45 protein-coding genes, 2 tRNA genes and 1 riboswitch are annotated in these 57,671 nt (G+C 50.5%); of the genes, 21 read left to right on the top strand and 26 right to left on the bottom strand.

Annotated features, from left to right (window positions below; genetic code table 11):
- Positions 1 to 340: 340 nt before the first annotated feature.
- Genes B5F83_RS01760 through rsfS form a run of 4 tightly spaced genes read right to left on the bottom strand, consistent with a single transcriptional unit; the run spans position 341 to position 4,297 of the window.
- Positions 341 to 1,048 carry a phosphatidylserine decarboxylase family protein gene (locus B5F83_RS01760; RefSeq protein ID WP_087275324.1) on the bottom strand — a complete coding sequence of 236 codons (708 nt, stop codon included), beginning with the start codon at positions 1,046 to 1,048 and terminating at the stop codon, positions 341 to 343.
- Positions 1,048 to 1,887, bottom strand: a complete 840-nt coding sequence (locus tag B5F83_RS01755; protein WP_087275326.1) for a phosphatidate cytidylyltransferase — start codon at positions 1,885 to 1,887, stop codon at positions 1,048 to 1,050. The genes B5F83_RS01760 and B5F83_RS01755 overlap by 1 nt, the downstream gene beginning before the upstream one ends.
- A gap of 21 nt (positions 1,888 to 1,908) precedes the next feature.
- A complete protein-coding gene (gene ftsH, locus B5F83_RS01750; RefSeq protein WP_239383796.1) occupies positions 1,909 to 3,945 on the bottom strand; it encodes an ATP-dependent zinc metalloprotease FtsH in 2,037 nt (678 codons plus the stop codon).
- Complete coding sequence (rsfS, locus tag B5F83_RS01745; RefSeq protein WP_087275330.1) at positions 3,926 to 4,297, bottom strand: ribosome silencing factor; 372 nt, start codon at positions 4,295 to 4,297, stop codon at positions 3,926 to 3,928. The genes ftsH and rsfS overlap by 20 nt, the downstream gene beginning before the upstream one ends.
- Positions 4,298 to 4,345: 48 nt before the next feature.
- Here rsfS and B5F83_RS01740 point away from each other — a divergent pair, with 48 nt between their 5' ends.
- Entirely contained in the window at positions 4,346 to 5,083 is a 738-nt protein-coding gene (locus B5F83_RS01740) for a biotin--[acetyl-CoA-carboxylase] ligase (protein WP_087275332.1), read from the top strand.
- 6 nt (positions 5,084 to 5,089) lie between these two features.
- On the opposite strand, the gene rpe is transcribed toward B5F83_RS01740, so the two are convergent.
- On the bottom strand, positions 5,090 to 5,743 hold the full coding sequence (rpe, locus tag B5F83_RS01735) for a ribulose-phosphate 3-epimerase (protein WP_204207300.1): 654 nt from the start codon (positions 5,741 to 5,743) through the stop codon (positions 5,090 to 5,092).
- A 20-nt stretch (positions 5,744 to 5,763) separates the two neighbouring features.
- Positions 5,764 to 7,194 (bottom strand): aminoacyl-histidine dipeptidase, encoded by a 1,431-nt coding sequence (locus B5F83_RS01730; protein WP_087275337.1) that lies wholly within the window; start codon positions 7,192 to 7,194, stop codon positions 5,764 to 5,766.
- 186 nt (positions 7,195 to 7,380) lie between these two features.
- On the opposite strand from B5F83_RS01730, the gene B5F83_RS01725 reads away from it, so the two are divergent.
- Together B5F83_RS01725 and B5F83_RS01720 are read left to right on the top strand one after the other, a co-directional pair.
- Positions 7,381 to 9,099: a hypothetical protein gene (locus tag B5F83_RS01725; protein WP_087275339.1), complete on the top strand. Its 1,719-nt coding sequence runs from the start codon at positions 7,381 to 7,383 to the stop codon at positions 9,097 to 9,099.
- Positions 9,100 to 9,122: 23 nt separating this feature from the next.
- Positions 9,123 to 10,553, top strand: coding sequence for a DUF5723 family protein (locus B5F83_RS01720; RefSeq protein ID WP_143822435.1), 1,431 nt, complete (start codon positions 9,123 to 9,125; stop codon positions 10,551 to 10,553).
- 69 nt (positions 10,554 to 10,622) lie between these two features.
- Here B5F83_RS01720 and dnaA read toward each other — a convergent pair whose 3' ends face one another.
- From dnaA to B5F83_RS01705, 3 genes are all read right to left on the bottom strand, one after another.
- Positions 10,623 to 12,047 (bottom strand): chromosomal replication initiator protein DnaA, encoded by a 1,425-nt coding sequence (dnaA, locus tag B5F83_RS01715; protein ID WP_087275343.1) that lies wholly within the window; start codon positions 12,045 to 12,047, stop codon positions 10,623 to 10,625.
- A gap of 218 nt (positions 12,048 to 12,265) precedes the next feature.
- Positions 12,266 to 13,177, bottom strand: coding sequence for an MlaD family protein (locus B5F83_RS01710; protein WP_087275345.1), 912 nt, complete (start codon positions 13,175 to 13,177; stop codon positions 12,266 to 12,268).
- A gap of 8 nt (positions 13,178 to 13,185) precedes the next feature.
- Positions 13,186 to 14,319, bottom strand: coding sequence for an N-acetylmuramoyl-L-alanine amidase (locus tag B5F83_RS01705; RefSeq protein WP_087275348.1), 1,134 nt, complete (start codon positions 14,317 to 14,319; stop codon positions 13,186 to 13,188).
- A 73-nt stretch (positions 14,320 to 14,392) separates the two neighbouring features.
- Here B5F83_RS01705 and B5F83_RS01700 point away from each other — a divergent pair, with 73 nt between their 5' ends.
- Together B5F83_RS01700 and rho are read left to right on the top strand one after the other, a co-directional pair.
- The gene (locus B5F83_RS01700) at positions 14,393 to 17,254 is read left to right on the top strand and encodes a putative LPS assembly protein LptD (protein WP_087275350.1); all 2,862 of its coding nucleotides are present in this window, start codon (positions 14,393 to 14,395) and stop codon (positions 17,252 to 17,254) included.
- Between the two features lie 165 nt (positions 17,255 to 17,419).
- Positions 17,420 to 19,408 (top strand): transcription termination factor Rho, encoded by a 1,989-nt coding sequence (gene rho / locus B5F83_RS01695; protein WP_087275351.1) that lies wholly within the window; start codon positions 17,420 to 17,422, stop codon positions 19,406 to 19,408.
- Here rho and coaE read toward each other — a convergent pair.
- The 4 genes from coaE to B5F83_RS01675 are packed head-to-tail and all read right to left on the bottom strand — an operon-like array spanning position 19,400 to position 22,370.
- Positions 19,400 to 20,062, bottom strand: coding sequence for a dephospho-CoA kinase (coaE, locus tag B5F83_RS01690; RefSeq protein WP_087275353.1), 663 nt, complete (start codon positions 20,060 to 20,062; stop codon positions 19,400 to 19,402). The genes rho and coaE overlap by 9 nt on opposite strands.
- Entirely contained in the window at positions 20,055 to 21,023 is a 969-nt protein-coding gene (locus tag B5F83_RS01685; protein ID WP_087275355.1) for a YbbR-like domain-containing protein, read from the bottom strand. Before B5F83_RS01685 ends, coaE begins: the two co-directional genes overlap by 8 nt.
- Before the next feature lie 9 nt (positions 21,024 to 21,032).
- Positions 21,033 to 21,362 carry a preprotein translocase subunit YajC gene (yajC, locus tag B5F83_RS01680; RefSeq protein ID WP_087275357.1) on the bottom strand — a complete coding sequence of 110 codons (330 nt, stop codon included), beginning with the start codon at positions 21,360 to 21,362 and terminating at the stop codon, positions 21,033 to 21,035.
- A 45-nt stretch (positions 21,363 to 21,407) separates the two neighbouring features.
- Entirely contained in the window at positions 21,408 to 22,370 is a 963-nt protein-coding gene (locus tag B5F83_RS01675; protein ID WP_087275359.1) for a transcription antitermination protein NusB, read from the bottom strand.
- A gap of 86 nt (positions 22,371 to 22,456) precedes the next feature.
- On the opposite strand from B5F83_RS01675, the gene B5F83_RS01670 reads away from it, so the two are divergent.
- Together B5F83_RS01670 and B5F83_RS01665 are read left to right on the top strand one after the other, a co-directional pair.
- Complete coding sequence (locus tag B5F83_RS01670) at positions 22,457 to 22,795, top strand: DUF3276 family protein (protein ID WP_087275360.1); 339 nt, start codon at positions 22,457 to 22,459, stop codon at positions 22,793 to 22,795.
- Positions 22,785 to 24,731, top strand: a complete 1,947-nt coding sequence (locus tag B5F83_RS01665; RefSeq protein ID WP_087275362.1) for an NAD(+) synthase — start codon at positions 22,785 to 22,787, stop codon at positions 24,729 to 24,731. The genes B5F83_RS01670 and B5F83_RS01665 overlap by 11 nt, the downstream gene beginning before the upstream one ends.
- On the opposite strand, the gene B5F83_RS01660 is transcribed toward B5F83_RS01665, so the two are convergent.
- Positions 24,726 to 26,756, bottom strand: coding sequence for a tetratricopeptide repeat protein (locus B5F83_RS01660; protein ID WP_087275363.1), 2,031 nt, complete (start codon positions 26,754 to 26,756; stop codon positions 24,726 to 24,728). The genes B5F83_RS01665 and B5F83_RS01660 overlap by 6 nt on opposite strands.
- Before the next feature lie 398 nt (positions 26,757 to 27,154).
- On the opposite strand from B5F83_RS01660, the gene B5F83_RS01655 reads away from it, so the two are divergent.
- Positions 27,155 to 28,201: a M28 family peptidase gene (locus B5F83_RS01655; protein ID WP_087275365.1), complete on the top strand. Its 1,047-nt coding sequence runs from the start codon at positions 27,155 to 27,157 to the stop codon at positions 28,199 to 28,201.
- Positions 28,202 to 28,315: 114 nt separating this feature from the next.
- On the opposite strand, the gene uvrA is transcribed toward B5F83_RS01655, so the two are convergent.
- The 4 genes from uvrA to argF all read right to left on the bottom strand — a co-directional run bounded on the left by uvrA (position 28,316) and on the right by argF (position 36,421).
- Positions 28,316 to 31,171 (bottom strand): excinuclease ABC subunit UvrA, encoded by a 2,856-nt coding sequence (gene uvrA / locus B5F83_RS01650; RefSeq protein WP_087275367.1) that lies wholly within the window; start codon positions 31,169 to 31,171, stop codon positions 28,316 to 28,318.
- Between the two features lies 1 nt (position 31,172).
- Positions 31,173 to 33,323: an HD domain-containing protein gene (locus tag B5F83_RS01645; RefSeq protein ID WP_087275369.1), complete on the bottom strand. Its 2,151-nt coding sequence runs from the start codon at positions 33,321 to 33,323 to the stop codon at positions 31,173 to 31,175.
- 10 nt (positions 33,324 to 33,333) lie between these two features.
- On the bottom strand, positions 33,334 to 35,337 hold the full coding sequence (uvrB, locus tag B5F83_RS01640) for an excinuclease ABC subunit UvrB (protein ID WP_087275372.1): 2,004 nt from the start codon (positions 35,335 to 35,337) through the stop codon (positions 33,334 to 33,336).
- A gap of 79 nt (positions 35,338 to 35,416) precedes the next feature.
- Positions 35,417 to 36,421 carry an ornithine carbamoyltransferase gene (gene argF / locus B5F83_RS01635; protein WP_087275540.1) on the bottom strand — a complete coding sequence of 335 codons (1,005 nt, stop codon included), beginning with the start codon at positions 36,419 to 36,421 and terminating at the stop codon, positions 35,417 to 35,419.
- 104 nt (positions 36,422 to 36,525) lie between these two features.
- A riboswitch (cobalamin riboswitch) is annotated at positions 36,526 to 36,732 on the top strand.
- Between the two features lie 53 nt (positions 36,733 to 36,785).
- Between argF and B5F83_RS01630 the strand changes: the two genes are divergently transcribed.
- The 7 genes from B5F83_RS01630 (at position 36,786) to B5F83_RS01595 (ending at position 44,931) form a co-directional block, all read left to right on the top strand.
- The gene (locus B5F83_RS01630; protein ID WP_239383795.1) at positions 36,786 to 38,894 is read left to right on the top strand and encodes a TonB-dependent receptor; all 2,109 of its coding nucleotides are present in this window, start codon (positions 36,786 to 36,788) and stop codon (positions 38,892 to 38,894) included.
- An 83-nt stretch (positions 38,895 to 38,977) separates the two neighbouring features.
- Entirely contained in the window at positions 38,978 to 40,141 is a 1,164-nt protein-coding gene (locus tag B5F83_RS01625) for a DUF5074 domain-containing protein (protein WP_239383794.1), read from the top strand.
- Positions 40,142 to 40,225: 84 nt separating this feature from the next.
- On the top strand, positions 40,226 to 41,950 hold the full coding sequence (locus B5F83_RS01620) for a PKD-like domain-containing protein (protein ID WP_087275373.1): 1,725 nt from the start codon (positions 40,226 to 40,228) through the stop codon (positions 41,948 to 41,950).
- Positions 41,951 to 42,663: 713 nt separating this feature from the next.
- Entirely contained in the window at positions 42,664 to 43,557 is an 894-nt protein-coding gene (locus tag B5F83_RS01610) for a cation diffusion facilitator family transporter (protein ID WP_087275375.1), read from the top strand.
- Between the two features lie 87 nt (positions 43,558 to 43,644).
- Positions 43,645 to 43,956: a CD225/dispanin family protein gene (locus tag B5F83_RS01605; protein WP_087275377.1), complete on the top strand. Its 312-nt coding sequence runs from the start codon at positions 43,645 to 43,647 to the stop codon at positions 43,954 to 43,956.
- Complete coding sequence (locus B5F83_RS01600) at positions 43,957 to 44,340, top strand: DUF2752 domain-containing protein (protein ID WP_087275380.1); 384 nt, start codon at positions 43,957 to 43,959, stop codon at positions 44,338 to 44,340.
- 30 nt (positions 44,341 to 44,370) lie between these two features.
- On the top strand, positions 44,371 to 44,931 hold the full coding sequence (locus B5F83_RS01595) for a 5-formyltetrahydrofolate cyclo-ligase (RefSeq protein WP_087275382.1): 561 nt from the start codon (positions 44,371 to 44,373) through the stop codon (positions 44,929 to 44,931).
- Positions 44,932 to 44,960: 29 nt separating this feature from the next.
- Here B5F83_RS01595 and B5F83_RS01590 read toward each other — a convergent pair whose 3' ends face one another.
- Positions 44,961 to 46,106 (bottom strand): radical SAM protein, encoded by a 1,146-nt coding sequence (locus B5F83_RS01590; RefSeq protein ID WP_087275384.1) that lies wholly within the window; start codon positions 46,104 to 46,106, stop codon positions 44,961 to 44,963.
- A gap of 312 nt (positions 46,107 to 46,418) precedes the next feature.
- On the opposite strand from B5F83_RS01590, the gene B5F83_RS01585 reads away from it, so the two are divergent.
- The gene (locus B5F83_RS01585; protein WP_087275386.1) at positions 46,419 to 47,921 is read left to right on the top strand and encodes an arylsulfatase; all 1,503 of its coding nucleotides are present in this window, start codon (positions 46,419 to 46,421) and stop codon (positions 47,919 to 47,921) included.
- Between the two features lie 31 nt (positions 47,922 to 47,952).
- Complete coding sequence (locus tag B5F83_RS01580) at positions 47,953 to 48,735, top strand: class I SAM-dependent methyltransferase (protein ID WP_087275388.1); 783 nt, start codon at positions 47,953 to 47,955, stop codon at positions 48,733 to 48,735.
- Here B5F83_RS01580 and B5F83_RS01575 read toward each other — a convergent pair.
- Genes B5F83_RS01575 through B5F83_RS01550 form a run of 6 tightly spaced genes read right to left on the bottom strand, consistent with a single transcriptional unit; the run spans position 48,711 to position 54,729 of the window.
- Entirely contained in the window at positions 48,711 to 50,036 is a 1,326-nt protein-coding gene (locus tag B5F83_RS01575; RefSeq protein WP_087275390.1) for a serine hydrolase domain-containing protein, read from the bottom strand. The genes B5F83_RS01580 and B5F83_RS01575 overlap by 25 nt on opposite strands.
- A 6-nt stretch (positions 50,037 to 50,042) precedes the next feature.
- Positions 50,043 to 50,672 (bottom strand): cytidylate kinase-like family protein, encoded by a 630-nt coding sequence (locus tag B5F83_RS01570; protein ID WP_087275392.1) that lies wholly within the window; start codon positions 50,670 to 50,672, stop codon positions 50,043 to 50,045.
- A gap of 1 nt (position 50,673) precedes the next feature.
- Positions 50,674 to 52,068: an MATE family efflux transporter gene (locus B5F83_RS01565; protein WP_087275394.1), complete on the bottom strand. Its 1,395-nt coding sequence runs from the start codon at positions 52,066 to 52,068 to the stop codon at positions 50,674 to 50,676.
- Positions 52,061 to 53,077, bottom strand: a complete 1,017-nt coding sequence (locus tag B5F83_RS01560; protein WP_087275396.1) for an FKBP-type peptidyl-prolyl cis-trans isomerase — start codon at positions 53,075 to 53,077, stop codon at positions 52,061 to 52,063. Before B5F83_RS01560 ends, B5F83_RS01565 begins: the two co-directional genes overlap by 8 nt.
- 16 nt (positions 53,078 to 53,093) lie before the next feature.
- Positions 53,094 to 53,669 carry an FKBP-type peptidyl-prolyl cis-trans isomerase gene (locus tag B5F83_RS01555; RefSeq protein ID WP_158094124.1) on the bottom strand — a complete coding sequence of 192 codons (576 nt, stop codon included), beginning with the start codon at positions 53,667 to 53,669 and terminating at the stop codon, positions 53,094 to 53,096.
- A gap of 25 nt (positions 53,670 to 53,694) precedes the next feature.
- Entirely contained in the window at positions 53,695 to 54,729 is a 1,035-nt protein-coding gene (locus B5F83_RS01550) for a DHH family phosphoesterase (protein ID WP_087275400.1), read from the bottom strand.
- 106 nt (positions 54,730 to 54,835) lie between these two features.
- Between B5F83_RS01550 and B5F83_RS01545 the strand changes: the two genes are divergently transcribed.
- The 4 genes from B5F83_RS01545 to B5F83_RS01530 all read left to right on the top strand — a co-directional run bounded on the left by B5F83_RS01545 (position 54,836) and on the right by B5F83_RS01530 (position 56,988).
- Positions 54,836 to 55,516 carry a hypothetical protein gene (locus B5F83_RS01545; protein ID WP_087275402.1) on the top strand — a complete coding sequence of 227 codons (681 nt, stop codon included), beginning with the start codon at positions 54,836 to 54,838 and terminating at the stop codon, positions 55,514 to 55,516.
- A gap of 1 nt (position 55,517) precedes the next feature.
- Positions 55,518 to 56,225 (top strand): DUF3822 family protein, encoded by a 708-nt coding sequence (locus B5F83_RS01540; protein WP_158094123.1) that lies wholly within the window; start codon positions 55,518 to 55,520, stop codon positions 56,223 to 56,225.
- Complete coding sequence (locus tag B5F83_RS01535) at positions 56,222 to 56,755, top strand: RsmD family RNA methyltransferase (RefSeq protein ID WP_087275404.1); 534 nt, start codon at positions 56,222 to 56,224, stop codon at positions 56,753 to 56,755. The genes B5F83_RS01540 and B5F83_RS01535 overlap by 4 nt, the downstream gene beginning before the upstream one ends.
- A gap of 155 nt (positions 56,756 to 56,910) precedes the next feature.
- A tRNA-Asp gene (locus tag B5F83_RS01530) sits at positions 56,911 to 56,988 on the top strand.
- A 347-nt stretch (positions 56,989 to 57,335) separates the two neighbouring features.
- Here B5F83_RS01530 and B5F83_RS01525 read toward each other — a convergent pair.
- A tRNA-Cys gene (locus tag B5F83_RS01525) sits at positions 57,336 to 57,406 on the bottom strand.
- Between the last annotated feature and the right edge of the window lie 265 nt (positions 57,407 to 57,671).

The raw sequence follows: 57,671 nt of genomic DNA, 5'->3' as shown, positions 1-57,671 counted from the left end.
TAATCAGTATTTTATCAAAACCACTCCTGCTTTTGGGTACCTCAGAAAGCACCCAAAAGCAGCCCTATTTTTCGTAAGTTATTGATTATTAGTTACTTCTAAAAAAAGCAAAGTGGCTATGGGGTGAAATTTTTCACAAAATTGTAAGATACTGGCCTGCACAATCAGCGACACAATCAAAAACAGGCCTTCAAGCAGCCTGTAACACAGTTGCAAGCCAGCACGGTAACACCATAATGCGAAATAACCCCGCGATGGCAGGAAACTTGACCCAGTAATGGCATGAAAGTCAGCGCTCGGAATCGCATGAGGGTAACAGCCCCCGCGATGGCAGGGAACGTCAGTTCTCGGGACAGCTGGAGAGTTTGGCTATGACTGTCTCGCAGGCCCTTACCTCCTCGCCGAGCTGGACACAGATTTCCGCATCGACAGGAAGGAAAATATCCACACGCGAGCCGAACTTAATCAGTCCGCACTGGGTTGCGCCTTCGACCTCGTCACCGACTTCCGCATAAGACACTATGCGCCGCGCAAATGTGCCTGCAATCTGGCGGAAGAGTATCTCCTGCCCGTTGAAGCACTTCATTCCTATGGAAGTACGCTCGTTTTCCTCGGAAGCCTTGGGCTTGAAAGCCAACAGATATTTTCCCGGATGGTATTTGAAATAAGTTATAATCCCGGAAAGGGGATAAAAATTGACATGTACATTGAAGAAATCCATGAAAACAGAAACCTGAATGGCCTCGCGCCTCAAATGTTCTCCCTCGTATACTTTCTTGATTATCACCACTTTTCCATCGGCAGCAGAAGTAACGAGCCCGTTCTCGCAAATACATTCCCTCTTGGGCACACGGAAGAAATACGGAAGGAATGCCACGGGAACAACACCTACGATACCGGCGAATATCCTGATTACAAGGCAATCTACGAAATAAATCACGCTTCCGCAGATAGCCAAGACACCGAGATAAGCCACCAAAATCGTTCCTAAACCATCCCTGTGTACCTTCATAATAGACCTCCGCTTACCATTAGATGAACTTACCATTAGATGAAATTAAAAATTATCAGAAAAATGGCGCCGACAGGAAAGGCAATCAAGGCCCCGTCGAAACGGTCGAGCATTCCCCCGTGTCCGGGCAGGATATTTCCCGAATCCTTGACCCCGAAATGCCTTTTGAGCTTCGATTCAACCAAATCTCCGAAAACACTGAATACAAAGATAATCAATGTCAGGCAAATTACCGCCCACCAAGGAAGAAAACCGAACATCCAGTATTTTTTCAGCAGCACTCCGGAAATGAGAGCCACGAAGAGGCCGCCCCAGACACCTTCCCACGATTTTTTCGGGGAAATCGAGGGGAAGAGCTTGTGCCCGTGCTTCTGGCCGAAAGACATCCCGAAAAGATAGGCACCCACGTCCGAAGCCCAAAGAATTATGAAAAAGCCAATCAGTATGAGTCCGTCGAAGTTTCCGAAATCATCGAAAACCAGCAAGTTCATCGACACGAAAGGAAGGGCTATGTACACCTGGGAGGTAAACAGATAGGCCACACTGTCGAAATCATCGGCATCGTGTATGAACAGGCCGGCCACAAGAATCACTACCAAAGGTATTACCGCAAGCAGAATCAGCTTCATGCTGACATAGTACGGGAAAGACATGTGGAAGTATGTGAACAGGAACAACAGGACGGCAGCCATGTAGGCCAGCCATTTGGCCATCCGGAACTTTCCCGGGACCGTCATCCTGTAAAATTCCGAAAGGCAGGCAAGCATGGCGAACAACATCACGGGGACGAAAACGTATTCGCTGAAAAGCAGCGAAGCCAAAGTGACCCCTACAATCCCTACACCCGTTATCGTCCTTTTCAATGTAGCATTCATCTCTGTAAAATTTTTCTTCGGTTACCCGTTGTTCTCCTCCGTTGCCGCATCTTCATCAGGCGAATTCTCATCAGGCGAATTTTCAGCAGGCGAATCCTTAGCCACATCCGCCGCTTCTGATGCCGGCGGTTTTACCTTAGGGCCGAGGATAGCCTCTATATCTTCTGCGAAAATCACCTCTTTTTCATAAAGTAGTTCGGCCAGGCGCACGAAATTGTCTTTCCCGCTATCAATGATGCAGGAAGCCCTGCTTATGGCAGTATCTACCATGGAACGCACCTCCTTGTCTATTTCATCGGCCGTCTTGTCGCTGAACGGCTTGGTCCCGATGTTGCCGTTCGATATCAGCCCATAGTATGATAGATTCGGAACGGATTCTCCCATGCCGTAAACCATTATCATATTGTAAGCCATGCTCGTGGCCCTGTCGAGGTCGTTTGCCGCACCTGTCGAAATCTCTCCGGTGAACATCTGCTCGCCTACCCTTCCTGCCACAAGCGTGGCCATCTCGTCGAGCAGCTCGCCCTTCGAGCGGGTATGGCGTTCATCAGGAAGGAACCATGTAGCGCCGAGCGAATTGCCGCGCGGGATTATCGTAACCTTCAGGACCGTATCGGCTTTAGGCAGCATCCAATGCACCATGGCATGGCCCGCCTCGTGGTAAGCTGTGGCCTTTTTCTGCTCCGGTGTCATTACGAGGCTCTTGCGCTCGAGACCTCCTACAACGCGGTCTATCGCATCGAGGAAATCCTGTTTTTCTATGGCTTTTCTCGACTTGCGGGCCGCAATCAATGCCGCTTCGTTACATATATTGGCTATGTCCGCGCCCGAAAATCCCGGAGTCTGCTTGGCAAAGAAATCCGGATCGAAATCGGATGCTATCTTGAGTTTCCGAGTATGGACCTTGAAAAGTTCCACCCTGTCGGCCAGCTCCGGAAGATCAACGGTAATCTGACGGTCGAAACGCCCGGCCCTCATCAGGGCCTTGTCCAGTATGTCCACGCGGTTAGTGGCCGCAAGGATTATCACTCCGGAATTCGTACCGAAACCGTCCATCTCGGTAAGCAGCTGGTTAAGCGTATTTTCCCTCTCGTCATTCCCGGAAAAGCCACCGTTCTTGCTTCTTGCACGTCCGATGGCGTCTATTTCGTCTATGAACACGATGCACGGGGCTTTCTCCTTGGCCTGCTTGAAAAGGTCACGCACGCGGGATGCTCCCACGCCGACGAACATTTCCACGAAATCGGAACCGGCCATAGAAAAGAAAGGCACATCGGCCTCCCCGGCCACGGCTTTCGCCAGCAGGGTCTTTCCCGTACCCGGAGGCCCTACCAGCAAAGCTCCCTTAGGAATCTTGCCGCCGAGTTCAGTATATTTTTTCGGATTCTTGAGAAAATCCACAATCTCGTTGAGTTCCACCTTCGCCTCGGCAAGACCGGCCACATCGTTGAAAGTGACCTTCATCAGGCTCTTTTCCGCAATCTTGGCCGTAGATTTCCCGACATTGAAGATTCCGCCGGGACCTCCTCCGGCACCGGCGCCCTTGTTGAAACCACGGAACATGAAGAACCACAGCACCAGTATGAGCAGCGGGAAAATGAACCAGTTGAGTATCCCCCACATATCGCGCTTCTGCTCCATCACTACCTCGACCGAAGGTTTGCCCTCCTCGTTCAATACCGAATTGATTTCCTCGAAAGCCGTCTCCGGATCGAACTTATCGGAAACCAGGAAAAGTATGTGAGGAGGCTTATTTGGTATGTGCCCCCCGAAAAGCGCCGAATATTTCTGAAGGCTGTCCTTCTTTATCTGGACCTCGCCTTTGTATTCATTCCTTATATATACTATCTTGTCTATATCGCCGGCCAGAGCGTACTCCTTCACGTCAGCCCACTCCTTCTTCTGCGGATTCGCCCCCCTGTTGTTGAAAAACATTGCAAGGACGGCAACGGTTATCAGAATGTATATCCAGGTAAAATTGAAACGTATCTTACGGAAATTCGGACCTTTGCCCTGCGGCATGCCCGTATTGTTGTCATTATTCCCCATCTGGCTCATCGTCTTTATAATCGGTTTTTACAGCATCTGCCCACAAGTCTTCGAGACGGTAGAACTCCCTGTACTGTGTCTGGAAAATATGTATCACGATGTCGGCATAGTCCATTATCACCCAGAACGCATTCTCCTTTCCCTGCATCCTGACAACGCTCCTGCCGCACTTTTCCTCCATTTCCTTCTCAATATTGTCGCAGATTGCCGCGACATTCGTTGTCGAATCGGCGTTGCATATTACGAAATAATCGGCTATCGCCGTACCTATTTTTCTTAAATCCAAAGAGATGACATTTTTAGCCCGCTTGTCGAGCATAGCCATTGCAATGGTTTCGAGTTCCTTTTTTGCAATATCCATTTTAAAAACACTAAATTTGGGGGCAAATATACCACAAAATTCACACCAATGAAAAGAAACATTGCCATAAAATGGTTCAAATGCATAGATTCCACTAATAATGAAGCCATTAGGAATATCGACGATTATGACAGCATGACAGTGATAGCGGCCGAATCGCAGACCGCGGGCAAGGGCCAGAGGGGAAACGGATGGTACAGCGAAGCCGGAATGAACCTGACATTTTCGGTCATAGTCAAATTCGAAGATTTTCCCGCCTCGGAACAGTTCACCGTATCTCAGGCCGTTTCGCTCGGAATCTGCGACTACCTCCGGAGATTCGGGCTGGAGGCAAAAATAAAATGGCCCAATGACATATATGTCGGAGACAGGAAAATATGCGGAATCCTCATAGAAAACGGAGTCCGCTCCGGAAGCCTCGCCCGCAGCATAATAGGCATAGGGCTGAACCTGAACCAGACGGAATGGGGCACGACCGCACCGAATCCGACCTCGTTGGCGGCGGAATGTCCGGGCGGAGGCCCATATTTTCCCGAAAAAGAACTCGAAACGCTCGTTTCCGACATTTTCTCACGGCTCGAATCGAAAGACACCGCGGAAATCCGCGCCGGATACAAGAGGAAAATGTATCGCATCGACGAATTCCATGAATATGAAAACAAAAAGGATGGTGGAAAATTTTACGGAAAAATAATCGGGACCACGGAAAAAGGCACCCTCCTCGTACAGGACAGGGAGGGTGCGGTAAAAGAATTCGCCTTCAAGGAGATAGGCTATATCATTTAAGGCCCGTCATACGGAGAGTCCCTTGATTGCCCTGCATTCCATGTCCCTGTCGGCAGCCTTGAATACGGCGCTTCCCGCCACCACGCAATCCGCACCGGCGGCGAAAACCTCGTCGGCATTTGACGAGGATATGCCTCCATCGACCTGGATAAGGGTATCCAGCCCCTTGTCGTCTATCATCTTGCGCAGAAGCCTTACCTTAGGGAGGGAATCCGGCATGAATTTCTGCCCCCCGAAACCGGGTTCCACCGACATTACGAGCACATAATCGGCCTCCTCCAACAGCGGTTCGAGGATTTCTGGCCTCGTAGCCGGCTTGATTACGACCCCGGCCTTCATGCCAAGGGACCTTATTGAGCGCAATGCTTCGAGAGGCTTATGGGTGGCCTCATAATGAAAGCTCAGCCACTCCGTCCCTATTTTCGCGCATCTCTCGAAATAATTTTCAGGACGGACAATCATCAGATGGGTATCCAAAGGTTTGCGCGCATATTTCGCTATGGCCTCCATGACAGGAAAACCGAAGGATATGTTGGGAACGAAGATGCCGTCCATGACATCTATATGGAACCAGTCCGCCACGGAGCCGTTCACATATCCGATATCATCGGCAAGCCGGGCGAAATCTCCTGAAAGGATTGACGGTGCAAGCAGTCTCATAAGCCTTGGAATTAACGGAATCATTCATAATTGACAAGAATATCCTGAAGGAAGGCGACGAATTTGTCGAGCGACGCAAGTTCGAGCCTTTCACCCGGAGCATGCACCCCGCGAAGGGTAGGTCCGAAGGAAATCATGTCCAGCTCGGGATAGATATCCAGGAACAGCCCGCATTCAAGTCCTGCATGTATGGCCCTTACTACCGGTTCATGGCCGAAAAGCCCTTTGTAGGAGGCAACGCAACGTTTCAGCAGCGGAGAGTCCATCCTCGGTTTCCATCCCGGATATTCCGACTCATGCGTAACCTCGGCACCTGCAAGTTCGAAGGCCGCCTGTACTTTCGCGGCAGCGGCATCCCTTTCGGAAGTGACCGAACTTCTCTGGCTCGTCCCTATCCTTATCAGTCCCGGTTTTTCAAGTTTTACCGAAGCAAGGTTGGTCGATGTCTCCACCAGTCCCTTTATGTCCGGACTCATTCCGAGCACGCCGTGCGCCACGGAAACAAGGGAACGCAGAAGCCTGCCGGCGCTTTCAGGGTCGATTGCGCTTTCAGGCATTTCCACCTCCTCGAAAGAACCGTAAAGTCCAGGATCGGTAACGGAAAACTCTCCCTGTATGTCGGAAACGAAATCCCCGAATGCCTTCTTCATTCTCTCTACCGCACTGTCCGTAACGGCAATGACCGCCGAAGCCTCGCGCGCTATCGCATTGCGCTTGTTGCCGCCGAGGAAAGAGCAGAGCAGGAAGTCCTCACCGAGGCAGGTATACAGGAAACGCGCAAGCAACTGCACGGCATTGGCGCGCCCCTTGTCTATGTCATCCCCGCTGTGTCCGCCTATGCCTCCGGCTACCTTTACGGCAAAGGCTTTCCGACCCTCGCCGATTCCGACAGGGGTGTATGCAAGACGGGCCGTGGTATCCATGCCGCCGGCACAGCCTACGAACAGCTCCCCTTCGTCTTCTGAATCGAGGTTGATAAGAATCTTCCCCGTAATGAAGCCCGGCTTCAATGCCTTGGCCCCGTAAAGGCCGGTCTCTTCCGATACGGTAAACAGGGCTTCGATACGGCCGAGCTTCAGGTCGCTGCCGAGCACTGCAAGCTGGGCTGCCACGCCTATGCCGCAATCGGCCCCGAGGGTGGTATCCTTGGCGATAAGCCATCCGTCCTCGATTTCATATTTTATAGGGTCTTTCGAAAAATCATGCTCCACACCCTCGTTTTTCTCGCACACCATGTCCGAATGGCTCTGCAAAACGATTGTCGGCCTCTTCTCGAACCCCGGAGCGGCCTCCTTTATTATTACAACGTTTCCTATTTCGTCCCTTTTCGCTTCGAGCCCGAGACGTTCCGCATAATCGAGCAGATAGGCCGTAATCAGCTCCTCGTGCCCCGATTCGCGGGGAATTTTCGTAATTTCGTCGAAAATCGACAATACCTGTTTGGAATTCATACCGTTAAAATATTTAAAAAAATAATTTTCTATTCTGGCATCGACCGGATTCCGACAAAGTTACATTTTATTTACAATACGGCAAAAATAATTGCCGGACATTAGCTTATTACATTCTTTTGACTATCTTTGCGGCCCGAATTGAGAGGTTGTTTAAAAACAGCTTCTGAGATAATTTTTTTATTCATGAAAAATTTATTAATCAAAGCATCAGCGGGTACACTCGCGCTATTCGGGCTTATCTCGTGCATAGATTCGAGATACGACTTAGCAAACAACGAGCTCGACATGAACATCAGCTTCGGAGGCGACAGTCTCTCACTGCCTGTCGGCTCTACCGGAAACACAACCCTGAAAGACATCCTTAAACTGGAGGACAACGAATACCTCAAAACGGATGAAAACGGGAATTACATCATCGCCCCGGAGGCCGTGGATTTTTCCGAATCGGTACCGGTGGACAACTACTCTTTCAGGGGCGACCCGGCTTATCTCTATCTGGACTTCGGCAGCATCCCCCAGACAAGCGGCCTTCCTGACGAAGAGTTCAACTACGAACTTCCGGAGACCCATGAAGTGGATGTGACCTTCGACGACATCGAAGTGGACGAAATGATTGAAAGAATAGACAGAATCGAATTCGATGCGGTAGCCGTGGTTACAGTGGAACTCGCCACCGATGCGGTAAGCCGCGTGCGGATAGACGAGCTGTCGGTAATATATCCGGGATGGCTTCTGGTAGAAAGCGAGAACCCTGCAAAGGTCAGCGGCGAAGTGACACTGGACACCCCTCTTGTTTCCACCATGGACATCAGCGGAGTAGACTTGCACGATTATCCGGAAATGTTCAATCCTGAAACCCACCTGCTTACGATAAAGGACAAGATACGCACCAACTGCGCCATCACCCTCTTCGGCGGGGACATAAGCAATGAAGGCGGCGAAATACTCATAGACGTTACGGTAAACATCGTATCCCCTTCAGGAAGCGACGACATTGATGTATCCGCAATCGAAGCGGCGATTTCGGTGGCCACAGATCCGGTAACGGAAAACTTCGGCCTCGGGTTGGACGATGAAGAAGGCCTGATGTCCGGGGAAGGCATCCTCGACCTGACAGGCTCGTCCGTCTACCTCGACCTGAACAACGGAGCCCCTCTTGCCGCCTCATTCAGCGGGAAAATCGAGACTTTCGGCAAAAACGGGGAAAAACTCGCGGAAGTGGCCTTCGACACCCCTGAGATAGCCGCATCTTCCGAGTCGCATTTCGTCATTTCGCAAAACGGCAGTGCTGAAGGAGATTACACGGGCATAACCGTGGAAAATTTCGACGACCTGTTTTACCGGATTCCTGACAACATTTCGATTACATTCAATGCCAATTCATCGGCCGACTGCCGCATAATCCCGGGAAGCAATTATGAGATTTCGGGAACATGCCGTCTGGAAACCCCGGTATGTTTCGGCCCGGATCTGGACATGTCGGTCGATTATACCATTGAAGACTTGCAGAACAAGCTCGAAGGTTACACCGACATCCTTGACGGCATAATCATCGAAGGAAAAGTCGTATCCACCATTCCGGCAAACGCCACACTGAGCGGGATGGCCGTCGACATCAACGGCAACCCGATAGAGGGCATCGAGATACTTTCCGCCGACGGGGGCACCATTGAAATCCCTTACAGTCCGGATGCCGGAAACCCTGCCGAAATATCTATCTCGTTAATGGAAACCATTGACGGGGCCATTTCCGGGCTGAACGGCATAATACTGACGTCAAGGCTCTATAAAGGCACGGGGGAAACCGTCAATATCGACAACGGAGTGGTATTCGAAGACATTACCCTCATCATCCCGGGCGGGGTGAATATAGATTTGTCAGAAGACACAGATGTAGAATAATCCGACAATTGAAAATTCAAGATATGAAAAATATAATAAAAGCCGCAATCATAACCTTGGCTTTACTGCCATCGGCAGCAGCCGCTTCCCAGGCACAGGAACTGAAATCCTCGTATTTCATGGAAGGGGCGGCATACAGGCACAAAATGAATCCTGCATTTTTCAATGAATCCTCATACATCAACCTGCCGTTCATTGCATTGGGCAATTTCAACTTCGGACTCAATTCAAACATGGGCCTAAGCAATTTCATCTACCCTATGGAGGACGGAGGACTCACTACATTCATGAACAGTTCTGTGAGCACGGAAGAGTTCCTCGGAGGGCTCAGCGCCGAAAACAGACTGACATTGGACCTCAGCACCGACATACTCAGCCTCGGATTTTTCGGCATAGCTGGAGGCTTCAATACGATAGAAGTCGGATTGAGGAGCAACACCTCGGTCAACCTTCCGAAAGAGCTGTTCGCGGTCCTGAAAAACTTCATGCCGGAAGCCGAAGGGACATCCTACCATATCAGGAACATCGGGGTCACGAGCAACAATTTCCTTCAGTTTTCCTTAGGGCATAGCCGCTATGTCTGGAAAGACAGGATTTCCGTAGGAGCGAAACTGAAGTTCCTCGTAGGCGTGGCCAGCCTCGATGCCAATATCGACAGGCTCGACCTTTATTTTTCAAAGAACGTCTGGAATGCCGACATTTCAGGAAGCGGATACCTTGCGCTGAAAGGGGCCGGGCTGACTTCCGATGCCGACAACTACATAGACGGCTTCGATTTCAATTCGAATGAAATCGGCATAGGTGGATACGGCGCGGCAATAGACTTAGGAGCATATTTCGACATGGACTACCTTGTTCCGGGACTTGCCATTTCCGCCTCCGTCACAGACCTCGGTTTCATCAACTGGTCCGGAGTCCAGACGGCCGACTGGAACGGCAACTTCGAATTCACGGGAATGGACAATATCGGGCAGGGCAATTCACTTGATTCCGAACTCGATGCCCTCGGACAGCGCGCGTTAAAATTCATCAGGCCGAAGAAAGGCGAAGAACTTCCGTCCAAAATATCGATGCTGAGCGCAAAGATGTACATCTCGGCCGAATACAAGCTGCCGATGTACGACAAGGTAAAATTCGGACTGCTTTCCGCAACCACTTTCAATGGCCCGCACACATACAGCGAGGCAAGGCTCGTAGCCCAGTATTCTCCGGCAAAATGGTTCGAGTTCAGTCTCAACTATGCTTACGGGAGCCTCGGCCATTCATTCGGCTGGATGCTCAATTTCCATCCGAAAGGCTTCAACTTCTTCATAGGCAACGACAATTTCTATCTGGGAAAATACAGCCCGCAGCTGATACCTGTAGGAAAGATAAAGATGAACATAAACTTCGGTTTCAACATCACCTGGGGTAGCGACAAGATAGCCAGCCACAAGGAAAAACTCAAGGGCTGAATCCGGAAAGGCAAAAATGAAAAAAGCGGCTTTCACGGCCGCTTTTATTTTATGTCTGTCCGTTCCGCACTATCTTCCGTTCCCGTAAAGCAGGGTCTTCTCGATATCGCTGACATACTGCCTTACGCTCTTGTCCGTATCCATAAGGTCATTAACCGTCTTGCAGGCATGGAGCACGGTGGCATAGTGACGGCCGCCTATCCTTTCACCTATGGTGGACAAAGATGTTTTCGTATGGTTGCGGCTAAGGTACATGGCTATCTGCCGTGCCTGCGCCACCTCCCTCTTGCGCGAATTGGCGTCCATATCCTTTTCGGTGATGTTGAAATAGCTGCAAACCACATCCTTCACCCTGTCGATGGTGATTTCCTTCCCGCCTTTCCCGACGATGTTGTCCACTACGGAAGCAGCCAGTTCAAGGGTTATTTCCTTCTTTGCAAGCGTAGAATTGGCAATAAGTGAAATCAAAGCCCCTTCAAGCTCCCTGAAATTGGTGACAATCTTGTCGGCAAGGAATTCAAGGACATTGCCGGGTATCTCGACACCTTCACGGAAACTCCTGTGCCTCAACATTTCGAGCCTGGTCTCATAGTCCGGGGCCATCAGTTCCACGGACAAGCCCCATTTGAGCCTCGACAGAAGGCGGTCTTCGAACTTCTGCAAATCGACCGGAGCCCTGTCGGAAGTAAACACAAGCTGCTTGCTGTTCTGATGCAGATGGTTGAATATCTGGAAAAAGGCGTTCTGGGTGCCCTGCTTGTCTGCGAACTCCTGGATATCATCTATAATCAGGACATCTATCTTCATATAGAAATGCAGGAAATCCACCAGTTTGTTCTGATTCACGACCGCATCCATATACTGGGTCTTGAACCTTGCCGCCGGCACATACAGGACAATCAGATCCGGAAACCTTTCCTTGACCGCTATTCCTATGGCCTGCGCCAGATGGGTCTTGCCCATTCCGGAAGCGCCGTAGATGAAAATAGGGTTGAAAGGCGTGTCGCCAGGCTTGACAGCTATGGTCTTCCCGGCGGTAAACCCGAGCCGGTTGCATCCCCCCTCTACAAAATTGTCGAAACAGTACTGAGGATTGAGCTGGGGGTCGATTTTCAGTTTCTGGAGTCCGGGAAGTATGAAAGGATTTACGGACGACTGTACTGAAGGCTGGATGAAAGTCTCCTTGTTTGTCAGCTGGCCGCTGTTCTGCCCCGGATACCTGATATGAGGCTGGTTGGACACAATCTTCACTTCATACACAAGCCTGGCCTCCGGGCCGAGCTCGCGGTGAAGCACCTTTTTAAGAAGATCCAGATAATTGGCCTCAAGATATTCCCTGAAAAATTCGGTAGGGACACGGAGGGTAAGGGTGGCTTCTTCCAACCTTACGGGAACAATCTTTTCGAACCACGTCGCGAACGACTGCGGCTCGATGATATCCTTAATGACATTAAGGCAATTGTTCCAAACCAATATATGCTTGTCCTCCAACATCGGTATCCCTTTCTCGGTATCTTTTTCGATTAACGGAAGACAAAAGTGAAAAAAAACTTTTTCAATAAAAATGAAAATTCCTATTGGAATATTTTAAAATTTTACTTCTGTCGTGAAACGCGGATTTTTTTGAAATATTTTTGTAACATCTTGAAAATCAACGCAAAACAGAGAAATTTAAAACATCATTCTGTTGATTATTAACATCTTATGCACAATCAGAAAATCGATACCCTGATATACTTTTTCGGGTTGTCTTTTATCGCCCGTACCAACGAATCGACGTCCGACACCAGCGAGTCCACACGGAGATAGAGCGAATCGTTTTTCAGTAACAGGCCGGCACTCCCTTCCCCTTGCTCAAGGGATGAAAGTATCCGCGACAGGGAGGAGGTTATCTCCCCTATTCCGGCATCCTTCAACTGTGACGACACCTCCGAAAGGTCGGAAATGATGTCCGTGATGTCGCCTTTCCCTCCGGCAAGAACCTCCGAAAGTTCCTTCATCTTTTCCGAGAATATCTTCAGGTCCGGAACGACATCCCCGGCATCCGAAGCAATCCTGTCTATTTCGGACGAGACGGAAGCGAGCGATGCCAGTATCGACCGGATATCTGCGCTGTTGGCATCGAGGATTCCGCGGAGGGAACCGACAGCAAGCGAGACGGAGTCGAGGACCGAGCCGGCATTGTCGAGAATGCCCGGAAGCTTCTCCATCAGTGAGCCCATCATATCGGGAGCAAGGGCTCCCTGCATCGTATCGCCCGAAGAAGCCATTGAACCAGAAACGCCTTCAAGTACCCTTACGGACTTGCCGCCCATGAGGTCGCTGCTGTATATCTCGAATCTGGAATCCGAAGGTATCCCGAAGCGTTTGTCTACCGAGCAGGAAATATGGAAATCGCCGGACTCCGGAGAGTACTCGACACGATCCACGTTTCCGGCCTTGAAACCGCGCACATACACTCCTGCCGAGGTCTTCAGACCGTTTACGTCATCGTAAGTTACGACATATTCGTGTTCTCGGTTGAAGACATCCTTGTCCCTGAGATAATTTATCGCAAAATATGCGGCTACCACCGTGGCCACGACCATCAGGCCTATTCTGAATTCCTTACCGGGCTTTTTCATATCCTTATTTATTTTGCCGGGGCTACCGTCCCGTTTTCTATTTTCACTACGTATGCATCCGGGAATTTCTGCCTTACCTTGCGCAGGAAGGATCTTGCCTCCGCGATTGAAGAACAGTCCCCGGCCACATATTTATAATTTTTCCCGCTTTTGTAACTGTCGCAGCTTATGCCTTTGAAGGCCGGATCTCCGGCAGGCAGCTTGCGGCTGAGTACGAAGACCTGCACTCCGTACCTTACGGAACCGTCGTCGCCTCCGCTGTCGGAAGAGACTCCGCTGCCGGCAGATACTCCATCCTGTGCTGGAGTGTTTTCGATGATTCCGCTCTCGTCATAATATTCCTTATATTCGCTGAATGCATCGAATACGTTCTGGGCCAGCTTGTCCTGCCCGCTTTTGCTCCGCAGCACCGACAAATCCGAGGAATTCGAAATGAAGCCGAGTTCCAGAAGCACGGAAGGCATGGCGGTGCGTACCAGGACGAGGAACGGATCCCTCGATATCCCCCTGTTTTTCTTTATCGGACCTTCCCCCATCCTCTCCTGCACCAGTGTCGCAAGTTGCAGGCTCTGCTGGAGATGGGCGTTCTGGAGGAGATTGAAGATGATGTAGGATTCGGGATCGTTCGGATTGAAACCCTGGTATGCCGTGGAATAATCGTCTTCGAGCAGGATTACGGAATTTTCCCTCCGGCACAGCTCCATACTTTCCGAAAAGGTGTCCCTGTTCTTGTTCGAGGAAGGGCCGAGCACATGGGCCGAAGTGCCTGTCGGCGAGGAAGAATCCACAGCGTTGATATGTATCGATATGAACAGGTCCGCCTTGTTCCTGTTGGCTATCTCCGCCCGCTCGTTCAAAGGGATGAACTTGTCCGTAGTCCTCGTATATATCACCTTCACGTCCGGATATGCGGCCTTTATCTTGTTCCCGACCTGCCTTGCAATCGACAGGGTGAGATTCTTCTCGTAGGTCTTTCCGTCCTTGCTCACACAGCCGGCATCATGTCCCCCGTGCCCCGGGTCGAGGACGACTGTCTTCAGGCGCACCTTGCTTTCGGGTTCCGCATGGCATAAAAATGGCATGGTAACCGCGAGCAATGCCGATAAAAACGTCAAGATGGAATGCGAAGCCAAGTACTTCATAATTTTTTTAAAATTTTTACTACATTTGCATCTTGCAAAATTATGAAATTATTTTCGATTATTTGAATAATTGATGTCGAATCGATATATTGGAAAATACATATCGTCGCTGCTGGTCCCGGCAATTGTCGGGATTCTGGTGTCATTCCTGTCCCCAGGGGTGTCATCGGCGCAGACTCCCGTAAAAGATTCGACAGAGGTTTCCGTCCAGGAAAACGACAGGCAGGAAGACGGGCGTGACAGAAGGGACCGCGGACAGAGAAGGGGCCGGCGCAACAAGGAAAACATCCCTTCGGCGGACGAGAGGGTAAGGCCTTCCGAAGACAGGCTCGACTCGCTTGTACGCTCCCGCCTGGATTCGACTACGCTCGCAAGGATGGACTCCATCGAAACGGCAAGGAGGGATTCCATTGCCCGCGTACTTGCCGACACGACGACCGACAAGCCGGGAGCCATAGACCGGCCGGCATTTTCCACGGCAAGGGATTCGATTGTGGAGGATTTTTCCGGAAAATACAAAATGATCTACTATTACGGCGATGTCACCGTGGAATTCGGCGACATGAAGATGACCGCCGAATACATGGAATACAATGTGGATACGAAAACTGTCTTCGCCACCGGAATCAAGGACAGTCTCGGTAACTGGACCGGCCAGCCGACAATGACCGACCGCGGACAGTCCTATACGATGGAAAAGGTCATCTACAATTTCGAGACCCGCAAGTCGAGGGTCAAGAACATGATTACCCAGGACAAGGAAGGGGACATTTACGGCAAGGACATAAAAATGATGCCCGACAAATCGATAAACATGCGGAACGGGCGCTATACCGTCTGCGACAACGAGGATCCGCATTTTTATCTGAACCTCACCTCCGCAAAGGTAATGACGGAACCGAGCCAGCGTACAGTATTCGGCCCGGCGTACATGGTGGTGGAAGACGTTCCGCTGCCGCTGGCCATCCCTTTCGGCTTCGTTCCTAACATACAGGACAGGGCGAGCGGAATTCTGATACCGACCTTCGGAGACGAGGGAGCCAGGGGGTTCTATATGAAAGACCTCGGACTGTATCTTGTGCTCGGCGACTATTTCGACATAGCCCTGACGGGAGATGTCTACACCCTCGGTTCATGGCAGGTAGACGTGACCTCGCGATACAAGGTCAATTACAAGTTCAACGGAAACTTCGGGCTGACATATTCCAACGACCAGACGGGCGAAAAGGGAAGTACGGACTTCTTCCAGACGAAGAACTTCTCCGTAAAATGGTCCCACACGCAAGACCCCAAGGCCAGGCCGGGAACCACTTTCAGCGCATCGGTCAATTTTTCCAGCCCGTCCAACAACAAATACAACTCCAACAACATACACGAAGCCCTGACGACCCAGACCTCCTCGTCCATATCCTGGAGCCGCCGGTGGAACAAGGTGACACTCTCGCTGAGCGCTCTGCACAATCAGAATGCGAGGGACAGCTCCTACTCCATCACGCTTCCGAACCTGTCCCTGTCCGTGAGCACGTTCTATCCGTTCAAAAGGAAGGTAAGGGTAGGAAAGGAAAAACTGTATGAACAGATTTCGTTCAGCTACAACACCTCTTTCCAGAACAGAATCCAGTTCAAGTCCAGCGATGTCGGCAAACCGGGATTCTGGGACAAGCTCAACAATGGCATGACCCACAACTTCTCCATCGGACTGCCGTCCTTCACGGTTTTCAAATACTTGAACATCAACCCGTCCATTTCATACGGCATGAACTGGTATTTCAGGAAAACGGAAAGGGAATACAACCCGGAGACGGGACGTGTGGAAGAGAAGGAAGGGAAGGTGTTCAGCTCCTTCGGGGCCACCCACAGATATAGCGGAAGCATCAGTCTCGACACAAGGATATACGGACTCTTCAACTTCGGCACGCAGCACAGGCTCCAGGCCATCAGGCACATGATATCGCCGAGCCTTTCGGTCAATTTCCAGCCGGAGATGGGTACCGCATTCAACGGATGGAGGACCTACAAATACATAGATGCCAACGGAAAGGAGCAGATACTGGACTACAACGTCTACAGCGGGCAGATGAATGCCCCGCCTTCGCGCGGAAAGACGGCCTCGCTCACCTTTAACATAAACAACAACTTCGAAGCCAAGGTGCGGGACCTGAAGGACACCACGGGAACGGGAACGAAGAAAATCAAGCTCATAGACCAGCTTAATATTTCCGGAGGCTACAATTTCCTTGCGGACTCGATGAAACTGGATAATTTCCGGGTCACGATGAGCACGAACGTATTCGGAAAATTGGGAATCAACGCCAACATGACCCTCGACCCGTACGCCGTGAACGAAAGGGGGCAGAGGGTGAATGTGTTCAATGCGAAAAAGGAAGGCTGGTACCGCCCGGTAAGGATGACAAACGCAAGCGTTTCACTGTCCTATACATTGTCCGGAGAGGGCAAAATCAACGGAATGGACGGACAGGACAAGAACGCCCAGGGCTCGATGACTACCTACAGAAGGACATACAGGCATCCCGTAACCGGGGAATTCATTCCGGGAGGATGGCTGTACTATGTCAATCCCAATGCCCCGTGGAGCGTTTCCTTCAGGTATTCATACGTATTCACGAGGGGGTACAAGTACGTAAATGAGCAGCTTATGGCCAACAACCGTCATACGCAGGCCCTGAGCATCGATGCCAATGTGAATATCACCCCGTCCCTGTCGATGCAGATTTCGACAGGTTTCGACCTGATGGCGATGAAGATGACGACGACACAGCTGACGGCAAGGTTCAACATGCACTGCTTTAATATAGAGGTATCGTGGATTCCTTCCGGCCAATGGGAGCAGTGGAGTTTCAAGATAGCCGCCAATGCCGCAACACTCGCCGACCTGCTCAGATTCAAGAAAAGCACGAGTTATTGGGACAATTAGGAAAATTTTGCCCCTCCAGGGCCTTAAAACGCCGATTTTTTTTGTTTATATGTACTAATTTGCTATTTTTGCAGAACAGTTTTAGAAAACGGGAAAGGATTTCTGCCATTATTCTCAATGTTAGTCAATCCTGAATTTCATTAATTACTTACAGCTTTTTCATAAATGTACAAAATTTTTGAATTAAGAGAAAAAAGCCTCGAAGAACTGATTGGAATCGCAGAGGGGTTAAACATCGCCAAGGCGAAGAAGATGGATAAGGAAGAATTGGTTTATAAGATTCTGGATCAGATGGCTCTTGACAATGCAGTCAAAGAAGTTCCGGCAAAGAGGGGACGGCCTGCCAAAAAGAAGACCGCAGCCGTCGAAACCGGAGCGGAAAAGGACACTGCATCTGCAAGTACGGACAATTCCGAGACGGCCAAAAAGAGAAGAGGGCGCAGGCCGGGCAGCCAGAACCGGCAGGCGCAGGAAAACGACAATATGCTGCAGGGAAAGGAAAGGGACAACGTAGCAGAGACGGCCGGCGAAACCGCGGAAGTCTCCGTAAAACAACCGGTTGCCGACCCGAAACAACAGAACAAGAAGAGACGTGGAAGGCCTCCTAAGAGCCAGGAGAACATCCCGGCACCTGCACAGGAAACGAATGTGGAGGAAAAGCATGAAGCTGAATCCGGCCCGGTACAGGAGCCCGTATCCGTCCAGGAAAACGGGATGACCGGCGCTGGAACGGACGGCAGGCCCGAAAACCAGTTCCAGCCAAGAAAGAAACGCCAGCGCATAAACGTCAGTGTAGGAAGGGTGCAGGATCCCAACAGCAATGTAATATACGAGCCTGTCATCCCTAACAGATACCAGCCGCGCAACACCGGTGACGACAGGACTTCCGCACAACCGTTCCAGCCACAACAGCAGGACATGCCACAGCAGACCGTCCAGCAGCCACAGCAGTCGCAGCAACCGGTACAACAGCCGGCGGTGCAGCAACAGTCCCAGCCGGTACAGCAACAGGCAAGAATCGATTATGAAGGCATCGTGGAAGCCACCGGAGTCCTCGAAATAATGCCTGACGGCTACGGTTTCCTCCGCTCGTCGGACTACAATTATCTCAACTCACCCGACGACATATACGTATCGCAGTCGCAGATAAAATCATTCGCCCTCAAGACGGGAGATACCGTAACGGGAGAAATCCGGCCTCCGAAGGAAGGAGACAAATATTTTCCTCTCGTACGAATCATTTCCATAAACGGCTGCACGCCTGAATACATACGCGACAGGGTTCCGTTCGATTTTCTGACACCGCTCTTCCCTAATGAGAAATTCGAGATAGTCAAGAACGGGCACAACAACATGTCATGCCGTATCGTAGACCTCTTCACCCCTATCGGCAAAGGACAGAGGGGACTGATAGTGGCACAGCCGAAAACGGGTAAGACCATGCTGCTTAAGGCAATAGCCAATGCAATAGCGGACAATCATCCGGAAGTATACATGATAGTGCTCCTTATCGACGAAAGGCCTGAAGAAGTAACCGACATGGCAAGGAGCGTAAAGGCGGAAGTCATAGCCTCCACTTTCGACGAACCGGCGGAAAAACACGTCAAGGTGGCCAATATGGTACTCGAAAAGGCTAAGCGCCTTGTCGAATGCAAACACGATGTCGTTATCTTCCTCGATTCGATAACAAGGCTCGCACGCGCATTCAACACCGTACAGCCGGCTTCAGGAAAAGTGCTGTCGGGAGGTGTGGACGCAAACGCCCTACACAAACCGAAACGTTTCTTCGGTGCGGCCCGCAACATCGAAAACGGAGGTTCCCTGACCATCCTCGCAACCGCCCTTACGGACACGGGCTCCAAGATGGATGACGTCATATTCGAGGAATTCAAGGGCACCGGCAACCTCGAACTCCAGCTTGACAGGAAGATATCCAACAAGAGGATATTCCCGGCAGTCGATGTCACCCTCAGCAGCACAAGGAGGGACGACCTGCTTTACAGTCCGGAATACCTCAACAAGATATGGATTCTGAGAAACCACCTTGCGGACATGACATCGGTAGAGGCCATCGAAAACCTCATCCGCTACATGGAGCCGACAAGGACCAACGAAGAGTTCCTCAATTCCATGAACAGGGACGACTTATTGTAACAGATTGTAAGATAGCTGATTGCCGGATAGTTCCGAAACTATTCCGGCAATTTTCTTTTCAATGGAAAGACGGTCCGAAGAGGTATCGATAATCCATGAAGCCAGAGTCATATCTACCGGAGGCTGGCTTGAAATCCGCGAAAGCACGGCATCACGGGAAGCGTTGTCCCGCCGCATGACCCTTTCTATCCTCAGTTCTACAGGAGCATCGATGTAAAGCACCCTGTCGGCCATAGGGTACAGGACGGGCTTTGCAAGGAAAATGGCGGACTCGATTATGACGAACGGAGGACGGACACCCCCACCCCCGTCCGAAGGACTGACGGCCCTGAGTTTCCAGCGGGCGAAATCACGCATGACGGCAGGAAAAACCTCTGCCTCGACGGCGGCCAGCATCTCCCTGTCATTGAAAATCCTGCCGGCAAGAACCCCGCGCAACAGTTTTCCATCGGACGAAACGATATCGTCGCCGGCGATTTTCCTTACTCTCGAAAGCAGGATGGAATCGGTATCGTATAAAGACTTCGCATGCGAATCGGAATCATACACAGGGATTCCGTACAAAGATGAGAAAATATTGCAGACGTAACTTTTTCCCGCCCCTATGCCGCCTGTGACGGCAAGGACTGGACAGGGACGACAATCATCATTCATGTTCGATAAAATCTACGACAGGAGGCTGGAAACGGTAGGACAGGATTCCGCGCGGGGACGAGAAAAGCCGCACCGGCATCTCCATTCCGTTCATCCTCGATATGTCGTTATAGTCGATTCCTGCTGTAAAACCCGTCTCATCCGCATTCTGGTACGGGAAAGGCACACGGTAAATGATCGTAACGCGTGAAGGCAAAAGGATCGCCCTCTCCCCTGCCGGCAGATTGACTACCGATAAGTTCACGGTCGACTTCATTTCCACATAACGGGACACCGAGACGGTATAATGCACCATTTTTTCGGAAAGCCTGAGCCCCGGAGGTGTCATAAGCGAAACCACCCCGTCCTTGTCCCCGTCAAGGTCTTCAGCATAGACGGTCTCGGTATGCACATAATTGATTCTCGACAGGTCGGAAACGGTTCCGTAAACGAGGACCGAATCCGGCTCCACAGTAATATCACCTATCTGCATGTATTGCGGCCGGCATTCGACTACGGCATTTGGAACGACAGGGACCTTCTTGTACTGTTCCTTGGTAAAACGGAATTCGAGCCTGCTCGTCACAAAATATTCGAGACCTACATTCTGTAGGCCTATCGAAGGCATGAGTTCCCTCATGGCATCCTCCGTCAGATAGAACAGCTCGTCATCCGTATCGGATTTTTTCCACAGCTCGGGAGCTACATTTATCTCCATAGGCACGGATTTGTATATCCGCCTGCGGATGATGTAGAAACCGTTCGCCTTCCCCCTTATAATCATGGTAGCCGACGTCGACGACCTGTCCGAATGGCCGTTTATCTCGGAGGTCGCCACAAGCTCATACTCAAGGAAAGCGGAATACTCTCCCGAAAGCGTATAGATGAGCCAGACAAAAAAGGCCAAGAGGAGGGATACCAACAAAATCTGCCAATCCCTCCCCGCTCTGTTTTTGAATCTTCTGACGAGATTCCTGAACATCCGCGAAAATTATCTTTGAGTATCGGCCATATCCTTTACGACTGCCGATTTGTCAACAAGAATCTTCACATTGTTGTCAATTTCCACGACGAGCTTGTCGTCCTTGACCTCACATACGACTCCGTATATGCCGCCGACAGTGACAATCTTGTCCCCTTTCTTCAAAGAGGCGCGGAACTGGTTGAGTTCTTTCTGCTTTTTCTGCTGCGGACGTATCATGAAAAAATACATGACGACGAAAATCAGGACGATCATCGCTATGGACATCCATCCGCTGCCGCCACCGGCACTGTTCGCTGCCTGACCAGCAGATGCATCGAGTAATGTTAAAAAATTCATATCAAAAAAATTAGTAAAATGTTATTAATAATTGATTCTTACAATTCATAGCAGACCCTTCCCGCTCTTTACTATGGTCCCGTCTTCCAGACCCTTCTGTATCAGCCGGTCCAAAAGCCCGTTCACGAATACCCTGCTGTTGGCCGTGCTGTAATACTTGGAAATCTCCACATATTCGTTTATGGTCACCTTGACAGGGATGCTCGGAAAGGCGATGGCCTCGGACAGTCCCAGTACGATGAGGGCGGCATCCGTGGAAACGAGCCTGTCGGAATCCCAGTTCTTCGTACTTTCGGTTATCTGCCTGAACAGCCTGTCATAATTGGCCATGGCATAATCCAACAGTTTTATCACATATTTCCTGTCGTCTTCGACATCCGCCCCTTTCTCCTCCATATCGCTCTGGAACAGAGCCGGAATCGTGAACACGCCGTCTTTTTTCACGGTTTTCAACGTCTTGACTATATAATTGAGGACATAGCCGAGATCGTCCATCCAGTATATGGACATGTCATCGATAATCTGCTCCAGCTCCTCGTTGTCCTCAAGCTCGTTTTCATAAATCTTCACGAAAAGGGCGCAGTCGTCGGCGAGGGAACGCTCCCCGTTCTCCATGTATTTCTGAAAATATTCTCTGGAATAGACCGCTTTCAGCAAATGCCGCACAAAGGCGTCATGCTCGTTCCAAAGCAATTTCTTCTTTTCGCACTGCTTCACGAAATCCGCATTGGCCGCAAGTATCCCCGGTACGGCGTTTTCGAAAAATTTCATATTGGGATTCAGGTCCTCTTCCGTAGGGAAAAACTTGTTTTTCCTTTTGGCTATCGACTCGCCTTCAGCCGCCTTCAGGGCCCTTGCAAGATTGAGCATGAACAGATATAGATCCCTACATTTTTCACATGAAAGAAGCAATTCCTTCTCGGCCGCCACGATGGATCCCGCGCCAGAATACACATTGCCGTATAACACTTTGAACGCTTTAACGCGTAAAATACGTCTGTTTAGCATTTCTTGTCAAATAAATTTTTGCAAATATAGTACTCTTATCAAGAAAATATTTAACTTCGCGAAGATTTGATTAATTTTTTTGTAAAATGTATTTCGACGATATCGATAACAGAGGAACTGCTGAACGCAACAGCGACGATATTTTCTCAAAGCCGATCAGGGCGGGAAAGCGCACTTATTTCTTTGATGTCAAAGCCACTAAGGGTAACGATTACTATATAACCATTACCGAAAGCAAACGCAGGCAGGAATTCGACGGCAAGGCAGCCTACGACAAGCACAAAATATTCCTGTACAAGGAAGACTTCGACAAGTTCGCCCAGGGACTCGAGGAAACCATCGAATATATCCGCAAAATCAGTCCGGTCCAGGAAGAATACGAGGGGAAGAACAACTTTACCGATGTGAATTTTGATGAACTTTAAGGATTTCGGCTATCTGAGGGTGGCCGCTGCCGCACCCAAGGTAGAGCTCGGCGACTGCATGGGCAATGCCGGCCATATCATAGAATACATAGGCAAGGCGGCGGAAGCGGAAGCCGCAATCGCGGTATTTCCGGAACTGTCAGTCACAGGATACACCTGCGGCGACCTGTTTTATCAGGAAAAGCTCCTGAAATCGGCCGAAAATGCAGTAAGGCGCATAGCGGCGGCTACAGCCGGAACGAAAACCGTAGCCGTAATCGGGCTTCCCGTAGCCTACGGGGACAGGCTTCTGAACTGTGCCGCGGTAATCCACAACGGAAACATAGCCGGAATCGTACCGAAAAGCCATATACCCAATTATGCCGAATTCTATGAAAACAGATGGTTTTGCAGCGGAAGCGGCATAGACGACACCATATCATTCGCCGGACAGAAGGGCATCCCGTTCGGGGCTAAAAAACTTTTCCGCCTCGGCAAGGCCGTGTTAGGAGTGGAAATTTGTGAAGACATCTGGACCGCCCTTCCTCCGTCCACCATATTATGCATGGCAGGGGCCAACATAATAGTCAATCTGTCGGCCAGCGACGAACTCGCCGGAAAACATGACGAAAGAATGCAGCTGATTTCCCATCAGTCGGGCAGATGCATATCATCATACATTTACGCCTCCTCTGGCTTCGGGGAGTCGACCTCGGACCTCGTATTCGCCGGAGATACGGCAATAGCGGAAAACGGAAGGATACTGGCCGAAGGAAAACGCTTCGAAAAGGACGGGACTATCACATACGCCGATATCGACCTCGGTCTGCTGTCCGCAATGAGGAGGAAGACGGGCACTTTCCCGGGAAGCGACACCCTCCCCCAGGACACCATAGGGAAAATAGACATCATCGACCTCGGGGAACCGGTCTACCCGAAAAGACTTTCAAGAGACATACCGCGCCATCCTTTCATACCGTCCGGACCGGACAGGGACAAAAGGATGGAGGAAATCATCCGCATACAGATAGCCGGGCTTGCGACAAGAATCGAAAGAATCAAGTCGAAGACCGCCGTAATCGGGATATCCGGAGGATTGGACAGCACCCTCGCGCTTCTGACCACGGTCCTCACCTACGACTATCTCGGCAAGGACAGAAAAGAGATAATAGGCATCACGATGCCGGGCCTCGGGACGAGCGGGCGCACCAGGAACAATGCCTCTGACCTGATGGAAGCCTTAGGCATCACTTCAAGGGAAATACCTATTTCACAGGCAGTAAGGCAGCATTTTTCAGACATAGGCCTCGATAGCGATTACAGAGGGGCGGCATACGAAAACGCCCAGGCACGTGAAAGGACACAGATACTCATGGACACGGCCAACCTTACCGGCGGAATCGTCATAGGTACGGGAGACCTGTCCGAAGCAGCCTTGGGATGGTGTACATACAACGGGGACCACATGTCCATGTACAACATGAACGGAGGCATCCCTAAAACGCTGGTAATCCATCTCGTAAAATGGATTGCCGACAACAATGCATGCGCCGCCGCTGCCTCGCTCCGTGACGGAAAAAACATAAAGGAAATCATTTACGACATCATAGACACCCCGATAAGCCCGGAACTGCTTCCGGCAGACGGCAATGGGGAAATCAACCAGAAGACCGAAGAACTCATCGGTCCTTACGAATTGCACGATTTCTTCCTCTACCATTTCATCCGCCTGTGCGAAACGCCGGAAAAGATACTTTTCACGGCAAGCCATGCGTTTTCGGGAAAATACGATGAAGCCGCCATCGGAAAATGGCTCCGCCTTTTCATGAAAAGGTTCTTCACCCAGCAGTTCAAGAGGAACTGCGCTCCGGATTCGCCGAAAGTGGGCTCCGTGGCACTGTCTCCGCGCGGAGACTGGAGGATGCCGAGCGACGCTTCCCCTGACGGATGGCTATAGGCCTCCGTTATCCTCTTCGCAGTATTGGTTGATTACGCTGTAGGCATCATCGACACCGAGTTCGCCTGCCTTGGAGAGGTCTATGCATCCTTTTTCCTTGTCACGCAGGTATATCAGCACAAGTCCCCTGTTGAAATAAGCGTCACCGAAATAAGGGAAGAGCTCGATGGCCTTCGTATAGTTCTTTATCGCCTCTGTATGCTCGGAAGAAAGCGTGAACAGATTCCCGAGATTGAAGTAGACATAAGGGTACTCCGGATAGAGCATCGAAGCCTTTATCATATCCCCTATCGCCTCACTGTAGTCGTACCGGTTCATGGACTGCTCCTGCACCCTTGCCGTCGTAGTGCTTCCCCTGTTGTCAAGCGTAAGCACCTGTACATTGTGCTGCATGGACGATATGAAATCTATCATGTCGGCCTGAAGGACTCCCCTGTTCATATAGATCAGTGCCAGCAGAGGGCTCTCCCCTGAAGCGGATATTGCCGAACCGTAGTCATCCATAGCCGCGCTGAAACGGCTTTCAGCCGATTCGAGTATTCCCTTTGCGAACAGTTCCAATGTCCTTTCGTCCGGATTGTCCGAAAGATCCCTGCTTATGGCCGCTATGAAATCCGAATATTCCGGATTGTTCTTGCCGCCGGAACGGTCCTCATTGGAGACAACGGCATCGAAAGCAAGCAATGAAAGGAGGGAATCGACCGTCGGATTCTCATAACCCTTGTCCAGACGGGACCATGGGGCCTTGCTTCCCGCCACGACCTTATACATGGAACGCAGGCGGACATCCACATCCCTGTATTGCAAAAGCTCGTCATTGAAATCCTTCTGGGCAAATTCGGCATCGAGAGTAAGCAGGGAACTGAACTGCTTTGCAGTATCGGCAAAGGCCGAAGCCCCTTCCGCCGTACTTACCTTCTGCTGATACTCCCGTATCTTCCGCTGGGCCGTCTCGTAATCCTTCTTGGATTCGTCAGGAAAGCCCATGAGGTTCTTGAGATAGGACCGGTTCATGTAGGCCTTCGCAAAATCGGGATACAGTTCTATCGCTTTGTCGTAATCGTATACGGCATCCCAATACCTGCCCATCTCGATAAAAATGGAAGCTCTGTTGAAATAGGCCAGCACATTGCGCGGATTGATGTTTATGACCCTGTCGAAATCTTCAAGCGCTCCTTCGTAATCGGTCATCTGCGCCCTTATCAAAGCCCGGTTGTAAAGCGTAAGGGCATTTCCCGGCTCATCCTCCAATACCCGGTTCAAATCTGCCATGGCCCCGGCGATATCATTGCTGTCATACCTTAGAATCGCCCTGTTGAAATATGCGAAAGTGTTGGACGTATCCAATACTATCGCCTTGTCCATGTCGGCCAGCGCGTCCGTCAGATTTCCTGACATCGCATACAGGCGTCCCCTCCTTATATAACCCTCCGGGTCGAACCTGTTCAGTTTTATCGCCTTGTTGTAATCGTTCAGCGCATCGAGCGTGTCCCCGAGGAAAAGATAGGTGGCCCCCCTGTTCAGATAGGCCGTGGATTCCTCCGGCTCCCTTATGATGAAACGGTCGAAATCCCCTACCGCCTTTTCGAACTGGCGCGAAAGGAAATATATCACCCCGCGGCTGAAATACAGCGGGACGAAATCCGGCCTGAGCGATATGGCCTCGTCCATGTCTTCGAGGGCCTCGTCGTATTTTCCTATACGGCTGAGGGTTATCCCGCGATAATGGTAGGCGTCCGTATATACAGGATTGATTTCCACCGCCTTGTCGAAATCATCCAAAGCACCGCGGAAATCCCCAAGATTGTATTTTGCTATCCCTCTGAAAAAATAAGTCTCGTATCCGGACGGATCCAACCGTGCCAGAATATTGAAATTTTCTATGGCTGAAGAATATTTTCCTTCGATGAGAGCCTGCCTGCCCCTTATATAAAAACGGTCTATGTCGTACTGCCCGAAAACGTCGGTGCAGACGAGCATGAAAACGGCAAAGGCCGCAAAAAAACATCCCTTTATCCTTGGCATGACAGCATATTTACATGACAGTCCGGTACACCATAAATGATGCCGGACTGCAAAAATAACGATTTTATCGTTAACAGACTTTGGAAATCACTTTTTCGGGAGGCCAGAAACACCGAGGAAGTAGGTATGAATCGGATTTTGCCGGCAAATTTTTCACCTCATAGCCATCTATCATTTTTGCAACACATTAATAACCAACCCTTTACAAAAATCACACCTGCGCTTGGGTATCTCAAAAAGCACCCAAAGCCAGCCCGCATTTCCATAACACACTGATTATCAACACACCCAAAACAAGCAAGATGGCTATGGGGTGAAAAACGGCGGAATCCAAGTTTGTTTGCTCTGCTTTCCGCTTTTATTTATCTTTGTCCGCATTTTTATTGCGGAGTTACCTCATGGATAAATACAAGATTTGTTTTGCCGCACTTTCAATCATAATCCTCATGGCAATATGGGGACAGCCCCTGCCGGCCATGCAGGGAGAAAAACCGGAACCGGAAAACCGGGAAGTACCGGCCAGGCCGCCGCACAACTGGGACATCATGAATACCGTGGAATTCCTCTCTTCGGATATCTGCGAGGGCCGCTCAGCCGGGACGGGAGGCTCATTCGAGGCGGCAGCATATATAAAAGGTATTTTCGAAGGGACATCCCTGCTGCCACTGTTCAGTGAGGGTTACTCGCAGGCCTTCAAGGTACGGACATCCTCGGGTGAAATAACTGGAAGAAACATGGCCGGCATAATCCCCGGGAACAACCACGGAAAATACGAAAAGCCTTACATCATAGTATGCGCCCATTACGACCACCTCGGAAAACTTTACGACAAGGTCTATCCAGGAGCCGATGACAACGCCTCGGGAATCGCCGCCCTCGGATACATGGCAAGACAATTCGCCATGAACCGCTTCCTAATGGATACGGCAAGCCGCTCCGTAATATTCATAGCCTTCGATGCGAAAGAATACAGCATGGCCGGCTCACGGGCCTTCGTAGACAGCCTGCTTTCCGAAAACGGGATAACTGACCCGGCGACCGGAAAAAGAATCAGACCGGACGAAATAGCCTTCGCAGCCAACATAGACCAGGTAGGTTCCATCCTCGAACCCATCGACTCCCGCCACAGGGAATATCTGATGGTGCTCGGAAGCGAAAATCTCGATGAATACGGGCAGAACATACTCGCCGTTACGGAAAAATACCTGATGCCGGAACTGAAAATAGGCTACGACTATTACGGAAGCGAAAAATTCACGGAACTGTTCATGAGGCTGTCGGACCAGGCAAGTTTTACCGATGCAGGCATAGCCGCCCTTTTATTCACATCAGGAATAAACGACCATACCTACAAGGTTACGGACGACATGTCTATCGTAGACCCTAAAGCCCTTGCAATGCGGGCAAGATACATCTACCTGTTCATCGAAAGGCTCACCCGTTAGCACCGTCGAAGATTGAGGCTGAACCAAAAGGAGAAAATTCAAGGCTTGCGCAGATGAGAAAACCGGAGTGTACTGTCGTACATGAGGATTTTCGAATCAAGCGTAACGCAGAAATTACCCTTTTGGCTCGGCCTCATAATAACCGGCAAGGGCGGCTCCAGTGAAAAGGTCCGTCCTGCCGCGCAAATCCTCGGGCCTCCCCTCGAAGACGACCTCGCCTCCGGCCGCACCGCCGTCCGGGCCGAGGTCTATGACCCAGTCAGCCGCGGAAATGACATCAAGATTGTGCTCTACGACAAGTATCGAATGTCCGCGTTCCATCAGGGCATCGAAAGAATTGAGGAGTTTTCCGACATCATAAAAATGCAGGCCGGTAGTAGGTTCGTCGAAGATGAACAGGATACGTTCCTGTTTCGTCCCCGCCCTCGTAATCATTTCATCCTCCGAGTATCCGCCGGCTGCAAGGAAGGCCGCAAGCTTCACTCTCTGGCTTTCTCCTCCGGAAAGGGTGCTGCTGCTCTGGCCGAGGCGGATATAGGAAAGCCCCACGTCTACCAAAGGCTGAAGGCGTTTGGCGATCCGTACCGACAGAGGGTCGCTGCTGTCCGCAAAAAAGCCGATGGCTTCCGAAACGCTCATGTCGAGAATCTCGTTGATGGATTTGTCCTTATATTTTACCTCTAAAATCTCCGGCTTGAAACGTTTTCCTCCGCAGCTCTCGCAAACCATGGTGACATCGGCCATGAACTGCATTCCGATACGGACGACACCCTCCCCGAGGCACTCCGGACAGCGCCCGTCGCCTCCGTTGAAAGAAAAATACGAAGGGGTGAAACCGTTGAGGCGCGCGTACTTCTGGGAAGCGTAAAGTTTTCTTATATCGTCATAAATCTTAAGGTAGGTCACCGCATTGGAGCGCGAACTCTTCCCGATAGGGTTCTGGTCGATATACTCGACGGACGTTATGGCCGCCAAATCTCCCTTCAGTTCCTTGAAAGTTCCCGGTTTTTCGGTCACGCGGTTGAAATGCCTGAGCAGGGCGGGATAAAGCACATCGCCCACAAGGGAAGACTTGCCGCTGCCGCTGACACCGGTCACCGCTGTCATTACGCCGAGAGGGAAATCCACCGATACGTTTTTAAGATTGTGGTGCGAAACGCCGGTAAGCCTCAACGACTCCACCCAATTGCGCTTCACCCTGTCCGATGCCACCTTTCTGCGGCCGGACAGGAATTCGAGGGTCAAAGACCCGCTGTCTTCCGGGAATTTCCTTGGAATTGGGCCGGAATACATCACCTCCCCTCCGAATACGCCCGCATAAGGGCCCATGTCTATCAGACAATCGGCCGCCTCGATGATTTCACGGTCATGCTCCACGACGACGACGGTATTTCCAAGGTCGCGCAAGTCCTTCAATACCGAGATGAGCCTTCCTGTATCGCGGGGATGGAGGCCTATGCTCGGTTCATCAAGGACATAAAGGGAGCCCACAAGCGAACTTCCGAGCGCGCTGACAAGGTTTATACGCTGGCTCTCTCCTCCCGACAGGGTATTGCTCAGACGGTCGAGGGTGAGGTAAGAAAGCCCGACTTTTATTATATATGAAAGCCTGTGCAGGATTTCTTCCACGGCCTTGCCCGCCACCTTCCTTTCATAATCGGTGAAGCTGGCATTTTCCAGAAACTCATATAAATCCCCTATGCCCATAGAAAGCATTTCATGGATGTTCTTTCCGGCCACCCGCACGTAAAGCGCCTCTTTCCTGAGCCTGCTCCCCTCGCATTCGGGGCAGACGGTACGTCCGGTAAAACGGCTCAGCATGTATCTGTACTGTATCTTGTAACGGTTGCTTTCGACCCATTTGAAAAATCCGTCGATTCCAATCAGCTCACCTTCGCCCTTCCACAAGACCCGGAGCTGTGCGCGGGTGAGTTCGGAATACGGCGTATGTATCGGCAGACCGTAGTTTCCGGCATTCATGATGCAATTGTCATAAAAATATTTCATCACTTCTCCGCGCCAGCAGACTACCGCGCCTTCATATATCGAAAGGCTTTTGTCGGGAATCACCAGATCCTCATCGATGCCTTCGACTTTCCCAAAGCCTCCGCATTCCGGACAGGCGCCGATAGGGTTGTTGAAGCTGAAAAGCAGTTCGGACGGCTCCATGAACTCGATTCCGTCAGCCTCGAAACGGTTTGAAAATTCCTTATAAACGATGTTCCCTCCATCGTCTTTTGCGACTTTCACCCGACCGTTTCCCTTTTCGAAAGCCGTTCTCGCCGAATCGTATACCCTGTCCCTGAACTCATCGTCGGAAGCGCTGCCCTCTACGGACTTCATCCTATCAACCAAAAGATATGTTTCACTGTTTTCCGAAACGGAATCTTCCGAAAGCATTTCATCGATTCTCACGGGGGTCCCGTCACGCAACAGACGGGAAAACCCTTCTTCCTTCAGGGCAAGAAGCATTTCCACCCTCCTGTCCCTGTCCCTGTCCCAGCCGAAATCGGAAAGAATATAATAGGTACCGGGGACCGAACATACGTAGGAAGCTATGTCCGAAATATTTTCCTTCTTCACCTCTTTTCCGGATACTGGCGAATAGGTACGCCCTATCTTGGCGTATACGGTACGGAGAAGGTCGTATATCTCCGTAGACGTTCCTACCGTGGAACGTGGATTGCGGCTGTTTACTTTCTGCTCTATGGCTATCGCCGGAGGTATGCCTTCGATGGAATCCACATCGGGTTTTGACATACGGCCGAGAAACTGGCGTGCGTAGGATGAAAGGCTCTCCGCAAACCGCCTCTGGCCTTCGGCGAAGAGGGTGTCGAAGGCTAGAGAAGACTTGCCGGACCCGGAAATGCCGGTTATCACGGTAAGTTTTCCCCGGGGAATCCGCACATCGACATTCTTCAGGTTGTTTACCCTCGCACCTTTTATGATTATGTAGTCACTGTTATCCATCTTACCTCAGAACATTTGTAACATCTTTTACTTTCCTTATGGCCGAAATCACTTTGTCCAGCTCAAGGTTGTTGGGCACGGACAGTTTCAATTCGATTTCGTGGGTCACGTCGCGCGAATTGCGTTCATTGATTATCATGGACCTTACGGATGCCTTGTACTGCGAAGCCGCCTCCATCACGGGCGCACCCAAACGCCGTTCGCCCCGGCAGAGCACCCTCAGGGTGACCTGGAACGAAGCGGATGACGAATTGCTGCTCCAACGCACCCTCTGTATCCTGTAAGGGTATTTTTCAATCAGCCGCGCCGCATTGGGGCACGAAAGCCTGTGAATGGTTATCCCGTCCCTGACGGAAATGAAACCGAAAACCTCGTCGCCGAAGACCGGATTGCAGCATTTCGCCATACGGTAGCCTATATTATTGATATTTCCGCCGATTACAAGTACGTCGTTCCTTGTTTCCCTGCCTTCCTGGCGAGGTTCCTCATTTTCCTCCTTCGGTTTCTGGCCCTGAAAATCCCGCGCCTTGCCCTTGTCCGAAAGGAAATCCTTGATTTCCAGGACATCTATCGCATTTTCCGCGACTGCGCAATAGAACTCGTTCAGGCTTTTCATCGAATACCTTTTCGCCAGTACGCCGAGGTCTTCATCGGACATCTCCATCTTCCAGTTTTTCAGCCTCCTTGCGACCAGTTCCTTGCCTTCCGAAGCCTTCTTGAACTCTTCTTCAGCGAGTTTCTGCCGGATTTTGGTTCGTGCCTTGGATGTGACGGCGGCATCGAGCCACCCCATGTTCGGCTTCTGGTTCTTGTTAGTCACGGCCTCCACTATGTCTCCCGTACGGAGTTTTTCGCGGATAGGCACAAGTTTGCCGTTTACCAGCCCTCCGCTGCATTTCAAGCCTATGTTGGTATGTATGGCGAAGGCGAAATCAAGAAGCGTGGCCCCGTAAGGCAGCCGTTTGAGTTCCCCGGAAGGAGTATATACGAAAACGTCCTTGCCTATATTGTCCGGCATGTTGTCGTAGGAAAAACTCTCCTGCTGGGACATCACGTTCTTCACCGAAGCGAGCCACTCCTGCATGTACTCTTCCTTCTTCACGCCCTTGTACGACCAGTGGGAAGCCCCTCCGGATTCGGCAACTATGTCCATCCGGCGCGTGCGTATCTGGACTTCGAGGGGGACACCGTCATCGAATTCGATAGTGACATGGAGGGATTCGTAACCGTTCGGTTTCGGTTTGGACAGCCAGTCCCGGAGCCTGGAGGTATCGTATTTGTATTCGCTCGTCACGTAAGAAAACACGTTCCAGCACAATGCATGTTCCGTCTCCCTGTCCGGAGGGCAGTCTATGATAAAACGTATCGCATATACGTCGTAGACTTTTTCAAAAGGCACTTCCTGGGTAACCATCTTTCTCCATATCGAGTAAGCGGTTTTGGTGCGCCCTTTCAGCTGGTAACGGATTCCCGCATCGGAGAGTTTCCTTTCCAAAGGCCCTATGAACCTTTTCATCCTCTCCTCGCGGTCGCGGGCGGTAAGGCGGAGCTTGTTGGTTATGGAGTTGTAAACCTCAGGTTCCGTATACTTGAGATATATGTCTTCCATCTCGCCTTTCAGGGAATAAAGGCCTATCTGGTGTGCAATCGGGACATAAAGCAGCTGGGTCTCGACGACCTTGAGTTCCCTGGACTGCTTAGGAAGCAACCTTATATTACGCATTACCTCCAGACGGTCCGCCAGTTTTATCAAAGTCACCCTCGGGTCACGGGAATAACTGATTATCAGCCTTCTGTACGTATCCGCCTCAAGCCTCGTATCCTTCGGTTTTATGGCAGATATCCTGTTCAGGCTCACCGCTATGTTGCGTATATCCTGCGGAAAGGAAAGAAAATCATCACTTTCGATGATTTCAGGATGAAAACGTGTGGCTTCATGGAGGAAAACGGCGGCAGCGCAGTCGGCGCCCATGCCGATTTCGTTGCACACTATCCCGGCCACACCTAACGGATGGCCTATGAAAGGGGAGTCATTTCCCCTTTTCATTCCTTCGAGGGCCTTTTCCGCCATTCCGTACGCCTTCAGGACAAGCTCTAATTCGCCGTCCTGAAAATCTTCCGTAAAAACGGGTTTCAAACCGTTCCTGTCCATCGTTCCTGCATCAATTAATCATGTCCTTGATTTTCCACATCTCGTCCCTGAATTTCGCCGCACTGACGAAATCGAGGTTTTTGGCCGCCTCTTCCATTTTCTGTTTTGCCGCCTGTACGGCCTCTTCCAGTTCTGCACGGCTCATTTTCGACAGCACCGGATCATTCAAAAGCGAAGGTGCTTCGTCAAGTTGCCAGTAGGCCCTCTGGGACTTCGAAGAAGATGCGGCTACAAGGGAATTCATCTTAGTTTCGACCTGCTTCGGCGTAATGCCGTGCTCTTTGTTGTAGGCCAGCTGTTTCTCGCGGCGGCGGTTAGTCTCGTCTATGGTCTCCTTCATGGAACCGGTTATGGTATCGGCATACATTATTACAAGGCCGTTTACATTCCTCGCCGCCCGGCCTGCCGTCTGTGTCAGCGAGCGGCCGCTTCTCAGAAAGCCTTCCTTGTCGGCATCGAGGATGGCCACAAGCGATACCGAAGGGATGTCGAGGCCTTCCCTCAGGAGATTAACCCCGACAAGCACGTCAAAGCTGCCCGCCTTGAAGTCCTCTATGATTTCCACCCTTTCCAGAGTATCCACGTCCGAGTGTATGTAACGCGACCTCACGCCCGCACGGTTCAGATATTTGTCAAGTTCTTCAGCCATCCTCTTCGTCAGAGTGGTGACAAGCACGCGCTCGTTCCTCTCCATGCGCAACTGGATTTCTTCCATCAGGTCGTCAATCTGGTTTTTAATCGGCCTTACCTCTATCGGCGGGTCGAGAAGTCCGGTAGGCCTTACGACCTGCTCGACAATGACACCGCCGGTTTTCTCCAGCTCATAATCCCCCGGAGTCGCGCTGACGTAGATTGTCTGACCCGTGATTTCCTCGAATTCCTCGAACTTCAACGGCCTGTTATCGGCAGCGGCCGGGAGACGGAAGCCGTAATCGATGAGAATGTTCTTGCGCGAATGGTCACCGCCGAACATAGCCCTTATCTGCGGAAGGGTGACATGCGATTCATCTATGAATGTAAGGAAATCGTCGGGAAAATAGTCTATGAGGCAGAACGGACGCATTCCTTCGGCACGTCCGTCGAAATAGCGGGAATAATTTTCAATCCCCGGGCAATAGCCCATCTCCTTAATCATTTCCAAATCATATTCTACCCTCTGTTTCAGCCTGTTGGCCTCATGCGACTTTCCGATTTCCATAAAATATCCGTAACGTTTCTGCAAGTCATCCTGAATCTGGGATACGGCCTTTATGGAACGTTCCTTGGTAGTCACGAAATTGTTTGCCGGAAAGATTACGGCCTGCTCCAAGGTATCGATTTTCATCGAAGTGACCGGCTCTATCATGCTGATTTCCTCGACTTCGTCCCCAAAAAACTCGATCCTGTAGGCATAGTCGCCGTAAGCCGGGAAAATATCCACGACATCGCCCTTCACCCGGAAACTTCCCCTCGTAAACTCGCCTTCGGTACGGCTGTAAAGTGCATCCACCAAAGAATACAGCAATTTGTTGCGTGAAATGTTGTCGCCCCTGCGTACGGAAACCATCTGCGCATGGAAATCCTCCGGGTTGCCTATGCCGTAAAGGCACGACACGCTCGAAATCACAATCACGTCCCGGCGGCCGGAAAGCAGGGCGGACGTGGCGGAAAGGCGGAGTTTCTCTATCTCCTCGTTTATACTGAGGTCCTTTTCAATATAGGTATCGGTTGTCGGTATGTACGCTTCCGGCTGATAATAATCGTAATATGAAACAAAATATTCCACGGCGTTATCCGGGAAAAATGACTTGAATTCGCCGTAAAGCTGCGCTGCAAGTGTCTTGTTGTGGCTAAGGATGAGGGCCGGCCTTTTCATGCGCTCTATCACATTGGCCATGGTAAAGGTCTTCCCCGAGCCGGTAACGCCGAGCAAGGTAACGGCATCGGCCCCGTCCCCAAGGAGCCTTGTTATCTGCTCGATTGCCTGGGGCTGGTCTCCGGCAGGCTTGTATGCTGAATTGATCTTGAAATCCATAGACTGTGCGATAGAACAAAATGGATGCCCGAAACACCGGGCATCCTCATTATGTGTAAAAATATTACTGTGACCTCTCCTATAACCCGGCTATCGAGGCCGCCATCACCGCCTTTATGGTATGCATCCTGTTTCCCGCTTCCTGGAATACAATCGAGGCAGGACTCTCGAATACTTCTTCGGTAACTTCGAGCTCGGATACGCCGAAGCGTTCGTACACCTTCCTTCCTGTCTCGGTTTCCAGATTGTGGAATGCAGGAAGACAGTGCATGAACTTGACGTCCGGATTCTGGCATTTCGACATTACGGCCGCATTGACCTGATAAGGGAGCATCAGAGATATGCGCTCTTCCCAGGCCTCCCACGGCTCTCCCATCGACACCCAGACATCGGTATAGAGGAAATCGCAGCCCTTCACGGCCTCGTCCACATTGTCCGTTACGGTTATCCTCGCTCCGGTGGTGTCAGCTATCCGGCGGCATTCCGCAACAAGACGGCTGTCCGGGAAGAAACCTTGCGGCGCCGCTATCCTGAAATCAACCCCCATCTTGGCCATGCCGACCATCAGTGAATTGGCCATGTTGTAGCGGGCATCGCCGAGATAGCAGAACTTCATCCCGCGGAACTGCCGGCCGGAAGCCTCCCGCATCGTCAGCAAATCCGCAAGAATCTGCGTAGGATGCGATTCGTTGGTAAGCGCGTTCCAGACAGGCACTCCGGCATATTTTGCCAGAGCCTCTACCCTATCCTGGCCGAAACCCCTGTAAGCTATGCCGTCATACATGCTTCCGAGCACCCTTGCCGTATCCGGGATACTCTCTTTCTTTCCTATCTGGGAACCCGAAGGGCCGAGATAGGTCGTATGTGCTCCGAGGTCGTTTGCCGCCACTTCGAATGAACAGCGGGTCCTCGTGGAATCTTTCTCGAAAATGAGGGCAAAATTCTTGCCTTCCAGATGTTTAGGCATCACACCGGCGGCCTTGTCCCTTTTGAAGGCCTCCGCCAGGTCCACCAAATGCAGGATTTCTTCAGGCGTGAAATCCAGCAATTTCAAAAAATGTCCGTTCTTCATCATCATAAAAATAAAAGGAATAATCACGATTAAGGAATATTCATGCAAATATGCGAAATTATTCCGGACTTTTGAGAAGCCGTTTGAAATTTTTGTTCATTATTGCATTTTTGCATATCTTTGCCCACCGTAACGGTTTCGGAGGCTCCGGCCGGAGTCGCCGAATAAAAGGGAAATCCGTGAAATCCGGATGCAGTTCCCGCTACTGTAAGTCCCGCCCTGCAAAAGGGCAAGGCCGCACACTCGACAGCCACTGTCAGAACGATGGGAAGGCGTTGCGGCCGGGACGAGCCAGGAGACCTGCCGTTGCATGTTTGTTCAGAGACCGTATGTACGGTTTCGTGATTCCTGCGGAGAATGGGAAAGGATAATGGCAATGAAGAAGACAGTATTATTATCGGCAATCATATTTTTCTGGACAGCGGCCGCCACCGGAGCCGCCCCGATGCGTGCGCCACTTGACGACGGCATGCAGGAGTATCCGTTTCCCGACAGCCTCGCAATCGTGACGGACACTTTAGGGCAGGCAACATTGACCGCCGTCAGGAGAACAGAAATAATCCCGTCACAGACTTTGAGGGGAGAGCAGCTGAAAAGGCTCGGGAGCAACTCAGTCACCGATGCCCTCAGATATTTTTCGGGAGTGCAGATCAAGGACTACGGGGGCATCGGAGGCCTCAAGACCATCAATGTCAGAAGCCTCGGGAGCCAGCATGTCGGTGTCTTCTATGACGGGATACAGATAGGGAACGCACAGAACGGGACGGTAGACCTCGGAAAATTTTCTTTGGACAACATGGAAGCCGTTTCGGTATATAACGGACAGAAGAGCGACATTTTCCAGTCGGCAAAGGATTTTGCTTCCGCGGCAGCCTTTTACATGACGAGCAGACGGCCTGTTTTCACGGACAAAAACTACAATTTCAATTTTAAGATAAGGACAGGGTCCTTCGACCTCATAGACGGTTCGTTCACCTGGGACCATAAAATCAGTGAAAGCATAAGCACTTCAGTAAACGCCGAAGTGATGAACACTTCCGGAAGGTATAAATTCCGTTACAGCAAGACAGGACCTGACGGAGGCGGATACGACACCACCGAAGTGCGGCGGAACGGGGACGTGTTCTCGATAAGGGCCGAAGCCGCCGTATTCGGAAAAATCAGGGGAGGCGACTGGGATGCGAAAATATATTTTTACAACTCGGACAGGGGCTATCCGGGAGCGGCGGTAAAGGAGGACTACGGAATATCGCTGCTGAACGAAGACAGGCAGAAGGACAGGAACATTTTCCTGCAATCTTCCCTGACACAGACGGTCAGCAAATCGTACAGCTACCGCTTCAGGGCCAAGTATTCCAACGATTACATGAACTACGTAATGCCGCCGGAAAGCACGGTGCAGCCGATGGACAACCACTACTGGCAGCAGGAACTGTATTTTACCACCTCGCACCTGTTTTCCCCGTTCTACTTCTGGCATATCAACATTTCAGCGGACCTGCAATGGAACAGCCTCGATGCGAAAGGAAGCGACATGTTCAATGCCAACTTCATACAGCCGCGGAGGATTACCGGGCTTGCCGCGCTCGCGACATCGTTCAACCTCGACTGCGGACTGGATTTGCAGGCAAGCCTGCTCTACACGTACGTACACGACATGGGCAAACGCAAGGACATAGAACCGGCAAAAGACAAGAACATCTTCGCCCCTGCGGCAGTGGTTTCATACAGGCCGTGGAAAAAGACGGACCTGACATTCAGGGCATTCTATAAGAAAATATTTCGGATGCCGACATTCAACGACCTTTATTACGTCCAGGCGGGAAGCAGGAACCTGAAGCCCGAATACACGGACCAGTACGATTTGGGAATCGCATACAGGAAGGGCTTCGCGAAAGGCGTGTTCGCCGGCATCGAAGCAAGTGCGGACGGGTATTACAACACAGTGAAGGACAAAATCATAGCCACCCCGACTTCCAACCAGCTGGTTTGGACCATGGTAAACCTCGGATATGTTGAAATACGTGGCGTGGACGTAAGCCTGGCGCCTTCGTTCAGATTCGGGGAAGTAGGGATTACGGCAAGGCTCTCGTACACGTTCCAGAAGGCCCAGGATTTTACCGAAGAGAAGAAAGGCGGGGACTTCGGGCCCGGAGTGGAGGACCATTACGGAGACCAGATTCCGTACGTCCCGGTACACAGCGGTTCGGCGGTGCTTAACTGCACATACAGGACCTGGAGCCTCAACTACAGTTTCATCTATACCGGAGAAAGATGGATGTTGGGAGGGAACATACCGGTGAATTATATCCAGCCTTGGTATACCAGCGATCTTTCGCTTGCCAAGACCTTCTCCCTGCCGCACGGGATGGAACTCGGGGCCGCCCTGGACGTGAACAACATATTCGACCAGCAGTACGAAGTAGTCAAATGGTACCCGATGCCAGGGACGAATTTCCGGCTGACACTGAGCCTGAGTTTCTGATTTTCAAATAAAAACACATACTGATTTTACCGGATATTGCAAAAACGTTTAAGTTTAAAATCATTATACAGGAACACTATAAAATGCGAAGGAAAACAGGTTTCATCAGAATATGCGCCGCCACGGCGATAATGCTTGTAGTTTTCTCATGCAGGAAACCGGACTATATCCTGCCGGGCGAAGAAATCGTCATAAACCCGTGGGACAGTATAAGCGGAGACATAAGGGGGTTTTTCCTGCTGAACGAAGGGAATATGGGCAGCAACAAGGCCTCCCTGGATTATTACGGGTATGAAGACGGCACCTACCACAGGAATATTTACGGAGAACGCAATCCCAACGAAGTGAAGGACCTCGGCGATGTCGGGAACGACCTGAAAATATACGGTGGGAAACTGTGGGCGGTGATAAACTGTTCAAACTACGTGGAGGTCATGGATGCCTCTACCGCCGAACATCTTTCCAAAATAGCCATACCTAACTGCCGCTATGTCGCGTTCAACGATGGCTACGCATACGTAAGCGCATACGCCGGGCCCGTCGAAATAGCGACCGATGCGAGGATAGGCTTCGTCGCAAAGATAGACACGGCCTCGCTCCGGATAGTCGATTCGTGCATAGTGGGTTACCAGCCCGAAGAAATGGCGGTAGTCGGGAACAAACTGTATGTCGCCAATTCCGGCGGATACCGGGCACCGGATTACGACAGCACTATTTCTGTCATAAATCTCGACACATTCGAAGAAATGTACAAGATAAACGTCGGCATAAACCTCGACAAGATAGAGCCGGACAATTACGGAAACCTTTACGTATCCTCGCGGGGAGACCATTATACCATCCAATCCAAGACTTTCATAATCGATACGCGGACGGACAGGGTGACGGATACGCTCGACCTCCTGCCCAACAGCTCAATGGCGCTTGCCGGAGACTCCCTCTTCGTCATCAGTTCCGAGTACAATTACATTACGGGCAGGAATGAAATATCTTACGCGATATGGAACACGGCCACAAAGAGCATCGTAACCCGCAATTTCATTAAAGACGGCATGGAAAACCAGATAAGGATTCCATACGGGATAGCCGTAAACCGCAGCTCAGGAGAATTTTTCGTGACGGATGCAAAGGATTACGTAAGCCCGGGAACCCTCCACTGCTTCACCCTCGACGGCCGCTGGAAATGGGCCGTCACGACAGGGGACATCCCAGCACACATCGTTTTCACCACACATTCCCTGAAATAACCGTTTTTAAACATTTATAAACGTTTACCGGAATATACGATTAGCAGAAATATACGTTTAGAAAAAATATACGATTACAGAAAAATGAAACAGTCAAACCACATAGCATTCATTATAAAGGCCTTGCTCCTGTCCGTTCCAGTATTTACGTCACTGTCGTGCACCGAAAAGAGAGGCCTTCCTCCGGTAATAAAATTTGCCGAAAGCATCTACACGGCAAAGGCCGGAAAGGAGATAACGATAGAGCCTGCGGTGGAAAACGGCGAGGGCGCCTCTTTCGAATGGGAGTCGGATGGGATTCTGCTATCAACCGATAAAATCTTCTCGCACACCTTCGAAGAGCCAGGAAGTGTCTATATAATGCTGACGGTAACGAACAATTCCGGAAGCGATTCGGAAGAAATACGCATAGACGTGGCAAGCCGGCAGGTTCCAGTAATATCGCTGAATGTTCCCGATGGGGGATACAATATCCCTGTCGGAGGCTCGCTTGAAATCGTTCCTGTCGTGAAAAACGGTGAGAACGCCGCATTTTCATGGATTCTGGACGGAAAAGAAGTATCCTCGGAGAAGAGTTATGTTTTCACAGGGGAAAGAATCGGCTCATATTCCATGTCGCTCACGGTAGGCAATGAGGACGGGAGCGACTCCGAATCATTCACAGTCAATGTGCTTGACCCGGCCGACATACCTTTCGAATGGAACTTCGAAAAAGATACGTACTATGTTTCCTCAGGCAGGCGCATCAGGCTTGTGCCTTTCGGCATAAAGAACGCGGAAGACGCTGTCTATACCTGGAAAATAAATGGCGAGGAAGTACAGTCTTCCGATGCGCCGCAATATGTTTTCACCGCTCCGGAATACACTGCCTCGGAACAGGACACATATACGGCCGTCATTACGATGTCTAACTCATATACGACTGTCAGCAAGACACTTGCAGTCATAGTATGCCCGCCTGAAGGCACATATAAAAGGCCTGCCACCGGAAATCTGCTGTGGGACAGAGTTTACGAATACATGCCTGCACCGGGACAGTTCATCAATGAGGACTTCAATGCCGGAACCATGGATGAAGCCACAGCATACGCCGAAAGCAGGCTGAGTGAAGGAAAATACGTTTCGCTCGGCGGCTTCGGAGGATATATCGTCTTAGGATTCGACCACAGTATAGAAAATTCGGGAGACTACGATTTCGGCATTACCGGAAACTCCTACCAGGGTTCTTCAGAACCCGGAATAGTTTGGGTGATGCAGGATGAAAACGGGGACGGCCTGCCGAATGACATCTGGTACGAACTGAAGGGAAGCGAATACGGAAAAGCTGGAACCCTTAACGACTATGAAGTGACTTACTACAGACCATCGGCCCCGCAGATGCCGGTACAATGGGAAGACAATCTCGGGAATACCGGAACCATAGACTATATTTCAGGGGTACACACGCAGGATTATTATTATCCCGGATGGGTAAAGGCCGGCTCATACACTCTGACAGGCACAAGGCTCGCCCCAAATACCGAGGAATCCTCCCCCAACTACTGGATAAACCATGAATACGAATGGGGATATGCCGACAATTACAGTCCTGTCGACAGGGACGGAATTGCCGACGGCTACGGGGTATCGGCCGAAGGAAATGCAAGTACCAACCGTTTCAGAATCAGCGATGCTGTAACCTTCGACGGCCAACCGGCAAGGCTCGCATACATCGACTTCATCAAGATATGCACGGGCGTGAATGCCAAAGCGGGCTGGATAGGCGAAATATCCACCGAGGTCTGCGGTGCAGCCGAAATACGGCCATAGCCTCGGCATCAGGCCGACCTTCAGTGCGGAAAGAACTTCAGCGCGGAAAGAAGTTTTCGTAAAACAAGGAACTTTTTTGAAGCGAGCAAAGAAACAGCATCTCTGCCGAAAATGGCCGGAAGAGGAACTCACGGATTCTATCGACATATTTTTCCACCCCACGTCCACCCAGGCTTTTTAAAAATGATTGATATTCAATAACTTGCAAAAACACGGGCTGCTTTTGGGTACTTCACGAGGCACCCAAGCGCAGGGGTAATTTTGGTAAAATATTGAATATCAATATATTACAAGAATGATAGCTAACTGTGAGGTGTAGATACGATATGACTAACAAGCAATGGCATGGTTCGGCCTGATGAGGGAAAGTGAACCATTTTCCCGCTTTTTCGGTGCACTTTCCCCTCGAAAATATTGATTTTACCGCCATTTTCGCTGTTTTTCCGGGGAAAGTGAACCATTTTTCCGCGAATCAGTGGCACTTCCCCCCCCACTTTCCCCGAATACGAGGCTCACGGCTTCTATTTGGAAGCTGCTTAAAATTTTTTCTCAGAAAATTTGAGACAGACTTCCGTGTAGGTTTTTGCCGTTTTTTTGAAGAGAATAGCAGCGCTATTTTACGGCAAAAATACCGGAAAAATAGCGGAAAGATGCCGGAATGGGGTCACAAAGAACTTTTGAAAAAATTTTAAATAACTTCTTATATTTGCACCATGGAAAAGCAGATTGTCAGGGCATCATACGTCAGCACAATAGGCAACGGGGTACTCGCAGCGGCGAAAATCGTCACCGGCTTCGTCAGCGGGAGCATTGCCGTCATAGGAGACGGAATAGACTCGGCTTCGGACGTGGCAATATCGATAGTAATGATTGCCACAGCCAAGATTATGGGGAAGAAGCCGAACAGGAAATACGCCTACGGCTATGCAAAGGCCGAATCGATTGCCACGAAAATACTTTCGATGGTGATTTTCTTCGCCGGCGCGGAAATGTTCATCTCCGGCATTAAAAGTCTGTTTTCCGAAGGACAGAGGCCCATGCCCGGGATGATTGCAATCTATGTCACGGCCGCCTCGATAATCTGCAAACTGCTTCTGTCCCTTTACCAGACGAAAGTCGGGAAAAAGACAGGGTCGCAGATGCTCATAGCCAACGGCATAAACATGCGGAACGACATGATTATCTCGCTGAGCGTACTTGCAGGCCTGTTCTTCTCGTTCATACTCGGGATGCCCGTACTCGATTCGGTCACGGCAATCATCGTATCCTGCTTCATAATCTGGTCGGCGATAAGGATTTTCATGGACTCGAACGTAGAACTGATGGACGGGGTAAAGGATGTCTCGGTCTACCAGAAAATCGTCGATGCCACTGCCAAAGTCGAGGGTGTCAGCCACCCGCACAGGATAAGGTCCAGGAGCATTGGAGGAAAATACATGATAACCCTCGATGTGGAAGCCGACGGGAACCTGACCCTGTCGCAGGCGCATTCCATGGCGAACCGGATAGAAGAAAACATCCGTCAAAGCATTCCGGAAGTATACGACATAGTCGTCCACATAGAGCCATTCGGAACACACCCCGAGGATGTTTTCGGGGTTTCATGACATGCCGGACGGCAGTACCGAACCGGGGGAAGCATATTTTTCAAAAAATTTTCCTAAATTAGCAGTCGGTAAAAAACACATCTTATCATGGAAATATACGAACAAAACAACAACAGGTATTACAACGCCCCACCCCGTCCCAAGACATGGCTGGCCTCCTCAATCCTTACCACGATTTTCTGCTGCCTGCCTTTCGGAATCGTAGGCATAGTCTACGCCGCGCAGGTCAGCGCCAACTACGAGGCAGGCCGTTATGAAGAAGCCGAAAGGGCCAGCCGGATAGCCAGAAACTGGACGATAGCTTCATTTTTATTCGGTGGCGGCTTTTATCTGATTTGCCTGCTGCTCTATTATATATTCGGAATAAGCTTGCTTACCCTGAGCGGCATAACTGTATAAATGACGATTACGAAACGGGGGATTTTATGGACTGCTGCCATCGTTTTCGTTGCAGCGGCGGTTTTTATTTTTGCGACTACAGACCCTGAAAAAAGTGTCCTGTTTCCGAAATGCCCGTTTCATGCGCTCACCGGCCTTCAATGTCCGGGATGCGGCTCCCAAAGGGCCATACATGCACTGCTGCACGGACAGATAGCCAAAGCGATAGGATACAACGGGCTTCTTGTGGCTTCGATTCCGGCCATCGGAGTGATTGCCGCAGCGGAAGCCGGAAGGAAAAAACATCCCAAATTCCATGCGGCGGTAAACAGTCCGAAAACGATTGCCGTCATCCTGGCAGTCATAGCCGCATGGTGGATAACACGCAATATCATAGGAATTTAGAAGCTGTTTAACAAACACAGGAATCCAGCGATGGAAAAGAAAGAATTGAGAAAACTGATATCGGGGCTGAAAAAACAATGCCCCATGGAAGAAAGGCTCGCAAGGTCTGAAAAAGTCATAGCCAACCTGGAGGAAAGCCCCGAATACATAGAAGCGCGGAACATACTGTGCTACTGGTCTTTGCCCGATGAAGTCAACACCCACGGCCTCGTGACAAGGGCGGCAGCCTCGGGGAAAAACGTCTTCCTTCCGGTCGTCAATGGAGACGACTTGATAATCAGACAGTTTACCGGAATATCAGAAATGCATGAAGGAGAATCCTACTCGATTCCCGAGCCTGAAACAGGGGCACGCGAAGTAGCCATCGGCGAGATAGACCTTGTCATTGTCCCGGGAGTGGCCTTCGACCGTGAAGGAGGACGCATGGGCAGGGGAAAAGGTTTTTACGACAGGTTGCTGGCCGGAAGCAATGTCAGGAAAACAGGCATCTGCTTCGATTACCAGCTTGTCGGCTCGGTTCCGAAAGAGCCCCACGACATACTTATGGACAAAGTCATTTCGGAAACATTTTCCGGAAAATGTCACAAATAACCATTGAAAAATTTTTAAGAGGCTGTTTCTCAACGGATGCTGATGGAAGCCGCCCACTCCGCGAAAAAATCGTAGGTGTAGGCAAAGTATTTCCTATATCCGGGACATAACGAAGATATCCGCTCACCGTTTTCAAGCAGGACAGTCCTGTGGACGGGACAATCCCCGTTGCACAGCCTCCGGTAAGGACAGGAGCGGCATTTTTCCGAAAGCGAAAGATATTTTTCCGTTTCATGCGAATATTCCTGTGAAGAAGACATGATTTCGGCAAGCCGCGCCCCCTCCAGCATGTTTCCACCCAAAGGACGGGACAGATGGTCGCAGGCATATACGGCGCCGTCGGCTTCGACAGAAGGACACGGAGGGCAGGTACGCGCAAGAACGCACAAATCCGGCTCCATGCCGACATGCAGGGCAAGCGTGTTATCAAAATAATTCACAAAAACCTTCCCTATGTCCGAAATCTTCCACAAATCAAAGACTCCGCACAGGAAATCCCCCCAATCCTCCCCTTCGAGCCAGCCTGAAGGGCCCTCCGCAACAGGTAGAAACTGAATGTACCCGAGCCCCGCATCTTTCAGAAAACCGTAAACCTGTGCAGGATAGGCGACATTGTGCTTCCCGACGGCCACCATGGCATTGACCTGTACGCCGGCATCCTGCAACAGCCTTATTCCGCGCATCGTCCGCTTCCATGAACCGTCACCGGACAAGGTTTTCCGGGAAGTGTCATGCAGGATCTCCGGTCCGTCCACCGACACCCCGCAAAGGAAACCGTTTTCCGCAAGAAAGGAAGCGAGGCTTTCGGTAACGGCCGTGGCATTTGTCTGAAGGATATTCAGCACCTGCCTTGGACCGCTGCCGAAGCCTGAAAAAAGGGTCTTCTGCAACCTTATTGCCTCACGCAAATATTCCTCGCCCGCCAGAAGTGGTTCTCCCCCATGCCAGATAAAGGTCAGGGGCGCTCCGGAAGGCTGGGATGAGCCGTAATTCTCGAAAACCGCTTCCAGCCGGCCCATGTCCATTCTCCCCGAGAGATGCCCTCCCTTATAATAACAGTAGGCACAATCAAGGTTGCAGGCACCGCCTACCGGCTTAAGCATCAGCGAGAACGGACGGGACTGCACAAAACGCCCGTCTTCGAAAATGTACTCAAGGTTGAAAGTTTTTCCCATAACGGCAAAACTACGGAAAAATTGCCATATTTCCACGCATCAGGGGTTCAAGGCAAAAGTACATCAAGGGTTCAAGGCCCTCGGCTGTACCGGTACGACCTTACGGCGTGGCCGCCCGTGGCCTCGTGAACGGGAGGGGCCCGCGCACTTGTGCGTGGGAGGGATTTACCGTCGGGCCGTACCGGTACAGCCGAGGGCGAATCGTCCTTATGCATTAACAGATTAATTATCCGGGCTTGTCAAAGTTTTCATATCTTTGTCCCGTGGATTGGAAAAACTGAAAGCAGAAAACTGAAAACAGAATAACGGAGCATGAAAAAAGGAATAGTCATAACAAGTCTTGCACTGGGCTGCCCGGCAATCGCGGAAAACGCAACGGCGCAGACAGCGGAGCCGATTCAAGGACAGGACAACAGGCCGAACGTGGTTTTCATCCTTGCAGACGACCTCGGATACGGCGATATCGGCTGCTACGGGCAGAAGCGCTTCGAAACCCCGAATATCGACAGCCTTGCCGCACAGGGGATGCGCTTTACAAGGTGCTATTCCGGAACAACGGTCAGCGCTCCGTCGCGGGCATGCCTGCTGACAGGACTGCACTCAGGGCACGCTCCTGTCAGGGGAAACATCGAAACCCCGCCGGAAGGACAGTTCCCGCTTCCGGAAATGGAAAATATTTTCCTGCTTTTTAAGGAAAACGGCTACAGGACAGGAGTTTTCGGAAAATGGGGGCTCGGAGCCCCGGGGACCGTCGGAGACCCTTCCGCACAAGGAGTAGACGAATTTTTCGGATACAACTGCCAGCTGCTCGCACACAATTATTATCCCGACCATCTTTGGGAAAATGACAGGAAAATCATCCTCGAAGACAATGCGGACGGGGGATTCGGGACCTATTCCCAGGACCTGATACATGAAAAGGCCTTGGAATTCATAGACACCAATGCCGGAAATCCGTTTTTCCTGTTCCTCCCTTACGTACTTCCGCACGCGGAACTGCTTGTCCCCGAAGATTCAATCCTTGAAAAATTCAGCGGCAGATATCCGGAAACGCCTTACAAGGGCTGCGATTCGGGCCCGGCATTCAGAAAAGGGGGATACTGCTCGCAGCCTGAGCCGAGGGCAACCTTCGCCGCAATGGTCTACAGGCTCGACATGTATGTAGGACAGGTAGTAGGCAAACTCGAAGAAAAAGGCATACTCGGCAATACTCTCATAATTTTCGCCAGCGACAACGGCCCGCATAAAGAAGGAGGTGCCGACCCGGACTTTTTCGACAGCAACGGAATCTACCGCGGCTATAAGAGAGACCTTTACGAAGGGGGCATAAGGGTTCCTTTCATCGCCGTATGGAACGGAATCATCGGACAGGGAAGCGAAAGCGGGCATACAATGGCGTTCTGGGATCTTATCCCGACTTTCAGGGAGATACTCGAAAACTGCGGAGGAAGCGCTCCGGATTCGGAAACGGCATCGGACGGCATTTCCATCCTTCCGGAACTTACCGGGAAAGGCCGGCAAAAAGAACACGAATGGCTCTATTTCGAGTTCCAGGAAGAAGGAGGAAAACAGGCCGTCATCTCGGGAAACATGAAACTCATCAGATTACGTGCCTCATCCCCGGACGGCTCGATTTGGGAACTGTACGATTTGGAAAACGACCCGGGAGAAAACAGGAACCTGCTTGACGAAGAAAACATTTCGGGAAAATACCGCCGCATAGCCACGCGCCTGAGGGCCGTAATGGAAAGGGAACACGTCCCCGACCCTTCATGGCCACTGCTTGAAGAAGAATTTCATTATGCGTATCTTTGAAGTTACAAATCAATTTGAAAACTGAGAACAGATGCAACGGAGACAAACTGACAGAAAATTGTATTTCAATGAACTCGCCGCGACGAGCAAAAAATATTTTCTTCCCTACATATCGGCTTTCATAAAACCGGAAAAAGGAATGGAAATCCTCGAAATAGGTTGCGGGGAAGGCGGAAACCTCCTTCCGTTCTCCGAATTGGGATGTTCCGTGACCGGGGTGGACCTCGCTGAAAACAAAATCTCCGATGCGATAAGGTTTTTCGGGGAGGAAAAGGCAGAAGGAAGGTTCATTGCATCCGATATTTTCAAGATAACCGAATTCGAAAACGGCTTCGACCTGATTGTCTGCCATGATGTAATAGAACATATCCCGGACAAGGAGACCTTCATGTCGAATCTCGGAAGATACATGAAGCCCGGAGGGCTTGTTTTCATGGCATTCCCTGCATGGCAGATGCCGTTCGGGGGCCATCAGCAGATATGCAGGAACCGGATTCTGTCCCACCTGCCGTTCATACATCTCCTGCCGGCAACCGTTTACGCAGCCCTTCTGAAGGCCGCGGGGGAAGACAAGGCATGCATAACGGAACTGCTCTCGATAAAACAAACCCGCACCCCGATAGAGTTGTTCGAAAAGCTGCTGGAAAAACACAAGGCGGCCGTGCTCGACAGGCGTTTCTGGCTCATAAATCCGCATTACGAGATAAAATTCGGCCTCCGACCGAGACTCCTGCCCGCATTCATGGGAAAACTCCCATGGATCAGGAATTTTTTCACGACTTCCTGTTTTTATCTGTTCAGACTCCCCTCCTGAAGCTCGAAAAGATTCCTCTCCGGCCATTCTTCAACGGTACGGGACAATTGGTTGAAAAGGCGGCTTATGTCTTTGGAGAACATGGAGCCTTTCCATGTACTTGAATTGGTTATGAGTATCCAGCAGTAACCGTCCGGATAGTATTTTACAAGGACGCTCGTGCCTGAAAGCGTTCCGGAACGGTACCACTCTCCGTTACGGCGGATGTCCGCCCACCCTATCGGGAATACGGAAGAGCCCATATATTCGGTCATTTCGGCCACACTCTCAGGGGAAATTATGTCCGGAATCACGTCGCAGCCGTCAATGGAAGCCACGAAACGGGCAAGTTCGGAAGCCGAAGCGACCCAGGCGCCCGCACCGAGCAGCTTCTCGAAGTCGCTGCCGCCATAGCACTTCTGCACCATCGTACCGTCAAGGTGAAAATCCTCGACAGGCTGCGCATCCTTGTGCATATAGTATTTTGCCTCTCCGGGATGCCGCTGGGCATAATAATTCCTCCCGAGCCACATATCGTAACAGCCGGCCGGGGCAAGTATGCTGTCCCTGACATACTGTTCGTAAGGCATTCCGGTTATCTTCTCTATGGCAAGCGAAAGGAACATGTAGCCAACATTGGAGTATTTCTGCCACGTTCCCGGTTTGTAGCCGAGCCTCCTGCTTAAAATATACTTGACAAGGCGCTCGGTAGTAGGTGGGGAATCGAGATGCTCCCAGCGGATTATTTCGGAAGTACAGAACAAGGGGTCCCCCCTGCTCAAAGTGAAACCTCCCTGATGGCGGAGCAGATGCTCCACGGTAATGTCGTAATAACGCCGGTCGGAGGCTTCCAAATACAGGGAATCGCTCAGGATGCCTTTCTCTCCGAAAACGAGGGTATCCAAAGGCATGAGGCCCTGTTCTTTCAGCTTCATCACGGCCGTCGCCGTAATAAGTTTGGAGACGGAAGCTATGCGCAGAAGATGGTAGGGCTGCATGCGCACATACTGCTCCTTGTCTGCCCATCCGTAGCCTTTTGCGAAAAGCAGGGAATCATTCCTCATCACGGCCAAAGACACTCCCTTTATATCCCAGAACTTAATCCAGGAATTGATTTTCCTGTCCATCTTTTCGAATTCCGGAAGTTCGGAAAACGAATTGTCCAGAGTATCGTTCAAGGATATCGGGACCGGCAGGTCGTCCGCATCTTCCCTGGCAACTCCGGCTCCGTGCCTGAAAAGGAAAACCGCCGCAGCAGCCATAACGGTTGCGGCGGTTATCAGGATTACGGCTATTCCACGAAAATTCCTTCCCGATTTCATAGCCGGCTATTGACGAATACTTATTTTCTTATCGATAAAATCCAATATGAAATCCACAGTCCCGTCGATGCCGAGGACGGACGAATCTATGCACAAATGATAGGTATGCGCCACTCCCCATTCTCCGAAAGTGTAATAATTGTAATATTCGGCCCTTTTCTTGTCGGTCTGCTCTATCCGCGACTTCGCCTCCGCCTCGGAAATATTCCTGCGTTTCATCACCCTGGCCACCCTTTCTTCATCAGGGGCACTGATGAAGACATTGGCTATCCTCGGATGGTCCCTGAGGATGTAATCCGCACATCTTCCGACAAAAATCGCGGATTCGGACCTTGCTATCGAGCGTATGGTCTCGCTTTGGATAAGGAACAGCTCGTTCCCGTCCATGAAGTTTGTGCTCTCATACTGGATGCCGTGGCTGAAGGCCGAAAACAAAGAGAATTTTTTCACCTTCTCATCGCTTTTCTTGAAAATCTCCGGGCTGAACCCGCTCCGTTTCGCGGTCTCAGTGATGATTTCCGTGTCGTATGCCTTTATGCCGAGCCTCTCACCCAGCTTGAAAGCTATCTCTCGGCCGCCGCTTCCGTACTGGCGCCCGATATTGATTACATAATGTTCCGATGAAAAATCACTCATGTCAAATACCTCCGAGGATTGACGGGTCGTCTCCGTCCTTTAGTTTATCAAATTTATTCATAAGGCCCTTCAACAATATGGCCGCCAATATGGTCGCAAAGAAGTCCGAAACCGGGAAACTTGCCCATACGCCCTGTATCGGATTGTCCGCAAACAGGTGCGGAAGAAGGAAAATGCAAGGAAGAAGGAAAAGAATCTGGCGCGAAAGCGAAAGCCAGATGGCCTTGTTCACCATGCCCATCGACTGGAAAAAATTGGATGTCACGACCTGGAAGGCCACGAGCGGGAACATCAGTACGGTAATCGTGAGGCCCATTGCCGAGAGACGGATAAGCTCCGCATCCGAAGTGAACACCGATGCCACCGCCTTAGGGAAAGCAAGGCCGAGAATGAAGCCGACACTCATTACCACGATGGCGTATCTGACAGTCTTCCAGAAGACTTCCTTCACACGGGCATACTGTCTCGCCCCATAGTTGTAACCGGCTATAGGCTGCATACCCTGGTTAAGACCGAAAACAATCATAAGGAAAAGGAAACTTATCCTGTTCACTATGCCGTAAGCGCCTATGGCCAAATCCCCTCCGTACTTCATCATCTGCTTATTGAGGAAAATCACAATCAGGCAGGCCGCGACATTCATCAGAAACGGAGCAAAACCGATGGACAGCGAATCACGGGCTATCCTGCGGTCGAGCATGATTATCTTTTTCCCGAAATGGACAGCTTTCGTCTTTTTGGTAAATTCGAAGAAAACCCACACGGCGGCCACCAATTGCGCTATCACAGTCGCAAGCGCGGCCCCTCCCGTCCCCATTTTGAATGTGAATATGAATATCGGCGCGAGGGCGACATTGAGCACGACAGTGAAAAGGGTCGCCCCCATCGCCTTCTTGGGCTCCCCTATTGCCCTCTGGAGATTGTTCAGACCGAGGTAAAGATGCGTTATGACGTTGCCGAGCAATATCACCCGCATATAGTCCCTCGCATACCCTATGGTATTTTCACTCGCACCGAAAAAAAGCAATATCGGATCGAGGAATATCAGAGCCACGGCACTGAAAGCGATACCGGCTATCAGACAAAGGGTCACGGTATTGCTCAATACCTTCGTCGCGGCCTCATAGTTCCTTTGCCCCAAAAGGACGGAAATCAGGGTGGAGGCGCCGACACCGACAAGGGTGCCGAAGGCTGCCGCAAGGTTCATCAGAGGGAAGGTGACGGCTATGCCCGAAATGGCGTAAGCCCCGACACCATGTCCGATGAATATACTGTCTATCATATTGTACAATGACGAAGCCGTCATCGCTATGATAGCCGGTATGGCGTAAGTTTTCAACAATTTTCCTATCGGTTCCGTCCCCAGAACCGTAGGTGAGACACCCGGACTATTCATATTCGTCGTATTCTACTATTGTCACATGGAAAACAAGGGGCGAGTACGGAGGAATCGCATTCCCGCTTCCGCTTGCACCGTATCCCATGTCCGATGAGAAGAAAGACACCACCTCCTGGTTGTTGTCCATCCTGAAAAGGGTTTCGCCGAATCCCGTGACCACGGTGGAGCTTTCCAGCGTTATCCCAGAAGCGGAAGAGGACATCTTTACCTTCGCCGGGACATCATAATCCTTCGAATCATCGAAAATACCGTATTTTTTCGCAGTATCCCTGATATTCGTATCGAAAACATGTCCGTCCAGCAATTTTCCCACATACCTTATATATATAGTGGAGTCGTTGGGAATCGTATCCCCCGTCCCGACATTCAGGACCTTGTAATAGAAACCTTCCATCAACGAATCCAGCCCGTCATAATATTTCCGCGAATAACTTTCGAGGGTATCCTTTTCCCACTGCTCTATGTCGTCCGTGGCGTATTTGATGGATATCTCATAGATATAATGGCTTCCTCCCGGGTCGTTGGCATAATATTCCTCAACCTCATCGTAGACATCCGAATTAAGGAACCATGAAGGAATGACGGCCTTCATGTATCCCCCCACGTTCATCATGTCGAGCATGTCCTCGACCCCCGCATAAAGCTGTCCGTCCTTTCTTACCATCACCCTTGCACCGTAATAATTGGAAGCCACGTATGTGCCAAGGCGCCTGTTTATGGTTTCGTCCGTTGTCTCGACATAGTTCCCTTCCAGATCCGTAATGCTGTAATCCACAAAAACATATACCGACGAATCGTCCATGGCCTGTCCCGTACCTGGCCGCGAATCGATTACGTATATGCCCCTACCTGAAGGGGATATGTCGGGATAATTGATATTGAGCCACGCTTCAAGCACTTTTTTAGAAGAAGAATATGTGCTGTCCGTCGGCTCCTTTGCGCACGAAACTGCTGCAACCAGCGGAGCCGCGGCCAATACTAAACGAGATAAGATTCTTATATTCATAATTTTAATCTATTTTTCAATTTTCTATACTATGGACCCAGACATGATACATCAGCGACGACATTTTCGGAATTGCATTGATTTCCTTGTTGCCGAAGCCGTACTTCGCCGAAAACAGGATGTAGCACTCCTCCCCTGCATACACTCCCAGCAGACCGTTCCTCAGGCCCGGAAGCAGATGCTTGTCCGACAGGTTTACCGTCACCGGAACGAAAGTAGTTGAGTCGCCCCATATTCCGCCCTGTCCGGCGAGTTCCTCCGTAGTGGCGGCTATCATATCCTGCGGAGGAAACGAGTTGCCGAAAAGATACAGGGCGTAATCGAAAACGACGGTACCTCCTGCCATCAGCGTATCCGAGGGAATCTCGAATCCGGCCGAATCCGAAGGATTCACCGTTACCCTGTTAGAACCGGCGTTCCTGTGTATCGTATATGCTACGGAATCGGAAAAATGCGATGCTATGTACCTGTCGATTGATTCCTCCAGAGTGGCATAGGTGGTTTCAAGGCTCTGGGACGTACATGCAGAAATCTGCGACAGCGCAAGGACGGCCGCCGCAAAGGTCAAAATACTTATCGTTCCTCTCTTCATTTTCAAATGCACAGAAAAATTTGTTTTACAAAAGATGTGCCTGCATGGCATACTCCCTCACTGAAGCGGCGAAATATTCCGGAATCATTCCCATGTCCATTTCCAGCCTGCCCCCGGCGGCATTCTTGTGCCCGCCACCGTTAAAATATTTTCGCGCAAAGGCATTTACATCCACATCCGGCTTGCTCCTGATGGAAACCCTCACGAAATCCTTATCCTCAGTGAACAGCACGGATATCAGCACATCCTTGATTTCCAACGGCCTGTTCACCACCCCTTCAACATCTCCCTTGGAATACCCGTACTCGTGCTGCAATCCGAAAGGGAGCATCATGTAGGAAAACTTCCCGTCCACTATCTTCATCCTGTTCCTCAGCAGTTCCCCGATCAGCCTCAGCCTGCCTTCCGAAAACTGGTTGTACAGCCTGCAAAGCATTGCCGTGCGGTCCACTCCTGCCGCCAGCAGTTCCGAAGCCATCGAAAAGGTGGAAGGATATACCGAATTGGCGAAATTGTTCGTATCCGTAGTCATGCCCGTAAAAAGGGCTTCTGCCGTAAGGGGAGGCAAAAGCGATGCGTTCCCGCCTACATTCGGAAACATTTTCAGGATATGGTACAGCAGTTCGCACGTAGAAGATATGTCCGTCATGGAAAGTGTCAGATCGAAACTTCGGACATCCGGGCCTATGTGGTGGTCTATGAGGATTTTCCTTGCCTTAGAGGCTTCAAGGGCATCCGCCATCTCGTCAGTCCTGGAAAAACTGTTGAAATCGAGGCAAAACAAGACCTGGGAACCGGATATCGCCCTGCCGGCCCTTTCCTTGTCCGCATCGTACAGAAGGATAGTGCCTTCGGGGTCCAGATGCCTTAAAAAGGCCGGAAAACGGTTGGGCAATACGATTACGGCCTCCTTGCCGAGGCTTCGCAGGAATTCCCTCATGGCAACGCAGGCACCCACCGCATCCCCGTCCGGAGAAGTGTGGCCGACGATACAAAATTTCCTTCCGTTTTCAACGGTTCTCACCAGTTCGGCGACGGATTCAGCATGAATATTCAACATATTACAATTTTTCTGGGTGCAAAATTAAAAATTATATTGCGGGAACTAAATAAAATGTATACTTTTGTGGGACTTTTGTGAAACAAAATTAAATTTACAATAAATAATGAAAAAAGTACTTACTATCGTTATTTTTCCGATCCTCATTTTGGGATTGCTTTATCTGATTGTCGCCAGCGTGATGAAACCAGTTAATTTCCAGAAGGAACAGAAACAGCGCGAAGCTGTCGGCATCGAAAGGCTCAAAGACATCAGGACATTGCAGGTAGCATACAAAAGCACCTACGACCGCTTTGCTTCTTCAATAGATTCTCTCAAGGATTATTATTACAACGGTAACATTTCGATTATCAAGCAAATCGGTTCCATGGACGACTCTGCGGCCGTAGCCCACACCGAAGCCATCAAAAAGCGTAATCCTCGGATAACGCCTGAACAGCTGCAAGCCATGTACGACAAGGGCGACAAGAATCTCGTATTCAGAATCGAGACCGAGATTCCTGTAAGGGATACCCTTTTTAAAGGCAGGACCAATTTCAGCATAGATTCCCTCGCTTTCATTCCTTTCAGCGGCGATTCAATCATAATGAATGCCGTAATCAGCAAGGTTTCCGGCGTGGACGTGCCTCTGTTCGAAGCATGCATGCCTTACAAGAGCCTGCTTAAAGGGCTTGACAACCAGCTCCGCATCAATCTTGATGCCGACAGGAAAGACACCGGAAAATATCCGGGCCTGATGGTGGGCAGCATCACTTCGCCTAACAATAATGCCGGCAACTGGGAATAACATGACCACAGGATACGTGGAAAAATACAGGATATCCATTCAAGTCTTCTTGAATGGATATTCTTATAAAATAACGGACACCGACGGCAGGACCGTTTCGGAAAAGGATTTCTGCGAGATCGAGGAACTGTACTCATCCCGAATCTTCTCCTATCCGTACAAGGAGTACCGCATTTCGTACAGGACACACAGATGCACCCTCATACCTGCCGGACTGATGCCGGACACGGAAAATGCGGACAAAGACAAGGTTCTGCGAAACCTCCTCGCCGAATACGATCGGCCGGAAGAAAATGAAAAGGTTGAATGCGCGAGGATAACCCCTGCCGATGCCGTGCTCGTATATGCCATACCCGGCGAAGGGTCTCCGCTCAGAGCCATACTTTCCTCACTGCCTTCGGATTGCAGGCCTTTTCCTGAAATGTACTGGATGCTGGAAGAGCTGTACGGCCTCCCCTGCCACAACAGGGTCATCGCTTCATACAGGGACTCCCTGCTGAGCCTGGCCATAGCGGAGGACGGGAAGCTGCTACTGTGCAACTCCTTCAATGCACAGGACTTTACGACCGCCATGTATTTCATATTTTCCGCATTGAAACAATTCCAGATAAATCCGGAAGTAACCACGATTTATTTCAGGGAGAACCTCGGACATGACCAGGAAATGCTCCTTTACAGATATTTTTCCGGAGTAGAAATATTGAAATGAGAATCATAGGAGGGAAAAACAGGGGAAAGACAATCAGTCTCCCGGCCAAATACGAAGCCCGTCCGACCACGGATTTTGCGAAAGAGGGACTTTTCAATATCATCTCGAATGAATACGAATTCGAGGGGCTTTCGGTACTGGATCTTTTCGGAGGCACAGGGAGCATTTCCTTTGAATTCGCTTCACGGGGCGCCGGTGAAATCCATTGCATTGAAATGTCCCCCGCCAATGCCGCCTTCATCCGCAATACGGCGAAACAGTTCGGGTTCGACAATATAACCGTCATCAGGCACAATGTTTTCGATTTTCTCGACATCTGCAAAAGAAAATACGATATCATTTTCGCCGACCCCCCATACGCAATAGAAGGTCTTGACACCATACCGGGCAGGGCGATAGGTTTTTTAAGCGAAATCGGGACACTGATATTGGAACATCCCGGCACCTATTCTTTCAGTTCGGAACCGGGTTTCATAAAAGAGAGGAAATACGGGAACGTACATTTTTCATTTTTCGGCCGCCGCGACTGATACCGTATATCCGGCTGCCAGTCCCCCCATTCCGACCGCTGATACTGCCATGCATTTTTGAATTTGTCTCTCACATATTTTTTTCAAATAAAATCAAATTCGCCTTGTCAGTATCGAAATAATGATTATCTTTGCAACTCCGTTCAGGAAAATCCGGTGCGGTAGTTCAGTTTGGTTAGAATACCGGCCTGTCACGCCGGGGGTCGCGGGTTCGAGCCCCGTCCGCACCGCCAAACAATTTGGCAAATGAACGCAAATCCTTGAAGTCCAACTACTTCAAGGATTTTTTCGTATATGCCGGTATGGCAAAATACGGCATTCCGGAGCAGTCTGGAGGTGGACTAAAAGGAGGACTTTTTGAGGACTTGAAAAGTCCTCCTTTTTAGAGTATTTTTCATTGATTTGCAATGTTTTGCGCAATTTGATAATTGAACCGGAAATTGCTAAGTATGAACTTCTTATGAGCGCTTCTCAAAAGACAGGGTAATTTTAATAAAATACTGATTATCAACATTTTGCAAATTATCCGCTGGTTCAAAAGTTCAGACCTGATTGCCAAAATGTAAATCTGAAAAAAGAGAGGTGCCAAGCAGAATCGAACTGCTGTACATGGTTTTGCAGACCATTGCCTAACCACTCGGCCATAGCACCTTGAATGGGATTGCAAAGTTAATACTAATTTTAATATTTCCAAAATTATTCTACATAGAGCACCAAACCTTTCAGATATTCGCCGGGAGTTTGACACTTTGGCGAGGTAAAAAAATTGCAAATAATTGAGAGACTTTCTGATGAAAGTCTTTTTTTCATTAGTGTCCGGTAAAAAATCGCAAAAGTTCTTTGAAAATATTGAAGTATAGGTAATTACAAGGATGGGACGAGCGCGCCGATTTGAATTTATCTTTGCCAGACTATC

Source organism: Muribaculum sp. An289, assembly GCF_002159555.1.
In the GTDB taxonomy this organism is placed as follows: domain Bacteria; phylum Bacteroidota; class Bacteroidia; order Bacteroidales; family UBA932; genus Merdivivens; species Merdivivens faecigallinarum.
The sequence above is the reverse complement of the archived record's forward strand: the minus strand, read 5'-3'. Positions and strand labels throughout refer to the sequence as shown.

Excerpts from the sequence above, each read along its gene's own strand:
- B5F83_RS01760 (WP_087275324.1), bottom strand. The coding sequence starts at position 1,048 with ATGGTAAGTTCATCTAATGGTAAGCGGAGGTCTATTATGAAGGTACAC.
- B5F83_RS01755 (WP_087275326.1), bottom strand. The coding sequence starts at position 1,887 with ATGAATGCTACATTGAAAAGGACGATAACGGGTGTAGGGATTGTAGGG.
- ftsH (WP_239383796.1), bottom strand. The coding sequence starts at position 3,945 with ATGAGCCAGATGGGGAATAATGACAACAATACGGGCATGCCGCAGGGC.
- rsfS (WP_087275330.1), bottom strand. The coding sequence starts at position 4,297 with ATGGATATTGCAAAAAAGGAACTCGAAACCATTGCAATGGCTATGCTC.
- B5F83_RS01740 (WP_087275332.1), top strand. The coding sequence starts at position 4,346 with ATGAAAAGAAACATTGCCATAAAATGGTTCAAATGCATAGATTCCACT.
- rpe (WP_204207300.1), bottom strand. The coding sequence starts at position 5,743 with ATGAGACTGCTTGCACCGTCAATCCTTTCAGGAGATTTCGCCCGGCTT.
- B5F83_RS01730 (WP_087275337.1), bottom strand. The coding sequence starts at position 7,194 with ATGAATTCCAAACAGGTATTGTCGATTTTCGACGAAATTACGAAAATT.
- B5F83_RS01725 (WP_087275339.1), top strand. The coding sequence starts at position 7,381 with ATGAAAAATTTATTAATCAAAGCATCAGCGGGTACACTCGCGCTATTC.
- B5F83_RS01720 (WP_143822435.1), top strand. The coding sequence starts at position 9,123 with ATGAAAAATATAATAAAAGCCGCAATCATAACCTTGGCTTTACTGCCA.
- dnaA (WP_087275343.1), bottom strand. The coding sequence starts at position 12,047 with ATGTTGGAGGACAAGCATATATTGGTTTGGAACAATTGCCTTAATGTC.
- B5F83_RS01710 (WP_087275345.1), bottom strand. The coding sequence starts at position 13,177 with ATGAAAAAGCCCGGTAAGGAATTCAGAATAGGCCTGATGGTCGTGGCC.
- B5F83_RS01705 (WP_087275348.1), bottom strand. The coding sequence starts at position 14,319 with ATGAAGTACTTGGCTTCGCATTCCATCTTGACGTTTTTATCGGCATTG.
- B5F83_RS01700 (WP_087275350.1), top strand. The coding sequence starts at position 14,393 with ATGTCGAATCGATATATTGGAAAATACATATCGTCGCTGCTGGTCCCG.
- rho (WP_087275351.1), top strand. The coding sequence starts at position 17,420 with ATGTACAAAATTTTTGAATTAAGAGAAAAAAGCCTCGAAGAACTGATT.
- coaE (WP_087275353.1), bottom strand. The coding sequence starts at position 20,062 with ATGAATGATGATTGTCGTCCCTGTCCAGTCCTTGCCGTCACAGGCGGC.
- B5F83_RS01685 (WP_087275355.1), bottom strand. The coding sequence starts at position 21,023 with ATGTTCAGGAATCTCGTCAGAAGATTCAAAAACAGAGCGGGGAGGGAT.
- yajC (WP_087275357.1), bottom strand. The coding sequence starts at position 21,362 with ATGAATTTTTTAACATTACTCGATGCATCTGCTGGTCAGGCAGCGAAC.
- B5F83_RS01675 (WP_087275359.1), bottom strand. The coding sequence starts at position 22,370 with ATGCTAAACAGACGTATTTTACGCGTTAAAGCGTTCAAAGTGTTATAC.
- B5F83_RS01670 (WP_087275360.1), top strand. The coding sequence starts at position 22,457 with ATGTATTTCGACGATATCGATAACAGAGGAACTGCTGAACGCAACAGC.
- B5F83_RS01665 (WP_087275362.1), top strand. The coding sequence starts at position 22,785 with ATGAACTTTAAGGATTTCGGCTATCTGAGGGTGGCCGCTGCCGCACCC.
- B5F83_RS01660 (WP_087275363.1), bottom strand. The coding sequence starts at position 26,756 with ATGCCAAGGATAAAGGGATGTTTTTTTGCGGCCTTTGCCGTTTTCATG.
- B5F83_RS01655 (WP_087275365.1), top strand. The coding sequence starts at position 27,155 with ATGGATAAATACAAGATTTGTTTTGCCGCACTTTCAATCATAATCCTC.
- uvrA (WP_087275367.1), bottom strand. The coding sequence starts at position 31,171 with ATGGATAACAGTGACTACATAATCATAAAAGGTGCGAGGGTAAACAAC.
- B5F83_RS01645 (WP_087275369.1), bottom strand. The coding sequence starts at position 33,323 with ATGGACAGGAACGGTTTGAAACCCGTTTTTACGGAAGATTTTCAGGAC.
- uvrB (WP_087275372.1), bottom strand. The coding sequence starts at position 35,337 with ATGGATTTCAAGATCAATTCAGCATACAAGCCTGCCGGAGACCAGCCC.
- B5F83_RS01630 (WP_239383795.1), top strand. The coding sequence starts at position 36,786 with ATGAAGAAGACAGTATTATTATCGGCAATCATATTTTTCTGGACAGCG.
- B5F83_RS01625 (WP_239383794.1), top strand. The coding sequence starts at position 38,978 with ATGCGAAGGAAAACAGGTTTCATCAGAATATGCGCCGCCACGGCGATA.
- B5F83_RS01620 (WP_087275373.1), top strand. The coding sequence starts at position 40,226 with ATGAAACAGTCAAACCACATAGCATTCATTATAAAGGCCTTGCTCCTG.
- B5F83_RS01610 (WP_087275375.1), top strand. The coding sequence starts at position 42,664 with ATGGAAAAGCAGATTGTCAGGGCATCATACGTCAGCACAATAGGCAAC.
- B5F83_RS01605 (WP_087275377.1), top strand. The coding sequence starts at position 43,645 with ATGGAAATATACGAACAAAACAACAACAGGTATTACAACGCCCCACCC.
- B5F83_RS01600 (WP_087275380.1), top strand. The coding sequence starts at position 43,957 with ATGACGATTACGAAACGGGGGATTTTATGGACTGCTGCCATCGTTTTC.
- B5F83_RS01595 (WP_087275382.1), top strand. The coding sequence starts at position 44,371 with ATGGAAAAGAAAGAATTGAGAAAACTGATATCGGGGCTGAAAAAACAA.
- B5F83_RS01590 (WP_087275384.1), bottom strand. The coding sequence starts at position 46,106 with ATGGGAAAAACTTTCAACCTTGAGTACATTTTCGAAGACGGGCGTTTT.
- B5F83_RS01585 (WP_087275386.1), top strand. The coding sequence starts at position 46,419 with ATGAAAAAAGGAATAGTCATAACAAGTCTTGCACTGGGCTGCCCGGCA.
- B5F83_RS01580 (WP_087275388.1), top strand. The coding sequence starts at position 47,953 with ATGCAACGGAGACAAACTGACAGAAAATTGTATTTCAATGAACTCGCC.
- B5F83_RS01575 (WP_087275390.1), bottom strand. The coding sequence starts at position 50,036 with ATGAAATCGGGAAGGAATTTTCGTGGAATAGCCGTAATCCTGATAACC.
- B5F83_RS01570 (WP_087275392.1), bottom strand. The coding sequence starts at position 50,672 with ATGAGTGATTTTTCATCGGAACATTATGTAATCAATATCGGGCGCCAG.
- B5F83_RS01565 (WP_087275394.1), bottom strand. The coding sequence starts at position 52,068 with ATGAATAGTCCGGGTGTCTCACCTACGGTTCTGGGGACGGAACCGATA.
- B5F83_RS01560 (WP_087275396.1), bottom strand. The coding sequence starts at position 53,077 with ATGAATATAAGAATCTTATCTCGTTTAGTATTGGCCGCGGCTCCGCTG.
- B5F83_RS01555 (WP_158094124.1), bottom strand. The coding sequence starts at position 53,669 with ATGAAGAGAGGAACGATAAGTATTTTGACCTTTGCGGCGGCCGTCCTT.
- B5F83_RS01550 (WP_087275400.1), bottom strand. The coding sequence starts at position 54,729 with ATGTTGAATATTCATGCTGAATCCGTCGCCGAACTGGTGAGAACCGTT.
- B5F83_RS01545 (WP_087275402.1), top strand. The coding sequence starts at position 54,836 with ATGAAAAAAGTACTTACTATCGTTATTTTTCCGATCCTCATTTTGGGA.
- B5F83_RS01540 (WP_158094123.1), top strand. The coding sequence starts at position 55,518 with ATGACCACAGGATACGTGGAAAAATACAGGATATCCATTCAAGTCTTC.
- B5F83_RS01535 (WP_087275404.1), top strand. The coding sequence starts at position 56,222 with ATGAGAATCATAGGAGGGAAAAACAGGGGAAAGACAATCAGTCTCCCG.